At 71.0% G+C, this 47,396-nt stretch carries 53 protein-coding genes; 29 read left to right on the forward strand and 24 right to left on the reverse strand.

Annotation, left to right across the window (positions count from 1 at the left end):
• Window positions 1-163: type II 3-dehydroquinate dehydratase (locus tag BWR60_RS39030; protein WP_144445716.1), on the forward strand; the 163-nt coding region annotated here is incomplete at its 5' end.
• On the opposite strand, the gene BWR60_RS22900 is transcribed toward BWR60_RS39030, so the two are convergent.
• The 5 genes from BWR60_RS22900 to BWR60_RS22920 all read right to left on the reverse strand — a co-directional run bounded on the left by BWR60_RS22900 (window position 94) and on the right by BWR60_RS22920 (window position 2,965).
• Window positions 94-300, reverse strand: a complete 207-nt coding sequence (locus BWR60_RS22900) for a hypothetical protein (protein WP_088153346.1) — start codon at window positions 298-300, stop codon at window positions 94-96. The genes BWR60_RS39030 and BWR60_RS22900 overlap by 70 nt on opposite strands.
• Before the next feature lie 7 nt (window positions 301-307).
• On the reverse strand, window positions 308-772 hold the full coding sequence (gene aroQ / locus BWR60_RS22905) for a type II 3-dehydroquinate dehydratase (protein WP_274519200.1): 465 nt from the start codon (window positions 770-772) through the stop codon (window positions 308-310).
• 85 nt (window positions 773-857) lie between these two features.
• Window positions 858-1,349, reverse strand: coding sequence for a TPM domain-containing protein (locus tag BWR60_RS22910; RefSeq protein ID WP_088153347.1), 492 nt, complete (start codon window positions 1,347-1,349; stop codon window positions 858-860).
• A 1-nt stretch (window position 1,350) separates the two neighbouring features.
• A complete protein-coding gene (locus BWR60_RS22915; protein ID WP_230983147.1) occupies window positions 1,351-2,328 on the reverse strand; it encodes a TPM domain-containing protein in 978 nt (325 codons plus the stop codon).
• 10 nt (window positions 2,329-2,338) lie between these two features.
• Entirely contained in the window at window positions 2,339-2,965 is a 627-nt protein-coding gene (locus BWR60_RS22920; RefSeq protein ID WP_088153348.1) for a LemA family protein, read from the reverse strand.
• 146 nt (window positions 2,966-3,111) lie between these two features.
• Here BWR60_RS22920 and BWR60_RS22925 point away from each other — a divergent pair, with 146 nt between their 5' ends.
• Complete coding sequence (locus BWR60_RS22925; protein WP_088153349.1) at window positions 3,112-3,357, forward strand: hypothetical protein; 246 nt, start codon at window positions 3,112-3,114, stop codon at window positions 3,355-3,357.
• Between the two features lie 7 nt (window positions 3,358-3,364).
• Here the strand turns inward: BWR60_RS22925 and BWR60_RS22930 are convergent, their stop codons facing one another.
• Window positions 3,365-4,234: a LysR substrate-binding domain-containing protein gene (locus tag BWR60_RS22930; RefSeq protein WP_088153350.1), complete on the reverse strand. Its 870-nt coding sequence runs from the start codon at window positions 4,232-4,234 to the stop codon at window positions 3,365-3,367.
• A 220-nt stretch (window positions 4,235-4,454) separates the two neighbouring features.
• On the opposite strand from BWR60_RS22930, the gene BWR60_RS22935 reads away from it, so the two are divergent.
• The 5 genes from BWR60_RS22935 (at window position 4,455) to BWR60_RS38720 (ending at window position 7,141) form a co-directional block, all read left to right on the forward strand.
• Window positions 4,455-5,360 carry a DMT family transporter gene (locus tag BWR60_RS22935; RefSeq protein WP_088153351.1) on the forward strand — a complete coding sequence of 302 codons (906 nt, stop codon included), beginning with the start codon at window positions 4,455-4,457 and terminating at the stop codon, window positions 5,358-5,360.
• Window positions 5,361-5,408: 48 nt separating this feature from the next.
• Entirely contained in the window at window positions 5,409-5,747 is a 339-nt protein-coding gene (locus BWR60_RS22940; protein WP_088153352.1) for a hypothetical protein, read from the forward strand.
• A 107-nt stretch (window positions 5,748-5,854) separates the two neighbouring features.
• Complete coding sequence (locus tag BWR60_RS22945; protein ID WP_230983153.1) at window positions 5,855-6,148, forward strand: DUF3303 domain-containing protein; 294 nt, start codon at window positions 5,855-5,857, stop codon at window positions 6,146-6,148.
• A 10-nt stretch (window positions 6,149-6,158) separates the two neighbouring features.
• Complete coding sequence (locus BWR60_RS22950) at window positions 6,159-6,956, forward strand: MBL fold metallo-hydrolase (RefSeq protein ID WP_088153354.1); 798 nt, start codon at window positions 6,159-6,161, stop codon at window positions 6,954-6,956.
• 56 nt (window positions 6,957-7,012) lie between these two features.
• Window positions 7,013-7,141: a hypothetical protein gene (locus tag BWR60_RS38720; protein ID WP_275542397.1), complete on the forward strand. Its 129-nt coding sequence runs from the start codon at window positions 7,013-7,015 to the stop codon at window positions 7,139-7,141.
• 165 nt (window positions 7,142-7,306) lie between these two features.
• On the opposite strand, the gene BWR60_RS22955 is transcribed toward BWR60_RS38720, so the two are convergent.
• Window positions 7,307-8,800 carry a multicopper oxidase family protein gene (locus BWR60_RS22955; protein WP_230983148.1) on the reverse strand — a complete coding sequence of 498 codons (1,494 nt, stop codon included), beginning with the start codon at window positions 8,798-8,800 and terminating at the stop codon, window positions 7,307-7,309.
• Between the two features lie 141 nt (window positions 8,801-8,941).
• Here BWR60_RS22955 and BWR60_RS37215 point away from each other — a divergent pair, with 141 nt between their 5' ends.
• A complete protein-coding gene (locus BWR60_RS37215; protein WP_088153355.1) occupies window positions 8,942-9,214 on the forward strand; it encodes an I78 family peptidase inhibitor in 273 nt (90 codons plus the stop codon).
• On the opposite strand, the gene BWR60_RS22965 is transcribed toward BWR60_RS37215, so the two are convergent.
• The gene (locus BWR60_RS22965; RefSeq protein ID WP_088153356.1) at window positions 9,211-9,831 is read right to left on the reverse strand and encodes a CGNR zinc finger domain-containing protein; all 621 of its coding nucleotides are present in this window, start codon (window positions 9,829-9,831) and stop codon (window positions 9,211-9,213) included. The two genes, BWR60_RS37215 and BWR60_RS22965, sit on opposite strands and share 4 nt — an antisense overlap.
• Window positions 9,832-9,907: 76 nt before the next feature.
• On the opposite strand from BWR60_RS22965, the gene BWR60_RS22970 reads away from it, so the two are divergent.
• Entirely contained in the window at window positions 9,908-10,546 is a 639-nt protein-coding gene (locus BWR60_RS22970) for a GNAT family N-acetyltransferase (protein ID WP_088153357.1), read from the forward strand.
• A gap of 28 nt (window positions 10,547-10,574) precedes the next feature.
• Window positions 10,575-10,979 carry a VOC family protein gene (locus BWR60_RS22975; protein ID WP_088153358.1) on the forward strand — a complete coding sequence of 135 codons (405 nt, stop codon included), beginning with the start codon at window positions 10,575-10,577 and terminating at the stop codon, window positions 10,977-10,979.
• A 26-nt stretch (window positions 10,980-11,005) separates the two neighbouring features.
• On the opposite strand, the gene BWR60_RS37220 is transcribed toward BWR60_RS22975, so the two are convergent.
• Window positions 11,006-12,601, reverse strand: coding sequence for a pentapeptide repeat-containing protein (locus BWR60_RS37220; RefSeq protein ID WP_088153359.1), 1,596 nt, complete (start codon window positions 12,599-12,601; stop codon window positions 11,006-11,008).
• Between the two features lie 305 nt (window positions 12,602-12,906).
• On the reverse strand, window positions 12,907-13,713 hold the full coding sequence (locus BWR60_RS22985) for a hypothetical protein (protein WP_088153360.1): 807 nt from the start codon (window positions 13,711-13,713) through the stop codon (window positions 12,907-12,909).
• Window positions 13,714-13,889: 176 nt separating this feature from the next.
• Between BWR60_RS22985 and BWR60_RS22990 the strand changes: the two genes are divergently transcribed.
• Together BWR60_RS22990 and BWR60_RS22995 are read left to right on the forward strand one after the other, a co-directional pair.
• The gene (locus BWR60_RS22990; RefSeq protein WP_144445717.1) at window positions 13,890-14,294 is read left to right on the forward strand and encodes a hypothetical protein; all 405 of its coding nucleotides are present in this window, start codon (window positions 13,890-13,892) and stop codon (window positions 14,292-14,294) included.
• Window positions 14,295-14,355: 61 nt separating this feature from the next.
• Window positions 14,356-15,309 carry a DMT family transporter gene (locus BWR60_RS22995; RefSeq protein WP_230983149.1) on the forward strand — a complete coding sequence of 318 codons (954 nt, stop codon included), beginning with the start codon at window positions 14,356-14,358 and terminating at the stop codon, window positions 15,307-15,309.
• Here BWR60_RS22995 and BWR60_RS23000 read toward each other — a convergent pair.
• The 3 genes from BWR60_RS23000 to BWR60_RS23010 all read right to left on the reverse strand — a co-directional run bounded on the left by BWR60_RS23000 (window position 15,291) and on the right by BWR60_RS23010 (window position 18,062).
• The gene (locus BWR60_RS23000; RefSeq protein WP_088153363.1) at window positions 15,291-16,556 is read right to left on the reverse strand and encodes a 3-phosphoshikimate 1-carboxyvinyltransferase; all 1,266 of its coding nucleotides are present in this window, start codon (window positions 16,554-16,556) and stop codon (window positions 15,291-15,293) included. The two genes, BWR60_RS22995 and BWR60_RS23000, sit on opposite strands and share 19 nt — an antisense overlap.
• Window positions 16,557-16,629: 73 nt before the next feature.
• The gene (locus BWR60_RS23005) at window positions 16,630-16,974 is read right to left on the reverse strand and encodes a cupin domain-containing protein (protein ID WP_088153364.1); all 345 of its coding nucleotides are present in this window, start codon (window positions 16,972-16,974) and stop codon (window positions 16,630-16,632) included.
• A 179-nt stretch (window positions 16,975-17,153) separates the two neighbouring features.
• On the reverse strand, window positions 17,154-18,062 hold the full coding sequence (locus BWR60_RS23010; RefSeq protein WP_088153365.1) for a LysR substrate-binding domain-containing protein: 909 nt from the start codon (window positions 18,060-18,062) through the stop codon (window positions 17,154-17,156).
• A 126-nt stretch (window positions 18,063-18,188) separates the two neighbouring features.
• Between BWR60_RS23010 and argH the strand changes: the two genes are divergently transcribed.
• The 5 genes from argH (at window position 18,189) to BWR60_RS23035 (ending at window position 22,601) form a co-directional block, all read left to right on the forward strand.
• Entirely contained in the window at window positions 18,189-19,613 is a 1,425-nt protein-coding gene (gene argH / locus BWR60_RS23015) for an argininosuccinate lyase (protein WP_088153366.1), read from the forward strand.
• A 12-nt stretch (window positions 19,614-19,625) separates the two neighbouring features.
• Window positions 19,626-20,525: an amino acid ABC transporter permease gene (locus tag BWR60_RS23020; protein WP_088153367.1), complete on the forward strand. Its 900-nt coding sequence runs from the start codon at window positions 19,626-19,628 to the stop codon at window positions 20,523-20,525.
• A gap of 3 nt (window positions 20,526-20,528) precedes the next feature.
• Entirely contained in the window at window positions 20,529-21,293 is a 765-nt protein-coding gene (locus tag BWR60_RS23025; protein WP_088153368.1) for an amino acid ABC transporter ATP-binding protein, read from the forward strand.
• 34 nt (window positions 21,294-21,327) lie between these two features.
• Window positions 21,328-22,158, forward strand: a complete 831-nt coding sequence (locus BWR60_RS23030; protein ID WP_088153369.1) for an ABC transporter substrate-binding protein — start codon at window positions 21,328-21,330, stop codon at window positions 22,156-22,158.
• A gap of 89 nt (window positions 22,159-22,247) precedes the next feature.
• Window positions 22,248-22,601, forward strand: a complete 354-nt coding sequence (locus tag BWR60_RS23035) for a hypothetical protein (protein WP_218823633.1) — start codon at window positions 22,248-22,250, stop codon at window positions 22,599-22,601.
• A gap of 245 nt (window positions 22,602-22,846) precedes the next feature.
• On the opposite strand, the gene BWR60_RS23040 is transcribed toward BWR60_RS23035, so the two are convergent.
• Window positions 22,847-24,007, reverse strand: a complete 1,161-nt coding sequence (locus BWR60_RS23040; RefSeq protein WP_088153370.1) for a patatin-like phospholipase family protein — start codon at window positions 24,005-24,007, stop codon at window positions 22,847-22,849.
• Window positions 24,008-24,190: 183 nt separating this feature from the next.
• Between BWR60_RS23040 and BWR60_RS23045 the strand changes: the two genes are divergently transcribed.
• The 3 genes from BWR60_RS23045 to BWR60_RS23055 all read left to right on the forward strand — a co-directional run bounded on the left by BWR60_RS23045 (window position 24,191) and on the right by BWR60_RS23055 (window position 25,856).
• A complete protein-coding gene (locus BWR60_RS23045; protein WP_088153371.1) occupies window positions 24,191-24,940 on the forward strand; it encodes an acetoacetate decarboxylase in 750 nt (249 codons plus the stop codon).
• Window positions 24,941-25,017: 77 nt separating this feature from the next.
• Window positions 25,018-25,434 (forward strand): low affinity iron permease family protein, encoded by a 417-nt coding sequence (locus BWR60_RS23050; RefSeq protein WP_088153372.1) that lies wholly within the window; start codon window positions 25,018-25,020, stop codon window positions 25,432-25,434.
• A gap of 71 nt (window positions 25,435-25,505) precedes the next feature.
• Window positions 25,506-25,856 (forward strand): hypothetical protein, encoded by a 351-nt coding sequence (locus BWR60_RS23055; RefSeq protein ID WP_088153373.1) that lies wholly within the window; start codon window positions 25,506-25,508, stop codon window positions 25,854-25,856.
• 139 nt (window positions 25,857-25,995) lie between these two features.
• Here the strand turns inward: BWR60_RS23055 and BWR60_RS23060 are convergent, their stop codons facing one another.
• The 3 genes from BWR60_RS23060 to BWR60_RS23070 form a co-directional block, all read right to left on the reverse strand.
• Window positions 25,996-26,985, reverse strand: coding sequence for a glutathione S-transferase family protein (locus tag BWR60_RS23060; RefSeq protein ID WP_088153374.1), 990 nt, complete (start codon window positions 26,983-26,985; stop codon window positions 25,996-25,998).
• A gap of 259 nt (window positions 26,986-27,244) precedes the next feature.
• Window positions 27,245-27,844 carry an NAD(P)H:quinone oxidoreductase gene (wrbA, locus tag BWR60_RS23065; protein ID WP_088153375.1) on the reverse strand — a complete coding sequence of 200 codons (600 nt, stop codon included), beginning with the start codon at window positions 27,842-27,844 and terminating at the stop codon, window positions 27,245-27,247.
• A gap of 137 nt (window positions 27,845-27,981) precedes the next feature.
• Window positions 27,982-29,163, reverse strand: a complete 1,182-nt coding sequence (locus BWR60_RS23070; RefSeq protein WP_088153376.1) for an MFS transporter — start codon at window positions 29,161-29,163, stop codon at window positions 27,982-27,984.
• Between the two features lie 124 nt (window positions 29,164-29,287).
• On the opposite strand from BWR60_RS23070, the gene BWR60_RS23075 reads away from it, so the two are divergent.
• The gene (locus tag BWR60_RS23075; RefSeq protein WP_088153377.1) at window positions 29,288-29,617 is read left to right on the forward strand and encodes an ArsR/SmtB family transcription factor; all 330 of its coding nucleotides are present in this window, start codon (window positions 29,288-29,290) and stop codon (window positions 29,615-29,617) included.
• 196 nt (window positions 29,618-29,813) lie between these two features.
• Window positions 29,814-30,662, forward strand: a complete 849-nt coding sequence (locus tag BWR60_RS23080; protein ID WP_088153378.1) for a hypothetical protein — start codon at window positions 29,814-29,816, stop codon at window positions 30,660-30,662.
• Here the strand turns inward: BWR60_RS23080 and BWR60_RS23085 are convergent.
• Genes BWR60_RS23085 through BWR60_RS23095 form a run of 3 tightly spaced genes read right to left on the reverse strand, consistent with a single transcriptional unit; the run spans window position 30,659 to window position 32,612 of the window.
• Window positions 30,659-31,849 carry an MFS transporter gene (locus BWR60_RS23085; protein ID WP_088153379.1) on the reverse strand — a complete coding sequence of 397 codons (1,191 nt, stop codon included), beginning with the start codon at window positions 31,847-31,849 and terminating at the stop codon, window positions 30,659-30,661. The genes BWR60_RS23080 and BWR60_RS23085 overlap by 4 nt on opposite strands.
• Window positions 31,846-32,418 (reverse strand): GNAT family N-acetyltransferase, encoded by a 573-nt coding sequence (locus BWR60_RS23090; RefSeq protein WP_088153380.1) that lies wholly within the window; start codon window positions 32,416-32,418, stop codon window positions 31,846-31,848. Before BWR60_RS23090 ends, BWR60_RS23085 begins: the two co-directional genes overlap by 4 nt.
• Complete coding sequence (locus BWR60_RS23095; RefSeq protein WP_179221909.1) at window positions 32,391-32,612, reverse strand: DUF1127 domain-containing protein; 222 nt, start codon at window positions 32,610-32,612, stop codon at window positions 32,391-32,393. Before BWR60_RS23095 ends, BWR60_RS23090 begins: the two co-directional genes overlap by 28 nt.
• A gap of 96 nt (window positions 32,613-32,708) precedes the next feature.
• Between BWR60_RS23095 and BWR60_RS23100 the strand changes: the two genes are divergently transcribed.
• The gene (locus tag BWR60_RS23100; protein ID WP_088153382.1) at window positions 32,709-33,623 is read left to right on the forward strand and encodes a LysR family transcriptional regulator; all 915 of its coding nucleotides are present in this window, start codon (window positions 32,709-32,711) and stop codon (window positions 33,621-33,623) included.
• 50 nt (window positions 33,624-33,673) lie between these two features.
• Window positions 33,674-34,570 carry a LysR family transcriptional regulator gene (locus BWR60_RS23105; protein WP_230983150.1) on the forward strand — a complete coding sequence of 299 codons (897 nt, stop codon included), beginning with the start codon at window positions 33,674-33,676 and terminating at the stop codon, window positions 34,568-34,570.
• 165 nt (window positions 34,571-34,735) lie between these two features.
• On the opposite strand, the gene BWR60_RS23110 is transcribed toward BWR60_RS23105, so the two are convergent.
• The 3 genes from BWR60_RS23110 to BWR60_RS23120 all read right to left on the reverse strand — a co-directional run bounded on the left by BWR60_RS23110 (window position 34,736) and on the right by BWR60_RS23120 (window position 38,506).
• Window positions 34,736-36,211, reverse strand: coding sequence for an MFS transporter (locus BWR60_RS23110; RefSeq protein WP_179221910.1), 1,476 nt, complete (start codon window positions 36,209-36,211; stop codon window positions 34,736-34,738).
• A 283-nt stretch (window positions 36,212-36,494) separates the two neighbouring features.
• Window positions 36,495-37,781: an ATP-binding protein gene (locus tag BWR60_RS23115; RefSeq protein WP_088153385.1), complete on the reverse strand. Its 1,287-nt coding sequence runs from the start codon at window positions 37,779-37,781 to the stop codon at window positions 36,495-36,497.
• The gene (locus BWR60_RS23120) at window positions 37,778-38,506 is read right to left on the reverse strand and encodes a response regulator (RefSeq protein WP_088153386.1); all 729 of its coding nucleotides are present in this window, start codon (window positions 38,504-38,506) and stop codon (window positions 37,778-37,780) included. Before BWR60_RS23120 ends, BWR60_RS23115 begins: the two co-directional genes overlap by 4 nt.
• Before the next feature lie 215 nt (window positions 38,507-38,721).
• On the opposite strand from BWR60_RS23120, the gene BWR60_RS23125 reads away from it, so the two are divergent.
• The 5 genes from BWR60_RS23125 (at window position 38,722) to BWR60_RS23155 (ending at window position 46,731) form a co-directional block, all read left to right on the forward strand.
• Entirely contained in the window at window positions 38,722-39,348 is a 627-nt protein-coding gene (locus tag BWR60_RS23125) for a hypothetical protein (RefSeq protein WP_088153387.1), read from the forward strand.
• A gap of 86 nt (window positions 39,349-39,434) precedes the next feature.
• Window positions 39,435-40,946: an efflux transporter outer membrane subunit gene (locus BWR60_RS23130; RefSeq protein ID WP_230983151.1), complete on the forward strand. Its 1,512-nt coding sequence runs from the start codon at window positions 39,435-39,437 to the stop codon at window positions 40,944-40,946.
• Window positions 40,947-40,961: 15 nt separating this feature from the next.
• Window positions 40,962-42,116, forward strand: coding sequence for an efflux RND transporter periplasmic adaptor subunit (locus tag BWR60_RS23135; protein ID WP_230983152.1), 1,155 nt, complete (start codon window positions 40,962-40,964; stop codon window positions 42,114-42,116).
• A 13-nt stretch (window positions 42,117-42,129) separates the two neighbouring features.
• On the forward strand, window positions 42,130-45,213 hold the full coding sequence (locus tag BWR60_RS23140; RefSeq protein ID WP_088153389.1) for an efflux RND transporter permease subunit: 3,084 nt from the start codon (window positions 42,130-42,132) through the stop codon (window positions 45,211-45,213).
• 1,161 nt (window positions 45,214-46,374) lie between these two features.
• Complete coding sequence (locus BWR60_RS23155) at window positions 46,375-46,731, forward strand: hypothetical protein (RefSeq protein WP_144445718.1); 357 nt, start codon at window positions 46,375-46,377, stop codon at window positions 46,729-46,731.
• 9 nt (window positions 46,732-46,740) lie between these two features.
• Here the strand turns inward: BWR60_RS23155 and BWR60_RS23160 are convergent.
• Window positions 46,741-47,396: chromate transporter (locus BWR60_RS23160; RefSeq protein WP_179221911.1), on the reverse strand; the 656-nt coding region annotated here is incomplete at its 5' end.

Genomic DNA, 47,396 nt, shown 5'->3' on the forward strand with positions numbered 1-47,396 from the left:
CGCCATCCTCGACGCGCTGAACGCCGCCGAGCTGCCGGTGATCGAGGTCCATCTCTCCAACATCTTCCGCCGCGACGCATTCCGGCACCATTCCTATGTCTCGCTGGCGGCGGCCGGGGCCGCGGCGGCGGCGACCGGGGCGGCCAGCGGGGCCGGGGCATAGGCGGTGACCGGCGCCGGCTGGCGGTTCAGCCGGATGCGGCGGTCGCCTTCCGAATACTCGATCTCGGTCAGGCCGGTCTCGTCGAGGAGCTTGGCCAGGCCGCGGACGAATTCGGGATCGAGGTTGAAGGTGGTCATCTGGTCTTCACCGGTCGGTTTCAAGGAGCCGCGCCATCGCCTGCAGGGCCAGAAGATAGCCATGCACGCCCAGCCCGCACACCACCCCCGTCGCCGCCAGCGAGACATAGGAATGGTGCCGGAATGCGTCGCGGCGGAAGATGTTGGAGAGATGGACCTCGATCACCGGCAGCTCGGCGGCGTTCAGCGCGTCGAGGATGGCGACCGAGGTGTGGCTGTAGGCGCCGGCATTGACGACGATGCCGTCATGGGCGGTGCGGGCCTCCTGGATCCAGGTGACCAGCTCCCCCTCGTGGTTCGATTGCCGGAAATCGATCTCGAGCTCCAACTGCTCGGCCTCGTCGGCGCAGGCCTGCTCGATATCGGCCAGTGTGTCCCGGCCATAGATCTCGGGCTGGCGCACGCCCAGCATGTTGAGGTTGGGGCCGTTGAGGATAAGGACCGTCGGCCGGTCCGACTGGATCGCCGTCACGCGTCGCTGCTCCCGGAATCAATAGGCCGGGCGTATCATAGGCGGTGCGGCTTTCACAAGCACCGTCGCAGAAACCTGTCATGGTTCACAGGATGACAGGCGCGTCCGGCAGCTCGTCGGGATTGGCCTCGCCCGGCGCTGCCGGCCAGGCCCGCAGCAGCTCGGCGTCGATCGCGGCCAGCGCCTCCAGCACGCCCTCCTCGTAGCGCCCGGCCCGGAAGCTGTCCTGCAGCGCGGCGCAGATCCGCGGCCACACCGCGTCGTCGACCCGGGCGGTGACGCCGCGGTCGGCGACGATCTCGATCCTGTGGTCGGCCAGCAGCAGGTACAGCAGCACGCCGGTCGCCTGCGCCGTGTCCCACACCCGCAGCCGGCCGAACACCTCCAGCGCCCGGGTGCGGCTGTCGCGGACATGGTGCGGGGCCGAGGCCTCGACCGCGATCACGATCTCGCCCAGGTGACGGCGCTCGGCGCCCCGGATGGCGTCGTGCAGCCGGGCCATCACCGCCGGGCCGAAATGCCGGCGCCGCAGCCGGTGGCCGTGCCATTCGGCGATGGGGCGCCAGCGTCGGATCATCCTACCAGCTTCCGGACGCACCGCCGCCTCCGCTCGATCCGCCGCCACCGCTGAAGCCACCGGAGCTGCCGCTCGACCCGCCGCCAAAGCCGCCGCTGTCCGATCCACCGCCGAAGCCGCCGCCAAAACCGCCGCCGAATCCCCCGGATCCGCGGCGGGTGCTGAAGGTGCCGCCTCCGGGGCCGCCAAGGGTGCCGCCGATGCCGCCGAACACCACCGCGCCGATGGCGCAGAAGGCGCCGAAGAAGATCAGGCCGGACAGGCCCCAGCCCAGGCCGCCGGCGATCAGCGCGCTGCCGCCGGCGGGCACCGGCGCGGGCAGCCCGACGGCTCTCAGGAAGCCGCGGACCACGACGCCGGCGATGATCGCGATGAAGATGACGTGGAAGAAGCCGAACTGCAGGAGGCTGGGCGGCGTCCCGAACCCGCCGGTCGCCGGCGGCGGGGGTGGCGGCGGCAGCGCCTCGCCGTCGATCAGCCGGATCAGGCTGTCGACCGCGGCGCCCAGGCCGCCGGCGAAGTCGCCCTCGCGGAAGGCCGGGGTGATCTGCTCGCGGACGATGCGGCCGGCGGTGATGTCCGGGATCGCCCCCTCCAGCCCGTAGCCGGGCTCGATCCGCACCGTGCGGTCGTTCTTGGCCACCAGCAGCAGCACGCCGTCGTCGACGCCCTTGCGGCCCAGCTTCCACTGGTCGAAGACGCGCCTGGTGTATTGCTCGATGGTGTCGGCGCCGGTGGTCGGTACCAGCAGGATGGCGATCTGCGCGCCCTTGCGCTGCTCGACCGCCGCCAGCTTGCCCTCCAGCGCCTGCCGGTCGGCGGCGGACAGGGTGCCGGTCAGGTCGGTCACGCGCGCGCTCAGCTGCGGCACGGCGACCGCCTCCTGCGCCGCCGCCGGGGCGACGGCCAGGATCAGCAGCCAGCCCAGCAGGGCCAGCCGGCGCAGCATCGCTGCCACGATCAGGGGCGTGAGCCTCAAGGCTGCAAGCCTACGGCTTCGGCGCCGGGGCCGGGGAATTGCCGAAATCGACCTTGGGCGCGGTCGAGATCGCGGCCTCGTTCTCGACGCTGAAATTGGGCTTGGCGCTGAAGCCGAGGACGCCGGCGACCAGGTTGCCCGGGAAGCGGCGGACGCTGACATTGTAGTCCTGCACCGCCTGGATCGACCGGTTGCGGGCCGTGGTGATCCGGTTCTCCGTGCCCTCCAGCTGGGTCATCAGGTCCCGGAACAGCGTGTCGGATTTCAGCTGGGGATAGTTCTCGGTCACCACCAGCAGCCGCGACAGGGCCGAGGACAGCTCGCCCTGCGCCGCCTGGAACTTCTGCAGCGCCGCCGGGTCGTTCAGCGTCTCCGGCGTCACCTGCATGGTGCCGACCTTGGCCCGCGCCTCGGTCACCTGGGTCAGCACATCCTTCTCCTGGGTGGCGTAGCCTTTGACGGACTGGACCAGATTCGGCACCAGGTCGGCCCGGCGCTGGTACTGGTTCAGCACCTCGGACCAGGCGGCCTTGACCGTCTCGTCGCCGGCCAGGAAGCGGTTATAGGCGCTGCCGCCCCACATCGCGGCCATCACGACCACGACGACGATCACGATCAGTCCGGTGAAACGACGCATCCAATCCCCCTCGATCAGCGGAGCGAGCCCGCGGATTGCAGCACTAAACCCCCGGCGGGGGCAATCGTGCCATCGAACCGCCACGGGAATGCCTTCCCATCTGCCGGAATCCCGAATCGCTTCGCACCGCAACAGGAATTCGAGACATGGGCAAGCTCATCAGCGTGCTGATCGGCGTCGTCGTCGCCGTCGTCGTGGTGTTCGGTTTCACCTGGTACCGCTATGTCACCAACACCGCCAGCCCGTATGACGAGGTCGGGATCGAGCTGAACAGCCGGATGCCGGTGCCGCTGCGCGACTGGGGCTGCGCCCAGCTGAAGGCGCATTTCGCCGGCGCCCTGCCGCCCTATGGCTGCCAATCCGCCGACGGAAAGGCCTGGGCGGTGCAGTAAGAGCGGTCTAAGCCGCCAACGCTTCCGGCCGGCCGACGGCGTCGTGGATCTGCTCGGCCAGCCGGGCGGCGGCGGGCGTGCGCGGCCGCGCGCCCCAGGCCAGGCCGATCTCCAGCGAGGGCAGGGGCGGCAGCCCGTCGCGCTCGCCCAGCACCCGCATGCCCTCCGGCAGGCTGCAGCCCACAACCACGGCAACGGCCAGCCCGGCGCGGACCACGGCCAGCAGGCCGACCAGGCTGGGGCTGGAATAGGCGATTCGGTACGGGCGCTGCGCCGCGGCCAGCGCCTCCAGCGTGACGCCGCGGGCGACGCAGCCGGGTTCGTAGAGGGCGACCGGCAGCGGGGCCTCCGCCTGCGGGTCGTGGTCGGGCGACCCGAACCAGACCAGCGGCTCGCGCCGCAGCAGCTCGCCGTCGCGGCCCGGCCCGCGGGTGACGACCGCCAGGTCGACCTCGCCGGCCGCCAGCCGCCGGTCCAGGAAGGTGGTCTGCTCGCAGATCAGCTCGACCTCGACCTGGGGATGGGTGGCGGCGAAGCGCGACAGGATCGGCGGCAGCAGCGAATAGGCGTAGTCGTCCGGGATGCCGAGCTGGACCCGGCCGCGCAGATCCGGCTCGACCAGCGCCGCCCAGGCCTCCTCCTCCAGCCGCAGCATGCGTCGGGCATGGCCCAGCAGGCTCTCGCCGGCCGGGGTCAGCCGCACCTGCCGGCTGCTGCGGTCGAACAGCCGCTTGCCGACCGCCTCCTCCAGCCGCCGCACCTGCATGCTGACGGCCGACTGGGTGCGCCCGACCCGCGACGCGGCCAGGCTGAAGCTGCCGCCCTCGGCGATCGCCACCAGGGTGCGCAGCACGTCGAGATCGAGGCGTCCGTTCATGGCGGTGGTCCTTTGATCCGTCATCGCGAGCCCCGCAGGGGCGTGGCGATCCAGCGGCACCGCCCTCTGGATCGCCACGGCGCTTCGCGCCTCGCGATGACGGTGAGGAAAGGCCACTCAGTCAAACTATAAATCAAAATGATGATTCGTTTCAAATCTATTCGTTTGATTGAAGTATCTGGCGCGCCCAGCTTTCCTCCATCGAAGCATGGAGGCGGCGATGGGCGGAGAGACGGCGACGGAGCGGCGGACGGGGATCCTGCAGCTCGCTTCGGGCATGGCGGTGGTCGGCACCGTCGGCGTGTTCATGGAGGAATCGGGGCAGGGGCCGATCAACGCGGTGTTCTTCCGCTGCGTCTTCGGCGCGCTGGCGCTGCTGGCCTTCTGCGCCGCCCGCGGCTGGCTGCGCGACCTGCGCCTGGCGCCGCGGCAATGGGGGCTGATCCTGTTCGGCGGCGTCTGCATCGTGCTGAACTGGGTCGCGTTCTTCGCCGCGATCCGCCACACCACCATCGCCTTCGCCACCATCGTCTACCACGTCCAGCCCTTCTGGGTGGTGCTGGCCGGGGCGGTGCTGTTCGGCGAGCGGCTCAGCGGCCGCAAGCTGGGCTGGATCGCCATCGCCTTCGCCGGGCTGGCGCTGGCCACCGGCATCGGCGGCGGGGCGGCGGAGCCCGGGCGGCTGCTGGGCGCCGGGCTCGCCGTGCTGGCGTCGCTGCTCTACACCGGCACGGTGCTGGCGACCAAGGCGCTGCGCGGGGTGCGGCCGCATCTGACCGCGATGATCCATGCCACCACCGGCATCGTGCTGCTGGCGCCCTTCGTCAGCGCCTCCGCCCTGCCGGCGGCGCCCGGCCCCTGGGGCTGGCTGGCCGGGCTCGGCATCATCCACACCGGCCTGGTCTACGTCCTGATGTACGCCGCCTATCCGAAGCTGCCGACGCCGGTGATCGCGGTGCTGGCCTTCGTCTACCCGGCCTCGGCGATCCTGGCCGACTGGCTGGTCTACGGCCACCGGCTGGGGCTGGAGCAGGCGGCCGGCATGGGGCTGATCGCGCTCTCCAGCCTGGCGGTGACGCTGGGTTGGCGGCTGTGGCCGGCGCGGCGGGCCGCAGCCGCGGGGTAAGGCGCGACGGGCTTGACGTCTGTCGGATCCATGTTCATGATACGTTCCATGAGCAAGGCCAAATCCTCGGCTGTCGACCCCACGATCGCATCGGATCCGGAGCTGGTCCGGCTCGGCGAGCGGATCCGATCGCTCCAGGACCTCGCCGAACGCCATATGGCGGAGGCCGAGGGGCTGTCGAAGGAGCCCGACAAGCTGATGGAGACCTTCGAGCGCTTCATGCAGCTGAACGAGGCGATCCTTGACGCCATCAGCAAGGCCCATGAGCTGCAGAAGCAGTACCGGCGCCGCCGTCACAAGCTGGAGACGGAGCGGGCCCGGCGGCTCGCCGCCGCCCGCGCCGCGTTCCTGGCCGGAGGCGCGCCGCCCGGGACGACGCGGCACTAGACGCCGCGGGGGCTATCGCCGGCCGGCGGTGATGGATTATTGGGAAGGCACGGACTGAATCCGCAATCGCCCCGCGGAGGGCGAAGGGAGGCCGGGCTGTGCTGTTCATGATCATCGAGCGTTTCGCCAACCGCGATCCGGTCGCGGCCTATCGCCATCTGCGCGATGCCGGGCGGGGCCTGCCCGAGGGGCTGGCCTATGTCGACAGCTGGGTCGAGTCGAATTGCGACCGCTGCTTCCAGCTGATGGAATGCGACGACCTCGCCCTGCTGCAGCAATGGGTGCTGCACTGGCGCGGCACCGGGGTGACCTTCGAGATCGTGCCGGTGCTGCGCAGCGCCGAGACCCGCGCCGTGGTGGCGCCGCTGCTCGACCCGCCGGTCACCGGCCCGATCTCCTGAGAGGCTGACGATGGTCGACCTGCCCGTGGCCGCCGAATGGTTCCGCAAGCGGGACATGGGCGACGGCCTGACCCTGATCGTCGAGCCGCACACCGACGTGCTGATGCGCGCCAATATCTGGCATCTGCGCGGCCGCGACCGCGACCTGCTGGTCGATGGCGGACTCGGAGTGGCGCCGCTGCGGCCGGCCTTCCCCGAGCTGTTCGCGGGGCGCGAGACGATCGCGCTGGCCACCCACACCCATGCCGACCATATCGGCGCGATCCACGAGTTCGAGCAGCGCTGGGTGCATCCGCTGGAGGCCGAGTCGCTGGCCCGGCCGCGGCCCGGCACGCTGCTCTCCGACCAGATCCCGGCCGAGGCGCGGCAGCGCTTCATCGCCGCCGGCTATCCGCCGCTCGGGCCGGCCCTGGTCACCGCCGTGCCCCATGCCGGCTACGACCTCGGCGGCTATGCCCTGTGGGGCGCCGAGCCGACCCGGCGGATCGAGGCCGGGGAGATCGTGGATCTCGGCGACCGGCGCTTCCGGGTGCTGCACGTGCCCGGCCATTCGCCCGGCAGCATCGCCCTGTTCGAGGAGGCGACCGGCACGCTGTTCGCCGGCGACGTGATCTATGACGGCCCCCTGCTGTATCGCGGCCCGGGCATGGAGATCGGCGCCTATGTCCGCTCCTTCGCCCTGCTGCGGTCGCTGCCGGTGTCGGTGGTCCATGCCGGCCATGACGACAGCTTCGGCAAGGCGCGGCTGGACGCCATCATCGACGCCTATCTGGCACGCTGGCGGGAAGAGGGGCTGGTCGAGGGCTGAGGCCGGAACGGCCGGGCGCCGCGCCCCGTTTGCCGGATGGAGCAAACGGGGGACGCATGGCGACTCGGTGGGCGCGTCAGCGCCGGATCATCCTGCGCAGCCTGGCCCGGCGGCTGATCTTCCTCGCCGGGCTGGCGCTGCTCGCCCTGGTCATCGTGCTGGTCCGGTTCGGGCCCTGGTCGTGAGGGCAGCGGAGGGCTGGCTTGGCAGAATGCCGGTTGCTCCTTTTTGTTGTCATCCTCGGGCTTGACCCGAGGATCCAGGGGCTTTCAAGAGCCGCTCCGGGTGGCCCCTGGATTGCCGGGTCAAGCCCGGCAATGACACTGAAATGAGGCTGGAGAGGGATCCTTTCAGCTGACCCCCTCATACTCCACCGTCGTCATCATGCCGCCCTCCATGTGGTACAGATGGTGGCAGTGGAAGGCCCAGCGGCCGGGATTGTCGGCGTCGAAGGCGACCGTCACGGTCTTCCCCGGCGGCACCAGCACCGTGTCGCGCCGGGCGCCGGACAGGGCTTGGCCGTCGATCGCCGTCACTTGGAAATGATGGCCGTGCAGATGCATCGGATGAGCCATCATCGACGGGTTGGTCATCACCATCGCCACCCGCTCGCCCTGCCGCACCGCCAGCGGCGTGTCCTGGCCGTGCACCTTGCCGTTCAGGGTCCAGACATAGCGCGCCATGTCGCCGGCCAGCACCACCGGGATGGTGCGGTCGACCGGCCGCTCCGCCAAAGGCTCCGTCGCCTTGAGCGTCGCCTCGAAGGCGAGGTCCAGCGGCGGCGCCTTGCGCTCGCCGAGATCGGCGATGCGCGCGACCTCGGCGCCCGGGGCGGCCAGAACCAGCCCGGTGCGCTGCCGGTCGCCCTCGCGCAGCGCCAGAACCGGCAGCGCCTGCCCGGCCGGGACGGTCAGGCGGATGTCCAGACGCTGGGCGATGGCGATCGGGAAGCGCGTCCCGGTCACCGGCGCCACCGGCATGCCGTCGACCGCCGCCAGCGTGCCCTCGACGGCGCCGAGATCGATGTGGAAATTGGTCGCCGCCGCGCCGTTGATGATGCGCAGCCGCACCCGGCCGCCGCGCTCCACCCGCACCAGCTCGGGGTCGGCCAGGGTGCGGTCATTGGCCAGGTAGGCGTCGTATTCGACGTCGTTCAAATCCATCGCCATGCCCGGCATTCCCGACATGTCGTGCTGCATCCCGGGCATCGGCTTGGCGCCCTCCATCGACATTCCGCTCATGTCGTGACCGCTGTGGTCCATGCCCGCCATGCCCTGGCTGCCATGATCCATCCCGGCCATGCCGTGGCCCCGGCCGCCGCGCAGCCCGGCCATGATCTCGGCCGGGTCGCGGAAGCTGAAATCGTGCAGCATCAGCACCACCTCCTGCTCGTCCAGCCCGGCCTCGGCCGGGTCGGCGACGATCAGCGGCGCCGCCAGCAGGCGCTGCTCCTGCAGCCCGAGATGGGAGTGCATCCAGTTCGTGCCCGGCCGGGCCAGCGGGAAGCCGTAGTCGTACCCGGCGCCGGGCGGCAGCGGGTCCTGGGCGACGCCCGGCACCCCGTCCTGGCGCCAGGGCGGGGTCAGCCCGTGCCAATGCACCAGCGAGGGCTCCCGCAGCCCGTTGGTCAGCCGCACCCGGAATTCCTCGCCCGAGGCCGCGCGCAGGCCCTGGCCGCCATCCGGCCGCAGGATGCCGAACACGGTCGCGGCCTTGCCGCCGACCTCCAGGCTGCGTGTGGCGACGGTCAGCTCCGTCGGCGCGGCGCGGGCTAGGCGCGGCAGGGCGCCGGCCAACGCGGCAGTGGCGGCGGCACCGGACAGGAAGCGGCGGCGGGTGATCACGATCGGGACCTCTTCAAGACAACGTCCACCGGACCCTGGGGCTTCCCCTTGCTGGAAGGTAAACCGCGTCACGACGTCGCCTCTTTTGTCGGCGATCAGGGGGCAACGGCCCATACCGGCCGACATGCTTTGGAGCCGCCCATGACCACCGAATCCTCCCGCCGCCATCTCCTCGGCCTCGCCGTGGCCGGCGCTGCCGGCGGCCTCGCCGCCGCCTGCGCCCGCAGCCAGGCCGCGGCGCCGGGCACGATCGAGCCGCAGCCCGCCCTCTCCGAGGCCGAGCTGGACAAGCTGAAGGGGCTGACACTGCGCACCGTCCGCCCGGGCGAGCCGATGACGATGGACTACCGCATCGACCGGCTGACCGTCGAGGTCGATGCCCAGGGCAAGATCATCCGCGCGTCGATCGGCTAGGACGAGCGCACCCGCTCATAGTGCCGGCGCGCCTTGTTGCGGTTGCCGCAATCGGCCATCGAGCACCAGCGCCGGCTGCGGTTGCGCGAGGTGTCGAGGAACACCCACGCACAGGCGGGATCCGAGCAGCTGCCGACCCGCTCGGCGCGGCCGGAGACCAAGAGCTCGGCCGCGTCCCACACCACCGGCCACAGCGGCTGCTCCAGCGGGTCGGTCTCGGTCATGGTCCAGGCGAAGCCGGCCCGGGTGGCCGCCAGCCCGGTGCGGGTCGGGGCCCGGGCCAGCACGGCGTTCAGCACCGCGAGATCCTCGGCCGCCGCCGCGGCCGGCGCCGTCAGGATCCGGCCCAGCGCGACGCGCAGGCTCAGCGCCGTCGCCAGCACCGCGGCGGCATCGTCCGGGCGCAGCAAAGCCTCCTGCGTCAGCTGCCGGACCCCGGCGCGGTCCAGGATGCTGACATGGCCGGCCCACAGGGCGATCTCGCCATAGCTCGTCAGCCGCTCGCCGCGCTGCGGGACGTCGCCACGCCACGCCTCGGTGTTGACGAAATCGAGGCTGAGCGAGCCGCCGAGCCGCTTCGGCGGGCGCACTGCATAGGAGGGGGCCTGGGTCTGCATGACCCGAGCATCCTAGCGGTTGACGGGATCGGGGCAAGCCCGGCATGGTCGATTCAACCGGTTCAAGGGTTAGGACATGCCGACAGCCGATCGCGACGCCACGCTCGAATGCCGGCCGGCCGCGCCGGAGCGGCTGGGCGATGTCGAGACCGTGTTCGCCGGCTGCGCCGATGCCGGCCGCTGCTGGTGCGCTTTCTGGCGCCGGGACCGCCAGGACTACCGCGCCGGCACCCGCGACGGCGGCAACCGCGCCCTGTTCCGCGGCCTGGTCGAGTCGGGGCGGACGCTGGGGCTGGTCGGCTATCGCGGCGGCGAGCCCGTCGCCTGGTGCGGCGTCGCCCCGCGGGCGGAGCAGCCACGCCTGGCCCGGTCGCGCAACCTGGCGCCGGTCGACGACGTGCCAGTCTGGTCGATCACCTGCTTCGTGACCACGAAGGCGCATCGCCGCACCGGCCTCTTGCGCCCGCTGGTGACCGCGGCGGCGCGGCTGGCCCGGTCGCGCGGCGCCCCGGCGCTGGAAGCCTATCCGATCGACGCTGCGCGGCCGCTCGGCTCGGGCGAGATCTACACCGGCGTGCTGCGGCCCTTCCTCGACCTCGGCTTCCGCGAGGTGGCGCGGCGCAGCCCGACCCGGCCGATCGTCCGCCTCGACCTGACCCGCTTCGACCCGGAGGTCGAGCATTTCGAGGTGATCGAGACCGCGGAGCCGCGCTAGTCGGCACCGCCGCGAAGGGGAGAGCGCCATGCAGTTCCATCAGGGCCGCCTGATCGACCATGTCCATCTGGTGGTGCGCGACCTGGAGGCGAGCCGCCGCTTCTACACCGCGGCGCTGGCGGCGGTCGGCCGCGCCATCACCTTCGAGGGGCCGGGCTTCTTCGCCTCGGACGAGCTGTTCGTCAGCCCGGGCGACGCGATCAGCCATGTCCATCTGGCCTTCCAGGCGGCCGATCGCGAGACCGTGCATCGCTTCCACGCCGCGGCGCTGGCGGCCGGCGGGCGCCACAACGGCGCGCCGGGCGAGCGGCACTACCACCCCGGCTATTACGGCGCCTTCGTGCTCGACCCCGACGGCAACAACATCGAGGCCGTGCATCACGGCGCGGCGGCACGGTCGGCGGACTCGGTCGTGATCACGGCCGGGGGCTGACGCCCGCGCCTTGCGCCCGAGGGAACTCAGTTGGCCACTGTCGCCGGGGCGCTCACCACCATGGTCCCGTCCGGATCGGACGGGCATTGCTGGGCCAGCCCCCCGCCGGCCTCGACCGGCGGCAGGCAGGCATCGCCGTAGCGGCCGGCCTCGATGGGCAGGAACTGCGCCCCGCAATTCGGCCGCGCCACGGAGTCCGGCAGGCCGCTGGTGTCGCAGATCAGCGCGCCGCCCAGCCTGATCCCGGTCAGGTTCGCCCCGTCGAACCGCACGCCGGTCAGGTTGGCGCCGCGGAAATCCGCATTGCTGAGGTCGCTGTTGGAGAAATCCGCCCCGGTGAGGTCGGACCGGATGAAGACCGCGTCGCGCAGGAGGATGTTGTCGAAATGGGCCGCCCGAAAGAAGCCGTCGGAGAAATCGGCGCCGGAGAAGTCGGATTTCCGGGGCTTGGTCCGGTTGGCGCTGGCGATGCCGATCGGATTCGAGAAGTTGGCCTTCGGCGCGCAGGCGGCGCCGAGCCTGACTCCGACGCCCCGGGCGCCCAGCAGCGTGGTCCGGGCCAGGACGGCGCGCCGGAAATCCGCCCCGTCGAGCCGCGACTCGTCGAGACGGGCATCGCTCATCATCGCGCAGCGGAAATTCGCCCCCTGCGCATTGGCGCTGACGATCTGGGCCCCGCCAAGCTGGGTCCGCAGATGGGGCAGCCGGGGCAGGTCGGGGGAGGCGAGGTTCTCGCCCGGGCCGAAATTCGCGGCGGTCAGGGAGGCATTGGCGAAGCTTGCCCGAGTCAGGTTCGACCCGCCGAGATCGGCCTTGTCGAGGCTCGCCCGGTAGAAATTCACCAGATACAGCTCGGATGCCGAAAGGTCCGAGCCCCGCAGGTCGGACCGGATCAGCTGGGCATAGGCCATCGAGGCGCCCCGGAAATATCCGCCCGCGAGGTTGAGCGGCACCTCCTTGGAATAAGGCTCGCACCGGCGACGGGCGACGACGGTGAGGGCCGCCTGGGTGTCCGCGCCGATCACGGCCTGCTGCGAGGCCTCCTTTCGCTGCCGCCCGGCCGCGTCCCCGTCGCCGGGCCGCCCGAGGTGGGAGGAGATGACGGCCTGGGCCGCGATCCCCTGCATCGCCTCGCGGTAGAGCCGGTTGTCGATGGAGAAGGCGGCGGCGTCCGCGGCCGCGCCGCCGGGGCCGGAGAGGGGGCGCTGGTTGCCGTCGGGGCACAGCATGTCCGGCCGGTCGCCGCCCATCATCTGCGCCAGGGTGTGAAGCCCGGCCAGCCGGGCGGCGACGGCGTCGCCCGCCAGGGCCTGGAGGCCGCCGCTATACTGCTGCTGCCGGCTCCTTTCGACGGTCTCGCGCGCGGCCCGGGAGACCTGGAGCAGGGTGTAGAGGGCGGCGACGACCAGGATCGGGATGATCAGCAGCTGCCCGATGTTGCGGCGATAGCGATCCGTGTCCGCGACCCGCTCCCGGCGCGATTCGTATGTGTGCCGGGAGGTCAGCAGCACCGGCCCCCACATCCAGGCGATCAGGGCCAGCAGCGCTGCGGCGGCAATCACCGCGAAGGCCACGATCGGGCGGCTGTTCAGGGTGCTTTCGGCATTCGCCAGCCAATCCATCGTGAAATATCTCCCGGGACAAGCCCATATCAGTGATTCGAAATAACGGCTGCGAGCCGATGCCGATGCGTCACAGGAAAATACTGCGTCGGACTTTGCGCATGGACTGGAGACGGAGCTCCTATCCGTGGCTCATCGGGGATCCTCACATTTTGATCATTTATTTCCTCTTGGTAGACGAATGAAAACCGGAACCAAGAAAGTAAATTCCCGCCATGATCCTGCCGATTACCTTAGCATGAAGGGCGCGCGGGCGGAATCTCCTCGGGTTCCGGCCCGGCGCGGATCCTCGGCTCCGCGACCGGCTAGGGCCGGGCCGGCGCCGCCTTGCGGCTGCGGCTGCGCAGGGCCAGGGCGGCGGCGTTCCAGCAGACGCAGGCGGCCAGGCCGAGGCCGAGCGCCGCGGGTGAGCCGAGCGGCGGGGCGGCCAGGTGCAGCAGCGCGAGCGCCGGGATGTACCCGACCATGCCGATCAGGGCGTTGGCGAACACCGCCGCCGTCGCCGGCCCGCCGATACGCGGGTGCAGCAGCAGGGCCAGGCTGCCGGTGACCACCGGGGCCAGGGCGGCGAAGCCGGCCGCCGCCGGTCCCAGCGCGCGACCGATCAGCAACACCGCGGCGATCAGGGCCATCACCGCCGCCGTCCGCACCGGGATGTCCCAGCGCCGCCCGGCCGCCCGCACCGGCGGCGCCGATGCCAGGCGCCGCAGCGCCAGCGGCAGGCAGGCGGCGAACACCGCGAGGTTCAGCGCCACGGCGCCCGGCAGCGTCCACCCGACCCGGGAGATCGCGAAAGCGGCCGCCGCCCAGCCCAGCAGGCCGAGCGGCAGGCTGGTGGCGAGGCCGTGCGACCGGGCCAGCAGCGAGTAGAGGGTCAGGAACACCGCGGTCGCCGCGTTGATCGCCAGGCTGGCCACGGCGCTGCCGGCGATGAACCCGGCATCGTGTTCCATCGCCAGGAAGACATAGGCCGGGCCGACCGAGATCGGCAGCGTCGCGATCATCGCCCCGAGCAGCGGCCCGCTGCGCTCGACCAGCAGCGAGGCGGTGACCACGATCCCGGCGGTCAGCGCCAGCTTGGCGGCGAACAGGAGCCAGAACGGGTCGATCACGGCGAGTCTCCGAGCGGGGCCGTTCTCCTTGCTAGATCATTCGGTGCTGCCGACGGTTCGACGGTTTCTCGGGCCTGTCCTGCGCGACACGCCTGGATCAAGATGGCCTTTGCCGGCTCCGCACCCGATCGGATCAGACCGGCGGAGGGGGGGAGCCGATGTTCAGATGGGGTGTGGTGCTGGTCCTGGCCGGGGCCGTCGCGGCGCCGGTCGTGGCCGAAGCCGAGGAAGCTTCGGTGATGTGCCTGTACTCCATGGTGAACGTGGCGCGCGCGATGCTGATCCATTGCGGCGAACCGCTCGACGAGGAGCGCGAGCAGAAATACGTCCTCTTGAACAACGCACTGGAGGACTTCATCCGGGCCAATGGCGGTACGATAGCGGATCGCATCATTTCGCACGAAGGGCCGCAAGGCTCTCTCGAGCATATCCGGAAGAGGGGCCAGGACAGCTGCCGGTCCAGGGACTACCCCGGCTGGAAGCGGTTCATCACCAATCTGCTGGACGATCCGGCGGCCACGGACTCTTTCAAGGAGCGGCTGAAGACCCCGCGGGATCCGCGGGAGGGCGGCTGCCTCTGACGCCGTTTTCACCGCAAGAACCGGGTGGCGGTCCCGGCGCCGTCCGGGCGAGAACGGCGGCATGAGCACCACCAAACCTGCAGCCCCGCCCGCGATGGCAATCGCCGACTGGCTGCTGCTGATCGCGCTGTCGGTCGTCTGGGGCGGCTCCTTCTTCTTTTCCAAGGTGGCGGTGGCCGAGCTGCCGCCGCTGACCATCGTGCTCGCCCGGGTCGGGTTGGCGGCCGCGGCGCTGCTGCCGGTGCTGCGGCTGGCCGGCCAGGCCCTGCCGCGGGACCGCGGCACCTGGGCCGCCTTCTTCGGCATGGGGATCCTGAACAACCTGATCCCGTTCTGCCTGATCGTCTGGGGCCAGACCCGGATCGGCAGCGGCCTCGCCGCCATCCTCAACGCCACCACGCCGCTGTTCACCGTGCTGGTCGCCCATGTCCTGACCGCCGACGAGAAGCTGACGCCGAAGCGGCTGGCCGGGGTGCTGCTCGGCCTTGCCGGCGTCGTCGTGCTGATCGGCCCGCAGGTGCTGGGCGGGCTCGGCGGCGAGGTGACGGCGCAGGTCGCCATCCTCGGCGCCGCCCTGTCCTACGCCTTCGCCGGCATCTTCGGCCGCCGCTTCCGCGGCCTGCCGCCGATGGTCACCGCCACCGGCCAGGTCAGCGCCACCAGCCTGATGATGCTGCCGGTCGTCTGCCTGGTCGACCGGCCCTGGACCCTGCCGATGCCGAGCGGGACGACCTGGCTGTCGCTGATCGGCCTGGCGCTGCTCAGCACCTCGCTGGCCTATGTCCTCTACTTCAAGCTGCTGGCCCGGGTCGGCGCCACCAACACGGTGCTGGTGACGCTCTTGATCCCGCCCAGCGCCATGCTGCTCGGCCACCTGGTGCTGGGCGAGGTGCTGGGCGGCCGCGCCTGGATGGGCATGGCGCTGATCGCGCTCGGCCTGGTCGCGATCGACGGCCGGCTGTTCGCGAAGCTCCGGCGGGCCGTGGGCTCGCCCGGTCAGGCAACCTCGTCATAGGTCACGCCCAGCGACGCCAGCGCATCCCAATAGGCGGGATAGGTCTTGGCCACGCAGCCGGGGTCGAGGATGGTGATGCCGCCGATCTTCAGCCCGGCCAAAGCGAAGCTCATGGCGATGCGGTGGTCGGCATAGGTCTCGATCCGGGTCGGCAGCACCTGGCCGGCCAAAGTGGGGTCTGAGGCGACGATCAAATCGTCGCCCTCCTCGCGGCCCAGGCCGGGGCGGATGCGCGACAGCTCGGTCGCCAGCGCGGCGACGCGGTCGCATTCCTTGACCCGGAGATTGGCGATGCCGGTGAAGCGCACCGGATTCTGGTTGAACGCCGCCAGCACCGCCAGGGTCGGCACCGCATCCTGCATCTGCGACCCGTCGATCACGGCCGGCAGGTGCGGGAACTGCGCGATCAGCGCCTGCGCCTTGGCGTCCGGCTGGGTGAAGGCCGCGGCCGGCACGCCCAGGTCGATGGCGCCGCCGGTCAGCACCTCGGCGCCCCACAGATAGGTCGCGGCGGAGGCGTCGGGCTCGATCACATGGTCGGCGGCGCGGTAGCCGGTCGGCTGCACCCGCCAGGTCGCTTCGTCGACCTGCTCGACCTCGGCGCCGAAGGCGCGCATCGCCGCCACCGTCAGGTCGACATAGCCGCGGGCGCCGATCTCCTTGCCCGTCAGCGCCACCTCGACCGGCCCGGTGCCGCAGGCGGCGGCCATCAGCAGGGCGGAGATGTACTGGCTGGACAGGCCGCCATCGATCCCGACCCGGCCCGGCGCGAAGGGGCCGTGGCCGCGCACCGTGACCGGCGGGTATCCGCCCGTGTCGGTGATGTCGATGCCGAGCGAGCGCAACGCCTGCACCAGCGGGCCGATCGGCCGCTTGCGCATATGGGCGTCGCCGTCGACCACCACGGTGCCGTCGACCATGGTGACGGCGGCGGTCAGGAAGCGCGTGGCGGTGCCGGCATTGCCCAGGAACAGCGGCACAGCCGGGGCCTGCAGCCGGCCGGTGCCGGTAACAACGAAGCTGGTGTCGTCCGGCTCCTCCACCGTCACGCCCATGGCGCGCAGGGCGGCGGCCATCAGCTTGGTGTCGTCGCTCTTCAGCGCGCCGGTCAGGCGGCTGGTGCCGCGGGCCAGCGCCGCCAGCAGCAGGACGCGATTGGTGATCGACTTCGACCCCGGCGGGGTGACCCTTCCGGTCAGCGGCCGGCCCGGCGCCTTGATCGTCAAACCGTTTGCGCGCGCATCCATGGCCGCCGTCCAACTCTCTCGGGTGATATGCCTGTCCTAGCGGTCCGCGCGGGTTTCAACCAGTGCGATCGGCTCATTCGAGCCATTCGGTGATGAAGCTGCCGTTCTCATGGATGTCGATGGTCTGCAGGGGCCCTGGGCCGGGATTGATGAATTTGTGCGGTGTGTTCGGCGGCACCACCACGATCTGCCCGGCCTCGGCCAGGATTTCCCGGTCGCCCAGGGTGAACAGGACGCGGCCGGCGCGGATGATGAAGGTCTCGGGGTAGGGGTGGCGATGCAGCTTCGGTCCGCCGCCCGGCTCGGCCCGGTCGAAGAAGATCACCGAGACATTAGCGCCGCGCTTGCCGAGCTGGATCTCGCCATGCCAGCGCTCGGCATCCTCGGCCCATTCGCGGCGGTCGATGACGGGGTTCATGGCGATCTCCCTTGGTTCGGCTGCGCTCTGATTCCATTTCAACACCGTCATGGCGAGGAGCGAAGCACCCCATTGAGTCCAGGGGGCCATCCAGGGGCCAGTGCGAGCCGCCCTGGATGGCCACGCCCCTGCGGGGCTCGCCATGACGGTTCTAGAACGGGCACAACTTATTCTTGATCCTACATCCCCGGCCCGAGCGTGCGGGCCTCGCCCAGCAGCCAGTCGCGGAAGGCGACCAGGCCGGGCCGCGGCACCCGGTCCGCCGCCGCCGTGAACCAGTAGCCGTGCCGGCTGTGGAAGCCCAGCCCCGCCGGATTGATCAATCGACCGGTCAGCAATTCCTCGCCGATCAGGCAGCGCGGCACCAGGGCCAAGCCCTGGCCGGCGATGGCGGCGCGGATCACCAGCGCGTAGAAGCCGAAATGCACCATATGCGCCGGGGTGAAATCCGCCAGCCCCTGGGCCTCGGCGAACTCGCCCCAGCGCAGCGGCGTGTGGCGGTGGTCCAGCACGGTGTAGCGGCGGACGTCCTCGGCCGCAGCGATGCCGCCCATCCGCGCCAGCAGCGCCGGCGCGCCGACCAGCGCGACATTGCGGCCGAACAGGTACTCCGCCTGCTGGCCCGGCCAGTCGCCCTCGCCGAAGCGGAACACGCCGTCGGCCTCCTCGACCGTGTCGCCGGTGGCCTGGGTGGTGAACTGGACGTCGAGCTCCGGCTGCGCCTTGGCCAGCAGCGACAGCCGCGGCACCAGCCAGCGGTCGCCGAGGATCGGCAGCACATGCAACCGGATGGCGTTGGGCGACCCGCGCAGCGCCGCGATCCGCCCGGCTGCCGTCTCCAGCGCCCCCAGTGCGATCCGCGCCTGCTCGACATAGATCCGCCCGGCGGGGGTCGGCACCAGGCCGCGGCCGGTGCGGGCGAACAGGGCCATGCCCGCGATCTCCTCCAGGCTGCGCAGCTGCTTGCTGACCGCGCTCTGGGTCAGGTGCACGCTCTTCGCGGCCTCGGAGGCCGAGCCGTGCTCGACCAGCGCGGCCAGGACGCGCAAGGCGGTGGTGGAGGGCAGGGGAGCCGGCTTCGGCGACATCTCTCGGGCTATGACCATTCGGACTGGCGCGCACGATATTCCATTCCGGACTATCGCGGGGAAATCATTTCCATTGTGGCGCCGGGGTGGTCTCGGCAGCATCCCTTGCCGAACAGGGAGCCGAGCATGACCGAACCGACCCGCCTCTGGGGCGCCCGCTTCCGCGCCGCGCCCGCGCCGGAGCTGATGGCCCTGTCGCGCTCCGACGCCAGCCATTTCCGCCTCGCCCCCTACGACCTCGCCGCCTCCGCCGCCCATGCGCGCGAGTTGGTGCGCGCCGGCATCCTGACCGCGGCCGAAGGCGAGACCATCGCCGCGGCGCTGATCGAGCTGGCGCGCGACACCGCCACCGGCACGGTGCGGCCGAACCAGGGCGACGAGGACGTGCACACCTTCCTCGAGCGCGCGCTGACCGAGCGGCTCGGCACTCTCGGCGGCAAGCTGCGCGCCGGCCGGTCGCGCAATGACCAGGCCGCCAACGACCTGAAGCTGTATCTGCGTGACGTCGCCCGCCGCTTGGCCGGCCATGTCATGCTGCTGCAGCAGGCGCTGGTGGCGCAGGCCGAGGCGCATGTGGCGACGCTGGCGCCGGGCTTCACCCATCTGCAGCCGGCCCAGCCGGTCACCTTCGCCCACCAGCTGCTGGCCCACGCCCAGACCTTCGCCCGCGACGTCGAGCGGCTGCAGGACTGGGACCGCCGCAGCGCCCGGTCGCCGCTCGGCGCCGCCGCGCTCGCCGGCTCCGCCATCGCGCTGCGGCCTGACCTGTCGGCGGCCGAGCTGGGCTATGACGGCCCCTGCGAGAACTCGATCGACGCGGTCGGCAGCCGCGACCATGTGGCCGAGTTCCTGTTCGTCGCCGCGATGCTGTCGGTGCACCTGTCGCGGCTGGCGGAGGAGGTGTTCCTGTGGTCGTCGCGCCAATTCCGCTGGGTCGAGCTGGACGATGCCTACGCCACCGGCTCCTCGATCATGCCGCAGAAGAAGAACGCCGACATCGCCGAGCTGACGCGCGGCCGGGCGTCGCGGCTGATCGGCGGGCTGACGGCGATGCTGACGGCGCTGAAGGGCCTGCCCTTCGCCTATAACCGCGACCTGGCCGAGGACAAGCGTGCCGCCTTCGAGGCGGTCGACACGCTGGACGCCGTGCTGCCGGCGATGGCCGGGATGCTGCGCACGATGCGGGTCAATGTCGACACGCTGAAGCGCCAGTCGGTCGAGGGCTTCACCCTGGCGACCGAGGTGGCGGACTGGCTGTCGCGCCGCGGCGTGCCCTTCTCCGAGGCGCATGAGATCACCGGCGCCCTGGTCCGCCACTGCGAGGACCGCGGCATCGGACTGCAGGACCTGGCGGATGCCGACCTGGCGGCGGTCGACCCGCGGCTGACGCCGGAGATCCGGTCCTGCCTGACGCCGGAAGCCGCGGTGGCGGCCCGCAGCGGCCATGGCGGCACCGCCCCGGAACGGGTGCGCGAGCAGCTGGCCCGCCTGCGCGAGCTTCTGGTCGAGCAGGACAGCTGGGCCCAGGCCTATGATGGCCCGCGCGGCTGAACGGAGGGGCGCATGACCGACACGACGGCGACCACGGGCACCTCGCCCTATTCGATCGCCCATCTGCGCCACGTGCCGCGCAGGCACTATGGCCGCTGGGTCGCGGCGGCGCTGATCCTGCTGGCCCTGGTGGCGATCGTGAAAGCCTTCGCCGAGGGCCAGATCGCCTGGCCCGTCGTCGGGCAGTTCTTCACCGCGCCGGCGATCCTCTCCGGCCTCGGCAACACCATCCTCATGACGGTCTGCGCCATGGCGCTGGGCATCGCGCTCGGCGTCGTGTTCGCCATCATGGTGATGTCGCCCAACCCGGTGCTGAAGACCGTCGCGGTCGGCTACATCTGGTTCTTCCGCGGCACGCCGCTGCTGCTCCAGTTGCTGCTGTGGTTCAACCTGGCGCTGGTGTTCCCGGTGATCGGCATTCCCGGCCTGTTCGAGGGACGGACGGTCGACCTGATCACGCCCTTCGTGGCGACGCTGCTGGGCCTCGGCATCAACCAGGGCGCCTATACCGCCGAGGTGGTGCGCGGCGGCATCCTGTCGGTCGATCTCGGCCAGACCGAGGCGGCCAAGGCGATCGGCATGACCCGGCTGGTGGCGCTGCGCCGGATCGTGCTGCCGCAGGCGATGCGGGTGATCATCCCGCCGGTCGGCAACGAGGTGATCAGCATGGTCAAGCTGACCTCGGTCGCCAGCGTCATCCAGTACGCCGAGATGCTGCGCAACGCCCAGACCATCTACTACGCCAACGCCCGGGTGATCGAACTGCTGATCGTCGCCGCGATCTGGTATCTGGTGGTGGTGACCGTGCTCAGCATCGGCCAGCACTTCCTGGAGAAGCATTTTTCCCGCGGCCGCGGTGACCGGCGCGGCAAACGCGCCGCCGCGGCGCTCGACCAGCCGAAGGAGGCCTGAGCCATGCCGCCGATGGTGGTCGCCGCCGAGGTTCACAAGCATTTCGGGTCGCTGCACGCGCTGCAGGGCGTGTCGCTGGAGGTCGAGCGCGGCGAGGTGCTGTGCATCATCGGCCCCTCCGGCTCGGGCAAGAGCACGCTGCTGCGCTGCATCAACCAGCTGGAGAGCGTCGATGGCGGCGCCGTCTGGGTCGATGGCGAGCTGGCCGGATACCGGCGCGAGGGCGACGCGCTCTATGCCCTGACCGACCGCGAGGTGGCGCGCCAGCGCCTGGCCAGCGGCATGGTGTTCCAGCGCTTCAACCTGTTCGCGCACCTGACCGTGCTGGCCAACATCATCGAAGGCCCGGTCACGGTGCAGAAGCGGCCGAAGGCCGAGGCGGTGGCCGAGGCCATGGCCCTGCTGCAGCGCGTCGGCCTGGCCGACAAGCGCGACGCCTATCCGGCCGAGCTGTCCGGCGGCCAGCAGCAGCGCATCGCCATCGCCCGCGCTTTGGCGATGAAGCCGAAGCTGATGCTGTTCGACGAGCCGACCTCGGCTCTCGACCCCGAGCTGGTGGGCGAGGTGCTGGCGGTGATGCGCGACCTCGCCGCCAGCGGCATGACCATGATCGTGGTGACGCATGAGCTGGGCTTCGCCCGCGAGGTCGCCGGCCGGGTCGTGTTCATGGACCGCGGCCGGATCGTCGAGATGGGGCCGCCGCAGCAGGTGCTGGGCAGCCCGCGCGAGGCGCGCACCCGCGACTTCATCGCCGCCGTCCTGTCGTGACCGGCGGACTCGGTAAAACAACAGGAGAGGCTCCATGACCCGTATCGCCCTGCTCGCCGCCGTGGCGTCCGTCGCCGCGCTCGCCGTGACCTCCGCCTCGGCCCAGGCCGTGCCCGACCGGATCAAGCAGGCCGGCAAGATCGTCATCGGCACCAACAACAACTACCCGCCGATCATCTTCAAGGACCCGGCGACCAACGAGCTGCAGGGCGTCGACATCGACCTCGGCAAGGCGATCGCCAAGCAGCTCGGCGTCGAGGCCGAGTTCCAGGAGATCGCCTTCGCCCAGATGCTGCCGTCGCTGCAGACCGGCCGCATCGACATCGTCATGGCGGGGATGAGCGACACGCCGGCGCGGCGCGACATCGCCGATTTCGTCGACTACATGAAGTCGGGCGCGCAATTCTACACGATCACGGCCCTGGCCGATCAGATCAAGTCGACCGACGACCTGTGCGGCAAGACCGTGGGCGCCAGCCGCTCGACCAACTGGCCGCAGCAGATCGGCGAGTGGAGCGACGCCAACTGCGTGGCCAAGGGCAAGCCGGCGATCAATGTGGTCGGCACCGAGGGCTCGGCCGATGCCCGCACCCAGCTGAAGACCCAGCGCCTGCAGGCCGCGGCCCAGGGCAACGAGACGCTGCCCTATTTCCAGCAGCTGGAGCCAAACACCTATGTGCCGATCGGCGCGGCGTTCACGGAGTCCCTGGTCGGCATCCCGGTGCTGAAATCCGACCCGCAGCTGCGCGACGCGGTCAAGGCCGCGGTGGAGAAGCTGCAGGCCGACGGCACCTACGACCAGATCCTGGCCAAGTACGGCCTGCAGGCGAACAAACTGCCGGCGGCGCTGAACCAGGGGCAGTGAGGGGCTGGGGGCGTCTTGTACTGACGGCGGGCGGCCCGCATCATGGCGCGAGGCGGAGCGGCCGCTCCGCCCGCTTCAGGGCGACCGCCATGGCCAAGACCCTCTATTGCTGGCGTTGCCGGGCCGAGGTCCCGATGCTGGACGAGCACGAATGGGCTGAGGTCTATCCGGCTCTGAGCGATCCTATCCGGCGGATCAAGGACTACAGGGCGCTTCACAGCGCGAGCCTGGCGGAAGCCAAGCGGCATATTTCCGGAACGGGCGCGCTGGACCGTTATTTCGCGCTGACCGGCTACCGCGAAACCGACCCCGACGCGCTTTGGCATCACCGGCTCTCGCTGTTCGGCCCACCCTGCGGCGCCTGCGGCAAGCCGCTGCGGACGCCCCGGGCGAAGCTCTGCGCGGAATGCGGCGCGCCGACGACGCTCGACCAAGGACACTGAGGTCGCCAGCCAATCCACACCGTCATGGCGAGCCCCGCAGGGGCGTGGCCATCCAGCGGCACCGTCCTCTGGATGGCCACGTCGCTTCGCGCCTCGCCATGACGTGTTTGGTAGTCTTCTCTTCTTACTGTCATTGCCGGGCTTGACCCGGCAATCCAGGGGCCACCAAGAGCGGCTCTTGAAAGCCCCTGGATCCTTGGGTCAAGCCCGAGGATGACAGCTGAGAGTGGCGCGGACGCCCGTCCTCAGTCTTCGAGACGGTGCACGTCATGGATCAGGATGCCGGCGCCTTCCGGCGGCATCTCCATCCATTGCCGGCGCTTGAGGGTCCGCTTGGTGTCCTCGTAGCCGCTCTGCCAGTGCTCGCGCATCGAGGTGCCGGAGAATTCGTGGTCCTTGGCGTGGCCCTCATAGGCCTTCTGCTGGTAGATCAGGTGCAGGATGGTGATCTCCGGCAGATGCGCCAGCTCCTCCCGCAGCCGCCGCTCCTCGTCGCTCAGCGTCTCCGCCGGCGCCTTCGCCAGGGCCTGGGCCAGCCGCGTCTTCCACAGATGCAGCCGCTTGTAGAGGTCGGTCGTGTAGCGGGTGCGCGACGAGTACATGATGTCCTTGTGCCGGGCCATCACGTCGTTCATGTCGCGCGGCAGCTGGCCCCGGGCGCTGAACAGGTCGACCTGGAACACCAGCGTGTTCAGCCCGCCATCCTGGTCCAGCAAATGCTGCAGCGGTGTGTTCGAGACGATGCCGCCGTCCCAGTAATGGTCGGTGCCGATCTTGACCATCGGCAGGGCCGGGGGCAGGGCGCCGCTGGCCATCACATGGTCCGGCCCGATCTCCTCCTCGGCGCTGTCGAAATAGGTGAAGTTGCCGGTCAGGACATTGACCGCCCCCACCGCGAAGCGCACCGGGCCGGCATTGATCCGGTCGAAATCCACCAGCTCGGCCAGGGTCTCGCGCAGCGGCGCGGTGTCGTAATGGCTGGTGGCGCTCTTCGCCCCGGCCAGGCTGAGCCAGGGGTTGACCGGATGCGGCGAGAAGAAGCCGGGCTGGCCCTGCACCATGGTCATCCAGGTGCTGGTGGCGTTGCGCATCTGGCGGAACAGGTCGCCATCCGGCGTGTAGTGCCAGATCTTGCGCTCGGTGATCCGCTCCCAGAAGGCGCGCAGCCGCTCCAGCCGCCGCTCCGGCGGGTTGCCGGCGATGATCGCGGCGTTGATGGCGCCGATCGACACGCCCGACACCCAGTCCGGCTCGATCCCCGCCTCGTGCAGCGCCTGGTACACCCCGGCCTGGTAGGCGCCGAGGGCGCCGCCGCCCTGCAGCACCAGCGCGACGCGGTCGCAGCGCTCGGGCCGCCAACCCTGCACGGGGGCTTCATGCTGGGCAACGGGGCTCTTGGCATCCATGGCGGCCGGTCTCCTGCTCGCGGGGACGGCACGATAGGCCGGGATGGATGACGGGCTGATGACGTGAGGGCGCCTCCCGCCGCGATGTCACATCACTGTCGGAATACTGTCGCGGGACCATCCGCGCTGCCCCTCTATGAACCGCTGCGGCCGGGTCGCGGCCGTTCGGTGAGAGGTGAGACCATGCGGATCCAGGATGTCCTCCGTCTGCCGTCGATGCCCGCGGCAGGCCCCAGCTACCCGGCCGGGCCGTACCGCTTCGTCGACCGCGAATACATGATCATCACCTACGAGACCGACCCGCAGGTGGTGCGCGACCAGCTGCCGGAGCCGCTGGAGCCGCTGGAGCGGCCGCTGGTGCATTACGAATGGATCAAGATGCCGGACAGCTCGGGCTTCGGCAGCTACACCGAATCCGGCATGGTCATCCCCTGCAAGTTCCGCGGCGAGGAGATGAGCTTCGTCGCCCAGATGTATCTCGATGACGACCCGCCGATCGCCGCCGGCCGGGAGATCTGGGGCTTTCCGAAGAAATACGCCCATCCGAAGCTGCAGATCGTCAAGGACACGCTGACCGGCACCCTGTCCTATGCCGACCAGCTCGTGGCCATGGGCACCATGGGCTACAAGCACGAGAGCATGGCCGGCAACGGCGAGCGGACGATGGCGACGCTGTCGCGCACCCAGGTCAACCTGAAGCTGATCCCGGGCGTCGACGGCCGGCCGGAGGTGTGCCAGCTGGTGGCCTACAACCTGGTCGACATCACGCCGAAGGGATCCTGGATCGGGCCGGCGCGGCTGCATCTGGTGCCGCATGTCAACGCGCCGGTGGCCGACCTGCCGGTGCGCCGGGTGATCGGCGCCCATCACCTCATCGCCGACCTGACGCTGCCCTATGGCCGGGTGCTGTACGACTACAACCGGCCCGACTGACCGGCCGCCGTCTCGGTCCGGCACGATCCGGCCCGCGATCCCGTTCTCATGGCATCCGTTCCGCGCTGGAGGATGCCATGAAGAACGCCCCCTGGTTCACCCGCTTCGCCAGCCGGGTCGCGCGGCTGGCCGGCCATCCCGCCACCTTCGGCGTGGCGGCGGGGCTGATGGTGGTCTGGGCGGCGATCGGGCCGTTCGCCGGGTTTTCCGACGTCTGGCAGCTGACCGTAAACACCGGCACCACCATCGTCACCTTCCTGATGGTGTTCCTGATCCAGAACACCCAGAACCGCGACAGCGCGGCGCTGCAGATCAAGATCGACGAGCTGATCCGGGCCACCGAGGTAGCGCGCAACGTGCTGCTGGACCTCGAGGAGCATTCCGAGGACGAGATCGGCGAGATCCGCAAGGAGTACCGGCGGCTGGCGGCCGAGGCCCGGGGCGAGCGGGAGCGCGACCGCAAGCACCAGCGCGAAAACCGCATGGAGACTTGATGCCGGGAGAGAGCAGGGTCGCGCTCCGACGGGCCCGCGATGACGCGACGGGCCGGTCTAGGATGACGACCATGCACGACATCGACACCTCCCGGGCGGCCGCCGAGCCGGTTCCGGCCGGGACGCTCTGGCAGCGCACCGACCCGGACTCGCGTCGCCGCATCGCCAGCTTCGGCATGCGCTTCGGCACCGTGCTGGCGCTGCTGGCCCTGATCGCGCTGCCGGGCAGGCGGTCGCTGGCCGACATGCTGGCGCTGCTGCAGATGGTGATGTTCCTGTCCGCGATCTGGACCGCGCTGTTCGCCTGGGCCGCGCGCGAGGCGCCGCAGCCCGGCCGCCTGAACCTGCGGGACGAGGCCCTGGCCTTCACCGCCCTGTTCCTGGCGGTGAGGATCCTGCGGACGGCGGTGCTGGGGGTGTGAGCTGGGCTGGGCCGTCTACCCCACACCGTCATTGCGAGGAGGCGAAGCCGACGAAGCAATCCAGGGGCCGGTTCGAACTGGCCCCTGGATTGCTTCGCTACGCTCGCAATGACGGTGTGGGGAAGGGGAGAGCGATCGCTTACCCCGCCTCCGCCAGTCGCTCCCGGCCATGCGGCGCCGACAGGTCGAGCAGCGGGCCCTTCGGCACGATGCCGGTCGGGTTGATGGTGCGGTGGCTCTCGTAGTAGTGGCGCTTGATATGCGTCATCTCGATCGTCGCGGCCACATGCGGGCGCTGCGCGATCTCGCGGGTGAAGCCCCACAGCGCCGGGTATTCGTGCAGCGGCCGCAGGTTGCACTTGAAGTGGCCGTGATAGACCGGGTCGAAGCGCAAGAGGGTGGTGAACAGCCGGATGTCGGCCTCGGTCAGCCGGTCGCCGACCAGCCAGCGATGCGCCGACAGATGCGCCTCCAGCCGGTCCAGCATCTCGAACAGCCGGGTCACCGCCTCCTCATAGGCCGCCTGCTCGGTGGCGAAGCCGGCCTTGTAGACGCCGTTGTTCACCCGGTCATAGACCTCGGCGTTGATGGCGTCGATCTCGGGCAGAAGGGCGGCCGGCGACAGGTCGACCGACCGGTCGCCCCACTCGTCGAACGCCGAGTTCAGCATCCGGATGATCTCGGCCGATTCGTTGTTCACGATCGTGCCGGTCTTCTTGTCCCACAGCACCGGCACCGTGACCCGGCCGGTGTAGTCCGGCTTGGCCAGGGTGTAGACCTCGTGCAGCGCCGCACGGCCGTTGACCCGGTCGCCGGTCGCGCCGGGCGAGCGAACGCCGGTGCGGATGTCGGCGAAGGTCCAGCCCTGGTCGCCCATGAACGGGTCGACCGCGTCGACCGAGATCACGTCCTCCAGCCCCTTCAACGCCCGCACGATCAGGGTGCGGTGCGCCCAGGGGCAGGCATAGCAGACATAGAGGTGGTAGCGGCCGGGCTCGGCCTTGAAGCCGGAGCTGCCATCGGCCGTCACATGGTCACGGAAGTGGCTTTCCTGCCGCACGAAGCGCCCGCCGGTCGATTTGGTGTCGTACCACTGGTCGGCCCAGCGGCCCTCGATCAGCAGGCCCATCGCATCCTCCTGGCAGAACTCTGCGGCGGCATTATGCCATTGATATCGCTGGCAGCGGAAAGAGTGCTGTCGCGTTACCTCTCCCACCTGCGAGGCCTTTTCACAACGCTTGATCCCTCGCCGTCATTGCGAGGCGGCGAAGCCGACGAAGCAATCCAGGGGCCGGTGCGCACTGGCCCTGGATTGCTTCGCTGCGCTCGCAATGACGGTGTGGGGAATTCCGAAAAGGTCTCGCTTGCGGGAGAGGTAATGCGCGCCCTTAGCCGGCCAGCTTGCCGGCGATCTTCGTCACATGCGCGCCCTGGAAGCGGGCGCCGGCGAGCTCGTTGGCGCTCGGCTGGCGCTGGCCCTGGCCGCCGGCGATGGTGGTGGCGCCGTAGGGCGACCCGCCGGTGATCTCGTCCAGCGTCATCTGGCCCTGGAAGGAGTAGGGCAGGCCCACCACCACCATGCCCTGGTGCAGCAGGAAGGTGTGGAAGCTGAGGATCGTCGCCTCCTGGCCGCCATGCTGGGTCGCGGTCGAGGCGAAGACGCTGCCGACCTTGCCGATCAGCGCGCCCTTCATCCACAGGCCGCCGGCCTGGTCGAGGAAGTTGCGCATCTGCGCCGCCATCATGCCGAAGCGGGTCGGCACGCCGAAGATCACGGCGTCGTAGTCGGCCAGCTCGTCGATGGTGGCGATCGGCGCCGCCTGGTCGAGCTTGAAGTGGTTGTCGCGGGCGACCGCTTCCGGCACCAGCTCGGGCACGCGCTTGATGGTCGGCTCGCCGCCGGCCTCGCGGACGCCCTCGGCCACCGCGGTGGCCATGGTCTCGATATGGCCGTAGGAGCTGTAGTAGAGGACCAGGACCTTCGTCATCGCATCGTTTCCCTTTGCGGACACGCCATCGGCATTGCCCGGCAAAGGTAACCCCGGCGGAGCGCCGGGATAACCCGGCGATCCGGCACAGGATTGTTTCCTGAAACGAGACGATCGAACCCGATCGTGCCCCGCGGTCAGGCCGCCTGGGTCGCCGCCGCATCCGCCGCCTGGCGTCGCGCGGTGGCCGCCAGGAGGACGAGGGCGATCGCCGCCGATAGGGCGCCGATCCAGCCGAGGGCGGGGACGCCGCCATGGTCGAGGGCCGCGGCCCCGAGCGCCGAGCCGAAGGCGATGCCGGCATAGAGCGCCGAGGAGTTCAGCGACGCCGCGATCATCCCGACCTCCGGCGCCAGCCGGATCAGCCGCGTCGTCTGCGCCGGGTGGAAGGCCCAGCCGGCGACGGCCCAGACCAGCATCAGCGGCGCGATGGCGAACAACGCCTGGCCGCTCGGCAGGCTGGTGGCGGCGCCCAGCCCGGCCAGCGCCAGGGCCAGGAAGGCGAGGGCGGCGAGCTGCAGCCGCACCGGGCCGATCCGGTCGGTCAGCTGGCCGCCGACGAAATTGCCGATGGCGGAGCCGATGCCGAACAGGAACAGCACCGCGCTGACCCCGTCCGGGCCGATCCCGGCCGTCTGCTCCAGATAGGGGGCGATGAAGGTGTAGAGAACGAAGGCGGCCGCGATCCAGAAGAAGGTCACGGTCAGGGCCTGCAGCACGGCGGGCCGGCGGGCCACGGCCAGGCGCTCGGCCATCGTCGAGGCGCCGAGCGGCAGCCTGGCCGGCAGGCCGAAGCGCAGCCCCGCCACCCCGGCCAGGCCGAGCACGGCGACGATGACGAAGGTCGCGCGCCAGTCGGCATGGGCGCCGATCCAGGCGCCGAGCGGCACGCCGAGCGCGGTGGCGATGGTCATGCCGCTGGTCACCGCGGCGATCGCGCGGCCGCGATGGTCGGGCGGCACCAGGGAGGCGGCGACGGCGTAGGCGGTGGGCATGAACAGACCGGCGCTCAGCGCCAGCAGCACCCGGGCGGCGACCAGCTGCCACAGGCTCTGGGCCCCCGCCGCCAGCAGGTTGGAGACGGCGAAGGCCAGCAGCGCGGCCACCAGCAGCCGGCGGCGGTCGAGGCCGCCGCACAGCGCCGACAGGATCGGCGAGCCGACGGCATAGGCGAGGGCGAAGATGGTGATCAGCTGCCCCGCCGTAGCGACGGAGCTGTGGAAATCCGCGGCGATCGCGGGCAGCAGCCCGGCGATCATCAGGCCTTCGGTGCCGATGGCGAAAGCGCCGATCGCGAGCCAGACCAGGGAGGCGGGCATCGGGTGATGTTCCAATGTTCAATGATTATTGAACCATACTCCTTCGCGCCGTTCCGGCGTCAAGCAGATTGTTCAATAATCATTGAACATTGAAACGGGCCGGCGGATCGACTAGCTTCGCGCCATGCGCCCGCCGTTCCAGCCCGACCGCGACCAGCTCGACCTCGTCACCATCCTCGCCGCGCTCAGCGACCCGACGCGGCTCGGCATCGTCGCCACCCTGGCGGATGTGGGCGAGGTCTCCTGCCGCATCTTCGGCGACGGGGGAAACAAGACCGCGCTGTCCTACCACTACGCCAAGCTGCGCGAGGCCGGCGTCACCTGGACCCGGATCGACGGGACGCAGCGCTTCATCTCGCTGCGGCGCGAGGATCTCGACGCCAAGTTCCCGGGCCTGCTGGATTCGATCGTGACAAATGCGCGCAGGGTGAAGGCCGCCGAGGCCCTGTCATAGCGTTGCCGCGGTCGCCGAACCCATGCGTTCCCGGCAACTTTCGGTTACCAATCAGTAATTTCACGTCCCGCACCTGTGCAGTTATGGTGCGGGCGTCGTCAAGGCTCGGGAACGCAGCGGCCCCCCGCGTGTTTCGAGCCCCAAGAGCCAGCGCAATCCCCAGATGGTGACGCCCTTGCGTCGTCCGAGTGAGCCCATGCGGACATTCTCCGTCGTCACGACCTGTCACGCCGCCGGCTATGCCGAATACGGCCGCCGCATGATCGAGACCTTCGATCGGCACTGGCCGGACGAGATCCCCCTGATCCTCTACCGCGAAGGCTTCCAGCCGAAGGTGCCGAGCGACCGCGTCGTCGTGCGCGACCTGATCGAGAGCTGCCCGGACCTGGTCGCGTTCAAGCGGCGCCATGCCGACAACCCGCTGGCGCATGGCCAGACCCAGCGCTACCGCTTCAAGCTGCAGCGCAACCCCTACAAGAACCGGATCAAGCTGGGCGAGCGCAACTGGGGCTCCGGCTTCCGCTGGGACGCGGTGCGCTTCGCCCACAAGGCCTTCGCCATCTTCCATGCCGCGAAGACCGCCGACACCGACGTGCTGATCTGGGTCGACGCCGACAGCCTGTTCTTTGCCGCGCCGCACTGGGACGAGCTGGAGAGCTTCGTCCCGCCGGACTGCTTCGTCGGCTGCCTGCAGCGGCCGACCTACACCGAATGCGGCTTCCTGGCCTACAACCTGCGCCACCCGGCGACGCAGGAGATGCTGGCGGCGTTCGAGCGGCTGTACACCGAGGACGGGCTGTTCCGGGAGTACGAGTTCCACGACGCCTATCTGTTCGACGTGGTCCGCCGCCAGATCGAGCAGGCCGGCCACCGGTCGCACGACATCGCCGAGGGCATCGGCGCCCGGGCCAAGCATGTGCTGATCAATTCGGGCCTCGGCCGCTTCATGGACCACGTCAAGGGCGGCCGCAAGGATGCCGGCCACAGCCCGCGCGGCGACCTCGTGGTCGACCGCCGCGAGGCCTACTGGGCCAATTCCGCTTAAGGTGCCGGCGCCGCCCGGCTGGTCCGGAACGCCGCGTACAGCATCGCCGCCGCCGCCAGGGTGAGGGCCGCCAGCGCGGCGGACAGCCACAGCGCCGCGGCCTCCCCCGCCTGCTCGATCACCGCGGCATAGGCGACCGGCGCCGCGGCCGAGCACAGGAATCCCGGCACCAGCAGCCGCCCGGCCACCGCGCCGTAGCGGCGCGGGTCGAACAGCACCAGGGGCAGCGTGCCGCGGGTGATGGTCAGCAGGCCGTTGCCGGCGCCGTAGAGGAAGGCGAAGGCGATCGCCGCCGTGGCGGCCCGGCCGCTCCACAGCCCCGCCAGGAAGCACAGCGGCAGCAGGGCCGATGCCGCGAGGGTCAGCGCCAGGGGCGACAGCCCGCCGCCGAACGTCACCTCCGCCAGCCGGGCGCCGGACTGGCCGATGCCGCGCAGCGTCGCGATCCACACCGCGACCGGGGCCGCCAGCCCCAGCCCGGCCAGGATGCCGATCATATGCGCCGACATGCCGGCGTTCAGGATGTTGGTCAGGGTCACGATCAGGGCGTAGAGCGCGCCGGCGATCCAGTGCTCCCGCCGGCTGCCGGCCAGGGGCGGGGGCGCCGCCGAGGCGTCCCGCACGCGTCCGCCGTCGCGGCCGGCGGGCAGGGCCAGGTGCAGCGGGAGGGTCAGCAGGGCGAAGCCGGCATAGGCGAGGACCGCGCCGCGCCAGCCGAGGGCGCCGGCCAGGCTCTCGCCGATCGGCCAGAAGGCGGTGGAGGCCAGGCCGCCCAGCAGCGTGATCTGCGACATCGGCCGGCGCGCCTCCGCCCCGCCGATCCGGGCCAGCGCGGCGAAGGCGGCGTCGTACAGGGTGCAGCGCATCGCCAGGCCCAGCACCAGCCACGCGGCATAGTAGGAGATGGGATCGCGGGCCAGGGCGAGCCCGGTGCAGCCGAGGGCCGACAGCACCGACCCCGCCGTCATCACCGCGCGGCCGCCATGCCGGTCGATCAGCCGCCCGACCCAGGCCGAGGACAGCCCCATCACCAGGAGGGCGGCGGAGAAGCCGCCATGCACCAGCGTGGGACTCCAGCCGGTCTCGGCGATGATCCGTGGGCCGAAGCCGCCGATCAGGTAATAGGTCGTGCCCCAGCTGACCAGCTGCGCCAGGCCGAGGCACAGGACCGTGCGGCGCCGGATCAAGCGTCGCGGCCCGGGGCCGGCCAGGGCGCAGGCAGGGTGGTGTCGCCGGGGCCGAGCGGCCGCTGCATCAGCACGCTGTCGACCCAGCGGCCGAACTTGAAGCCGACCGACGGCAGCAGGCCGGCGCGGCGGAAGCCCATGCGCTCATGCAGCGCGATCGAGCCGGCATTGCCGCTGTCGCCGATCACCGCCACCATCTGCCGCCAGGGCCCGGCCTCGCAGCGCTCGATCAGCGCGCCGAGCAGCGCCCGGCCGACGCCGCGGCCCGCCATGCCGTCGGCGACATAGACCGAATCCTCGATGGTGTGGCGGTAGGCCGGGCGCGGCCGGTAGGCGCCGGCATAGGCGTAGCCGGCGACGCGGCCCGCGATCTCCGCCGCCAGATAGGGCAGGCCCTGGGCCAGCACCGCCGCCCGCCGCGCCGCCAGCTCCGCCACCTGCGGCGGCACCTCCTCGAAGCTGGCGAAGCCGTGCAGCACATGGTGGGCATAGATCGCCTGGATGGCCGGCAGGTCGGCCTCCGCCGTGTCACGGATGGTGATCAGGGAAGCGGGATGGCGGTCAGGCATGGTCGGTTCGGTCTTTCGGTCAGTGCGTCCGCGCGGCCGGGATCGGGATGTCCGCGCAGCGCCTCGCCGCGGCTGATGCCGAGATCGGCCAGGCGCCGGTCGTCGAGCCCGCGCAGGATCTCGACCTGGCGCCGGCGCGACTGCGGCGCGGCGGCGAACCAATGCAGCATCTCGGACAGCAGGGGGCAAGTCATCGGACAAGGTCCTGGTGGGAACGGGCCGAGGTTGCGCTTTCGTAACGGATAAGGGAAATTTGTATATCCAATGCGGATCATAAGGAATTCTTTGGGATGCGGAGTCTCAGCCTCGACCAGTTGCGGACCTTCGCCGAGGTGGTGCGGGCCAGCAGCTTCTCCGGCGCCGCGGCGCGGCTGAACCTGACCCAGCCCGCGGTCAGCCTGCAGATCCGCCAGCTCGAGGCGCGGCTCGGCGTCCGGCTGGTCGAGCGGGTGGGCAAGCGGGCCACGCCGACCGCGGCGGGCCGCGACCTGCTGGTCCATGCCGGGCGGATCGAGGCCGAGGTCGCGGCGGCGGTCGAGGCGATGGCGGAGCATGCCGGCGGCGCGCTCGGCCGGGTGCGGCTTGGCACCGGCGCCACCGCCTGCATCTACCTGCTGCCGCCGGTGCTGCGGGCGCTGCGCCGCCGCCTGCCGTCGCTGGAGATCGTGGTCTCCACCGGCAACGCCGTCGACGTCCTGCGCCTGGTGGAGGAGAACGCGCTCGACCTCGGCCTCGTCGCCCTGCCGGCCTCGGGCCGGGCCTTCGCGGTGACGCCGCTGATGGAGGAGGCGTTCGTCGCCGTGGCCCCGGCCGAGACGGACGACCTGCCGCCGGCGGTGACGCCGGCGGCGCTGGCCGGCCGGCCGGTGGTGCTGTACGAGCCGGGCGGCCAGACCCGGCGCATCGTCGACGACTGGTTCGCCCGCGCCGGGATCAGCCTGAAGCCGGTGATGGAGCTGGGCAGCGTCGAGGCGATCAAGGAGCTGGTCGGCGCCGGCCTGGGTTGCGCCATCCTGCCGGCCATGTCGGTGCAGCAGGCGCCGGGCCTGGCCGTGCATCCGCTGTCGCCGCAGCTCACCCGCCAGCTCGGCCTGGTGCTGCGCCGCGACAAGCCGCTGACCCGCGGCCTGCGCGAGACCATCGCGGCGCTGCGCCAGGCGACGCTGGGCCAGGCGACTCTGGGGCAGGGGGCGCTGGATCGTTGACCCCGCGCCTCGCCTCGTAGACCTTGCGCCGGATGGATATGCCCGGCGCCATGATCGTCTTCGCCCAGGTCGTCGACAGCCGCAGCTTCTCGGCCGCGGCGGCGCGGCTGGGCCTGTCGAAATCCGCGGTCAGCAAGCAGATCGCCAAGCTGGAGGACCGGCTGGGCGCCCGCCTGCTGAACCGCACCACCCGCACCCTCAGCCCGACCGATGCCGGGCAGGATTTCTACGAGCGCTGCCTGCGCGTCGCCCGCGAGGTGGAGGAGGCGGAGCGGGCGATCACCCATCTCTCGGCCGAGCCGCGCGGCCTCTTGCGTCTGAACGCGCCGGCCAGCTTCGGCCGCGAGTACCTGGCGCCGCTGGTGCCGGAGATGCTGGCGCGCTGGCCCGAGCTGCGGATCGAGGTGCTGTTCGAGGACCGCTTCGTCGATGTCGTGGCCGAGGGCTTCGACCTGGTGATCCGCATCACCCGGCTGCAGGATTCCAGCCTGGTGGCCCGGCGCATCGCCTCCTGCCGGCGGCTGCTCTGCGCCGCGCCGTCCTATCTCGAGCGCCGCGGCGTGCCGCGCAGCCCGGCCGACCTGCTGCAGCATGACTGCATGCTGTACAGCTACGCCACCGACCAGAACGAGTGGGAGTTCGTCGGCCCCGACGGCCGGCTGGAGACGGTGCGGGTCGACGGAAGGCTGCGCGCCAACAACGCCGAGGTGACGCTGGCGGCGCTGCGGGCCGGCGCCGGGCTGGCGCTGTCGCCGGATTTCATCGTCGGCCCCGACATCGCCGCCGGGCGGCTGGTGCCGCTGCTGACCGGATACGAGAACCCGTTCGGCGCGATCTACGCCGTCTGGCCGCACAACCGCAACCTGGCGCCCAAGGTGCGGGCGGTGGTGGACTTCCTGGTCGAGCGCTTCGCCGCCGAGCCGATCTGGGAGCGGGCCGGCTTCTAGGAGTGTCAGGAGTTCTTTTGCGTTGCCTCTCCCGCCTGGCGGGAGAGGTCGGACGTCCGCAGGACGGCCGGGTGAGGGCTGGCCCAGGCCTCGACAAAGGGCCCTCACCCGGAGCCGCTTCGCGTCTCCGACCTCTCCCGCAAGCGGGAGAGGCAACGCGTGAGTTTAACCCGCCCCGCCCTCGACATTGCCATGGGTCTGGCTGCGCAGCGGCCGGTGCTCGACCCGCAGATAGATCAGCAGGCTGAGGGCGAACACCGCCGCCACCGCCGCGAACAGCACGGCGAAGGCCAGGGCGATGTCGCCACGCTCGGCCTCGCCCAGCGGCCGGCGCACCAGGTCCTCCAGCCCCGAGACCGAGGCGACCGACGGGCTCCAGGCCACGATCAGCCCCAGCACCAGGGCCGACCCGGCGGCGACCAGGATGGCGCCGCCGAGGGCGCGGGAGAAGGCGACGGCGCCAGTCACGGCGCCGAGGTCGCGCGCCGCCACGGCGTTCTGCGCCGCCACCATGCTGGCCGGGAAGATCGGGCCGACGCCGAGGCCGATGGCCGTCAGCAGGGCGGTGGCGGCCAGCGGCGTGGCGTGCGTGGCCGTCGCCGCCAGCACCAGCGCCGCCACGATCGCCACCGGCAGGCCGATCACCGGCGGCCGGCGATAGCTGCCGGTGCGGGTGATGGAACGGCCGGACAGCGAGGCGGTGATGGTGGTCGAGATCATCAGCGGGATCATCAGCAGCCCGGCCTCACCGGTGCTGACCTGCAGCGCCACCTGCAGATAGGTCGGCGCCAGCACCGCCAGCACCAGGTAGCCACCGAAGGCGAGGAAGACCGACAGCAGCACCGGCCCGACCACGGCATCGCCGAGGAAGCGGGGCGGCAGGATCGGCTCGTCCACCCGGCTCTGGCGGCGGAAGAACAGCCAGCCGCCGAGCCCGGCCGTCGCCACGGTGGCGACCACCGGCGCCGAGGCCCAGGGATAGGCCGTGCCGCCCCAGGACAGGCCGAGCAGCAGGGCGACGGTGCCGAGGGTGAGGAGGGCGATCGAGACGACATCGATCCGCGCCTTGACCCGCGGCACCGGCAGCTTGCGCAGCGCCCGGTCGACGATGCCGAGCGCCAGCAGGCCCAGCGGCAGGTTGATCCAGAAGATCCAGGGCCAGCCGACATACTGGGTGAGGACGCCGCCCAGGGTCGGGCCGATCAGGGCGGAGCCGGCCCAGACCGTGGCGAAATAGGCGGCGTAGCGGCCGCGCTCCCGCGGTGCCACGACATCGGCGATCACCGTCTGGGCCAGGGTCAGCAAGCCGCCGCCCAGCCCCTGCAGGGCGCGGGAGGCGATCAGCATGGTCATCGAGGTGGACAGGGCGCACAGCGCCGAGGCGGCGAGGAACACCACCAGGCAGCCCAGCAGCATCAGCCGGCGGCCGTACAGGTCGCTGAGCTTGCCGAGGATCGGCGTGGCGCAGGTCGAGGTCAGCAGATAGGCGGTGACGACCCAGGAGATCAGCTCGAAATCGCCCAGCTCGCGCCCGATCGAGGGCAGGGCGGTGGCGACGATGGTCTGGTCCAGCGCCGACAGGAACAGCGCCAGCAGGGCGCCGAGCACGATGGTGTGGGTCTCGGACGGGGTCAGGTTCATTTCTTTGCCGCTTCCTCCCGCCCCGCGCGAGTCGGGGCGGCCCATCCTAGCGGCTCGGCGGGGCGGGGAGGGCGGCGATTGGCCTGCAGCTGCGTTGCGGATGGGCCGGCGCCGCCCCTTCACCTCTCCTCAGGGAGAGGGGCGGGGGCCATCCCCTCGCCGTCATTGCGAGGAGGCGAAGCCGACGAAGCAATCCAGGGGCCGGTGCGCACCGGCCCCTGGATTGCTTCGCTGCGCTCGCAATGACGGTGTAGGGAATTCCGAAGGCGCCGCTCCGAACGCCTCACCCCACCGCCACATCCTTCGCCGGCAGGGTCACGGTCTGGATCAGGCCGCCGTCGGGACGGTTGGCGATCTCGATCCGGCCGCCGCTGCGGTCGACGATCTCCTTGGCGATGGCCAGGCCCAGCCCGGCGCCCGGCACCGTCTGGCGCCGCGCCGGGTCGACCCGGAAGAACGGCTCGAACACCTGCGCCAGCAGGTCGGGCGGGATGCCGGGGCCGTTGTCGGTGATGACGATGCGGGCCTCGCCGCCATCCCCGACCTGGACCACGTCCAGCGCCACCTCGGCCCCGCGGCCATGGGTGGCGGCGTTGATCACCAGGTTGCGCAGCGCCCGCTTCAGCGCCAACGGCCCGGCCTTGACCGACACCGGGTCGGCCCACAGCAGCGTCACCGGCAGCGACTGCTCGGCCAGCTCGGTGCAGACGGTCTCGACCAGCTTGTCCAGGCGCAGTGGCTCGGCATCGCCGCCCTCGACCTCCTCGCGCACCAGCCGGATGGCGCTGTCGGCGATGCGGTCCAGCTCGTCCAGGTCGCGCAGCCAGGCGTCGCGATCCTCCTCCGGCAGGAACTCGGCGCGCAGCCGCATCCGGGTCATCGGCGTGCGCAGGTCGTGGCCGGCGGCGGCGACCAGGCGCATCCGGCTTTCCATCGCCGCCCGCAGGCGGCTGGACAGGCGGTTCAGGGCCCGGGCGGTGGTCTTCATCTCGGCCGTGCCGGTCTCCGGCAGCTCCGGCAGCGCGCCGTCCGGCCCGATCCGGCCGATCGTGCCCTCCAGCAGGGCCAGCGGCCGGACCACCCGGTCGGCGGCCAGCGCGGCGATGCCGATCGCCCCCAGCACTAGCAGCAGCATCCAGCCGGCGAAGGCCAGCGGCACGCCCTGCGGCACCGGCAGGTCCGGCATCGGCAGCCACAGCCAGCGTTCGGGATCGATCTTCACCGACAGGGTCGACGGCGCGTCGCGGCCCGGCCGCGTCACCATCAGCGGCAGGCTGGGGCCGGTGGCGTTCATGGCGTCGCCCAGCAGCGCGGTACCGCGCATGTCCGGCGTGCCGGGCGCCGGGGTCGGGCTCAGCTGGAAGTCCGCGGCCCGCCCGGGGTCGCCGACCGGCCCGATGCCGTTCTCGACCAGGTCGGCGATCAGCCGGATCTGGCGGGCGAAGGGCTCGACCGTGCGGGCCGGCGACGGCTCGCGCAGCAGCAGCAGGGCGACGAAGCTGGCGATGCCGACCACGGCGATGATGGCGACCGCCAGCAGCAGGATGATGCGCGCGCGCAGCGTGTTCACGCCGGGTCCCTCGACTGGTCGACCGCGACCGCCAGCTGGTAGCCGCCGTTGCGCACCGTCTTGAAGATCTGGAACCGCCCGCCGTCGCCCAGCTTGCGGCGCAGCCGGCTGACCAGCACGTCGATCGACCGGTCCAGCGGCTCCGCCTCGCGCCCCTGGGTCAGGTCCAGCAGCTGGTCGCGCGACAGCACCCGGCCGGGCCGTTCCAGGAAGGCGAGCAGCAGCTCGAACTCGGCGCCGGTCAGGATCACCTCCTCGCCGGCATCGTCGACGATGCGGCGGGTGGCGGGGTCGGCGACGAATCCGGCGAAGCGGTAATGGCCCAGCGCCGGCGCCTCGTCCGGCATGGCGGCGCCCGTCCGCCGCAGCACGGCGCGGATCCGCGCCACCAGCTCGCGCGGGTTGAACGGCTTGCCGAGATAATCGTCGGCGCCGATCTCGAGGCCGATGATGCGGTCGACATCCTCCTTCAGCGCGGTCAGCAGGATCACCGGCAGATGCGGCTTGCGGCGGCTCAGCTCGCGGCAAATCTCGAGGCCGGAGCCGTCCGGCAGCATGACGTCGAGCACCAGCAGGTCGATCCGGCCGGCCGCCAGCCGTTCCTCGCATTCGCGCCGGTCGGCCGCCAGGGTGACCCGGAAGTTCTGGCCGTCGAGATAGCGGCCCAGCAGACGACGGATCTCGGGATCGTCGTCCACGACAAGGATATGGGGAGAAGTCTGCATCAGTCGGGCAATCGTCAAAGCAGTTGTCATGATCTTTACGGCGCCGAGGACGGGCGGCGATGGGTTTTGTGCAACGGAGTATTGCCGGCGGCCGGCTGGCAACGTTGGGCAACCAATTTCCTCTGGCGGTTCACATTCGGCAACGGGCGGACGAAGGGCGGAAACACGGCGGTCCTAGCTTCGCCTCGTTCACAGCAACAGGAGCGAGGCTATCGATGAAGTCCACTGTCGCCATCATCGGTGTTGCGACGGCCGGTGTCATCGGTCTCACCCTCGGCACGGTGATGGGCCCGGGCGGCACCGCCCTGGCCGACCCGGTCAACGCCCCCGTCAATGTCAACTCGACGATCCATGCCGCCGCGCCGGACGCCCCGCCGCCAGGCCCGGACGGCTTCGGCCCGGACCGGCCCGACAACGGCCCCGGCTGGCGGCGCGGCCCTGATCTGCGGCCCGATTTCCGCATGAAGCTGGCCCGCGACCTGGCCGGCCTCGAGACCCTCGCCGGCATCCGGGCCGACCAGCTCGACGCCTGGCGGGATTATACCAGCGCGCTGCTGGCCCTGATGGCGCCGCCCCGGCCGCCCGCCGATGGCGACCGGCAGCCGGACGCTTTCGGCCGCTCCGAGCGCCTGGCCGACACCGTGATCGACCGCGCCCAGACCGCCGAGCGGCTCAAATCCGCGATCGCCACGCTGCGCCGGACTCTGACGCCGGAGCAGGTCGCCCTGCTGCAGCAGGCCGAGCGGCAGATGGGGCCGCCGCCCCGTCCTCTTCCTGGTCCCGGTCCGCAGGACCAGCGCTTCGCCCCTCCGGCCGAGCGCCCGGCACCCCACGCCGGCTGACGGACCGGTCGGGCCGGCCCGGTGTTCCCCCCACGCACCCGGGCCGGCCCGATGGTTTCCGCCCGTTTCCGAGACTGACGATCATCGTGAAGACTCATCTTCTGCGGGGCGTCGCGTCGCTCACCGCCCTGATCCTGGCGGGCTGCGCGGTCGGCCCCGATTTCCAGCGTCCGGCCGCGCCGGGCGTCAGCCAGTACACGCCCGGAACCGCGTTGGCGCAGACCGCCTCGGCCAATGTGCCGGGCGGCGGCGCGCAGACCATCCGGAACGGCCGGGACATCCCGGGCGACTGGTGGCGCGTGTTCCGCTCCGACACGCTGAACCGGCTGGTGGCCGAGGCGCTGAAGGCCAACCCCGACATCCAGTCGGCCCAGGCGACTTTGCGCCAGGCGCAGGAGAATGTCGCGGCCGGGCAGGGCGCGCTGTTCCCGACCGTCAGCGGCTCGACCTCCGGCACGCGGGAGCAGAGCAACAGCACCGGCGCGACGGCGACCGGCGGCACCCGCACCGTGACCTCGGTCTACAACGTCACCACCGCGTCGGTCGACGTGTCCTACGACCTCGACGTCTGGGGCGGCACGCGGCGCAACATCGAATCACTGCAGGCCACGGCCGATTACGAGCGCTTCCAGCTCGAGGCCAGCTATCTCACCATCGCCAACAACGTGGTGACGGCGGCGATCCAGGAGGCCTCGCTCAGGGCGCAGATCAAGGCGACCGAGGAGATCATCCGGACCGAGCGCTCCTTCCTCGGCATCCTGCAGCAGCAATTCGCGCTCGGCGGCATCTCGCAGGCCGATGTCGCGGCGCAGCAGGCCACCGTGGCGCAGGACGAGGCGCTGCTGCCGCCGCTGCAGAAGCAGCTGGCGCAGCAGCGCAACCAGCTCGCCGTCTATCTCGGCCGCTTCCCCAGCGAGATCTCGGGCGACGATTTCGAGCTGGCGTCGCTGACCCTGCCGGGCGACCTGCCGCTCAGCCTGCCGTCGCAGCTGGTCGAGCAGCGGCCGGACATCCGGTCGTCGGAATCGCAGCTGCACAGCGCCAGCGCCAAGATCGGCGTCGCCATCGCCAACATGCTGCCGCAGATCACGCTCAGCGCCAGCTACGGCAGCAGCGCCAGCAGCTTCGGCGACCTGTTCTCGCCCGGCACCGTGGCCTGGAACATCGCCGGCAAGGTGGTGCAGACGATCTTCGACGGCGGCACGCTGCTCAGCGACAAGCGGGCGGCCGAGGCCGGCTTCGACGTCGCCGCCGCGCAGTACCGCAGCACCGTGCTGTCGGCCTTCCAGGACGTGGCCGACGCGCTGCACGCGATCCAGTACGACGCCGACACGCTGAAGGCGCAGCTGGCGGCGGAGCGGGCGGCCCAGCGCAGCCTGACCATCGCCCGCAACCAGTACCAGGCCGGCGCCACCACCTACACCACCGTGCTGACCGCGCAGACCGCTCTCCTGAACGCCCGGATCAGCCGGATCCAGGCCCAAGCGGCGCGGCTCAGCGACACCGCGGCGCTGTACCAGGCGCTGGGCGGCGGCTGGTGGAACCGCAGCGACGTCCCGGCCGGCCGCAAGCAGCCGACCCCCAGCCTGCCCGATTGATCGACGGACACAGATATGGCCAAGAGCAGAACGGCTTCGCTGATCCTGCGCATGACGATCATGCTGATCGTGATCGGCGTGATCCTGGGCGGCATCTTCGGGTTCCAGGCCTTCAAGAGCCAGATGATCGCGCAGGCGATCGCGGCCCGCAGCAACCCGCCGCAGACCGTGTCGACCACCACCGCGACCACCAGCGACTGGCAGGAGCGGCTGGAGGCGGTGGGCAGCTTCCGCGCGGTGAACGGCGCGGCGCTGTCCTCCGAGGTCTCGGGCATCGTCGAATCCTTCAGCTTCCAGGACGGCCAGGACGTCGCCGCCGGCGCGCCGCTGGTCCAGCTGCGGGCGGAGGAGGACGTCGCCACGCTGAGGCAGTACCAGGCAGCCGCGGACAACGCCCAGATCACCTATGACCGCGACCTGAAGCAGCTGAAGGCCCAGGGCGTCAGCCAGGCCACGGTCGACAGCGACCTGGCGACGCTGAAGAGCAACCAGGCCCAGGTGGCGGCTCAGCAGGCGCTGATCGACAAGAAGACGGTCAAGGCGCCCTTCGCCGGCCGGCTGGGCACGCGGCAGGTCGATCTCGGCCAGTATCTCGCGGCCGGCACCACCATGGTGACGCTGCAGTCGCTGGACCCGATCCTGTTCGACTTCACCCTGCCGCAGCAGGCCCTGGCCAAGCTCAAGGTCGGCCAGCCGGTGACGGCGACGCTGGACGGCTATCCGGGCCGCGGCTTCGACGGCACCATCACCGCGATCAGCCCGCTGGTCGACAGCACCACCCGTAGCCTGACGGTGCGGGCCAGCTTCGCCAACCCGGACCACCTGCTGCTGCCCGGCATGTACGCCAAGGCGGCGGTCGCGGTCGGCCAGCCGCAGCGCTACGTCACCCTGCCGACGACGGCCATCGTCTCCAACCCCTATGGCGACATCGCCTATGTCGTGGGCGGGCCAGAGACTGCAAGCCAAGGGGCGGCGCAGACGGTGAAGCAGATCTTCGTCACCACCGCCGGCAGCCGCGGCGACCAGGTCGCCGTGTCCAAGGGCGTGAAGGAGGGCGACACCGTCGTCACCTCCGGCCAGCTGAAGCTGCAGAACGGGTCGCCGGTGACGATCAACAACGCGGTGACCCCACCGAACGACCCGAACCCCGCCGTGGCGGACCCGAGCTGAAGGCGCCGGCACCATGCATTTCACCGACATGTTCATCCGGCGCCCGGTCTGGGCGCTGGTGGTCAGCGCGCTGATCGTCGTCCTCGGCTACCAGTCCTACGCCTCGCTGGCGGTGCGGCAGTATCCGAAGACCGAGAACGCGGTCGTCACCGTCACCACGACCTATTACGGCGCCGACCCGGACGTGGTGGCCGGCTTCATCACCACGCCGCTGGAGAACGCCATCGCCCAGGCGAACGGCATCGACTACATGACGTCGTCCTCGACCAGCGGCACCTCGATCATCACCGTCAACCTGCGGCTGAACTACAACTCCGACGCCGCGGTCACCGAGATCAACACCAAGGTCAATTCGGTGATCAACCAGCTGCCCGCGGCGGCGCAGCAGCCGACCATCACGCTCTCGGTCGGGCAGACCATCGACGCCATGTATATCGGCTTCTATTCCGACGTGCTGGTGGCGAACCAGATCACCGACTACCTGACCCGCGTGGTGCAGCCCAAGCTGCAATCGGTGCAGGGGGTGCAGACGGCGGAGCTCTTGGGCCCCAAGGTGTTCGCGCTGCGCGTCTGGCTCGACCCCGACAAGCTGGCCGGCTACGGCCTGACCGCGACGGACGTCTACACCGCGCTCAGCAACAACAACTACATCTCCGGCGTCGGCACCACCAAGGGCCGGATGACCGAGATCACCCTGACCGCCTCGACCGACCTGCACGACGTCGAGGAATTCAAGAACCTGGTGGTCAAGCAGGCCGACGGCGCGGTGATCCGGCTGAGGGACCTCGGCAATGTCGTGCTCGGCGCCCAGGACTATGAGAGCCGGTCGACGGTCGACGGCAACACCGGCGTCTTCGTCGGCATCCAGGTGGCGCCGACCGCCAACCTGCTGGACGTCGTCGCCGGGGTGAAGGCGGCGCTGCCCGGCATCCAGGCGCAACTGCCGGCCGGGCTGCACGCCACCGTGATCTACGATTCCAGCGCCTTCGTCACCAGCTCGATCACCGAGGTCGCGACCAGCCTGGTCGAGGCGCTGGTGATCGTGGTGCTGGTGGTGTTCCTGTTCCTCGGATCGCCGCGCTCGGTCTTCATCCCGGTGGTGGCGATCCCGCTGTCGCTGGTCGGCACCTTCGCGATGATGCTGGCCTTCGGCTTCTCCATCAACCTCTTGACCCTGCTGGCGCTGGTGCTGGCGATCGGCCTGGTGGTGGACGACGCCATCATCGTGGTCGAGAACGTCAACCGCCATATCGAGGAGGGGGCGAAGCCGCTGCAGGCGGCGATCGACGCGGCGCGCGAGCTGGTCGGGCCGATCATCGCCATGACCGTGGTGCTGGTGGCCGTGTATGTCCCGATCGGCTTCCAGGGCGGGCTGACCGGCGCGCTGTTCACGGAGTTCGCCTTCACCCTGGTCGGCGCCGTCACCGTGTCGATGGTCGTCGCGCTGACCCTGACGCCGATGATGTCGGCCCACATCCTGAAGCCGCATTTGGCCGACCGCAGCGGCTGGGAGGAGCGGCTGACCGACTTCATCGACCGCGGATTCGAGCGCATCCGCCGGCCCTATCAGCGGATGCTGCATGGCAGCCTGAACACGGTGCCGGTGGCGCTGGTCTTCGCCGCCATCGTGCTGGGCAGCATCTATTTCCTCTATGCCGGCGCGTCGACCGAGCTGGCGCCGAACGAGGACCAGGGCGCGGTGCTGGCCATGACCACCAACCCGCCGCAGGCGTCGCTGGACCAGAAGGCGTCGAGCTCCGACCAGGTGGCCAAGGCGATGCGGGCCTATCCCGAGACCGGCCACACGCTGGGCATCGACAGCAGCTCCACCTCGATCGCGGTGCAGGTGCTGAAGCCCTGGGACGAGCGCGAGCGGACCGCCGGCACCATCCAGGCGCTGCTGCAGCAGGACCTCGCCAAGATCGCCGCGGCGCAGAGCGTGGCGTTCCAGCCGGCGCCGCTGCCGGGCAGCAACGGCCTGCCGATCCAGTTCGCGATCGGCACCACGTCCGGCTTCCAGGAGCTGAACGACGTCGCCACCGCCTTCCAGCAGGCGGCGCAGAAGACCGGCCTGTTCGTGTTCCTGACCCGCGACCTGCAGATCGACAAGCCGCAGGCGCAGATCGTGATCGACCGCGACAAGGCGGCCCAGCTGGGCCTGACCATGAACAATGTCGGCAGCGCGCTGGCGGCGATCCTGGGCGGCGGCTATGTCAACTATTTCAGCATCGAGGGCCGGTCCTACCAGGTGATCCCGCAGGTGCAGCAGATCTCGCGCCTGACCACCGACCAGATCCTGAACTACCCGATCACCGCGGTGGACGGCACGCAGATCCCGCTCTCCGCGATCGCCACGATCAAGACCGAGGCGGCGCCGCGCGCGATCTCGCATTTCCAGCAGCTCAACTCGGCCACCATCTCGGGCGTGCCGGCGCCGGGCGTGTCGACCGGCCAGGCGCTGGCGGCGCTGAACGACCTGGCGGCGAAGACGCTGCCGCCGGGCTACACGGTCGACTATGGCGGCCAGTCGCGCCAGGCGGTGCAGGAATCGAGCGGCCTGGTGCAGATGTTCGCGCTGGCGCTGATCATCATCTTCCTGGCGCTGTCGGCCCAGTTCAACAGCTTCCGCGACCCGCTGATCATCCTGGTCTCGGTGCCGATGTCGATCGCCGGCGCGCTGGCCTTCATCAGCGTCGGCGTCGGCGGGGCGACGATGAACATCTACACCCAGGTCGGGCTGGTGACGCTGATGGGGCTGATCAGCAAGCACGGTATCCTGATCGTCGAGGTCGCCAACGGCCTGCAGCAGGCGGGCAAGACCAAGCGCGAGGCGATCGAGGGCGCCGCCTCGATCCGCCTCCGCCCGATCCTGATGACCACGGGCGCGATGGTGCTGGGCGTGGTGCCGCTGATCCTGGCGACCGGCGCCGGCGCGGTGTCGCGCTTCAACATGGGGTTGGTGATCGCCAGCGGCCTGACCATCGGCACCCTGTTCACCCTGTTCGTGGTGCCCGCCGTCTACATGGTCCTCGCCGCCGACCACCACGCCGAGGGGGCAGGGGAGGAGGAGCCGGCCCCGGCTCCGACGGAGGCGTGACCGTCGCTCCCGTGGCCTTCTGAACATACCCCTCGCAATGACGGTTCGGGGTGATCCACCCCCGCCACCCCTCAGCGTCATCGCGAGCCCGGAGGGCGTGGCGATCCAGGTTGGCGCCGGCCGCGCCGGTTAAGGTCACGCAATGTTCATTGCGCGGACGCATCGATCTCGTTCATGATACGTTCCATGGGAAGCGGTGCGGAATCCGATCTCGACGTCCAGGCCTATTGCCGCAGCCTCGCGCTGCAGCAGATCCAGATGCTCACCCGCCTGGCCGAGATCGCCATGCAGCTCGCCGAGGCCGAAGGGGCGCGGGCGATCGCCGCCCAGGTCCGGGCTGCCGCACCCAAGGCCGATGAGGTTTCGATAGAGGCGGCCCGGGCCGAGGCGCAGGAGGCGGGGATGGCCTTCAGCCGCTTCTCCCGCTCGGTGCACCGCTCTCTGGCCCTGCGCGGCCGCGCCGCCGACAGCCTGTGCGCCCGCGACAAGGCCCAGGCCGCCGACCGCGCGGCCGCCCGCCAGGACCGCCGCGACCGCCACCGCAACGAGGTCGAGGGCGTGCTGCGCCACATGATCTGGGACGAGATCGGGGATTTCTCCCGNCCGCCGACCGCGCGGCCGCCCGCCAGGACCGCCGCGACCGCCACCGCAACGAGGTCGAGGGCGTGCTGCGCCACATGATCTGGGACGAGATCGGGGATTTCTCCCGCGTCGAGGCCCTGCATGCCGAGCTCGAGGAGCGGGTCGAGGATCTCTACGAYGACGAGACCCTCCGGGTCGAGGACCGGCCGTTGGGCTCGGTGATGGCCGGTCTGGCCTGCGGCCTGGGGCTGGCCGAGGAATGGGGCCGCTGGTCGCCCGCCTGGCCGGGCACGCCGGACCCGGCCCGTCCGGCCGGCGACGCGGCCAAGGTCGAGGCCGAGCGGGCCCGGCGCCGGGACGCCGCCGTCGCCGCGGTCGAGCGCAGCTTCGCCGACCTCCGCGACCCGGCCCGGATCCCCGGGATCCGCGCCGGGCTGGCGGCCCGGGTGCGGGAGGCGGACGTCATCGCCTGGCTCGACACCGAGACCACGCAGACCGTCGCCCGCCGCCTCTGCCGCTCCCTCGGCATCGACCCCTANCGAGACCCTCCGGGTCGAGGACCGGCCGTTGGGCTCGGTGATGGCCGGTCTGGCCTGCGGCCTGGGGCTGGCCGAGGAATGGGGCCGCTGGTCGCCCGCCTGGCCGGGCACGCCGGACCCGGCCCGCCCGGCCGGCGACGCGGCCRAGRTCGAGGCCGAGCGGGCCCGGCGCCGGGACGCCGCCGTCGCCGCGGTCGAGCGCAGCTTCGCCGACCTCCGCGACCCGGCCCGGATCCCCGGGATCCGCGCCGGGCTGGCGGCCCGGGTGCGGGAGGCGGACGTCATCGCCTGGCTCGACACCGAGACCACGCAGACCGTCGCCCGCCGCCTCTGCCGCTCCCTCGGCATCGACCCCTATTCCTGCTTCGAGACCCCGGACAGCCCCGACACCGGGTGACCGGCCCGCCTATCCCCCGATCAGCGGCAGGGCGACGCCGGCCGCGGCCAGGCCGAGCACGACGGTCCAGGGCGGCGCCTTCCACACCGTCAGGGCCAGGAATCCGGCCAGCGCCAGGGCGAAATCCGGCGGCGCCAGCACGGCGCTGGTCCAGACCGGGCTGTACAGCGCCGCGCCGAGGATGCCGACGACCGCCGCATTGGCGCCGCGCATGGCGCTCTGCGCGCCCGGGCGGCGGCGCAGTGCGTCCCAGTAGGGCAGGGCGCCGTACAGCAGCAGCAGCCCCGGCAGGAAGATGGCGGCCAGCGCGATCGCGGCGCCGGCGATGCCGTTCGGCGCCGGGCCCATGACGGCGCCGAGCCAGGCGGCGAAGGTGAACAGCGGCCCCGGCACCGCCTGGGCCAGGCCGTAGCCCTCGAGGAAGGCCTCGTTCGACACCCAGCCGGGCGGCACCACCTCGGCCTGCAGCAGCGGCAGCACCACATGGCCGCCGCCGAACACCAGCGCGCCGGAGCGATAGAAGGCGTCGAACAGCGCCAGCCCCTGGGCGCCGGTCGCGGCCGCCAGCGCCGGCACCGCCAGGAACAGCGCCGCGAACAGGGCCAGGGCGGCGCCGCCGCCGCGGCGCGACACCGGCACGCTCAGCCGTCCGGCCGGGGCGCCGC

Source organism: Inquilinus limosus, from assembly GCF_002195995.1.
GTDB classification, from domain to species: Bacteria; Pseudomonadota; Alphaproteobacteria; order DSM-16000; family Inquilinaceae; genus Inquilinus; species Inquilinus limosus_C.

What these genes read in the sequence shown, in the direction of transcription:
- BWR60_RS22900 (WP_088153346.1), bottom strand. Translation starts at nt 300, where the DNA reads ATGACCACCTTCAACCTCGATCCCGAATTCGTCCGCGGCCTGGCCAAG.
- BWR60_RS22910 (WP_088153347.1), bottom strand. Translation starts at nt 1,349, where the DNA reads ATGATCCGACGCTGGCGCCCCATCGCCGAATGGCACGGCCACCGGCTG.
- BWR60_RS22920 (WP_088153348.1), bottom strand. Translation starts at nt 2,965, where the DNA reads ATGCGTCGTTTCACCGGACTGATCGTGATCGTCGTCGTGGTCGTGATG.
- BWR60_RS22925 (WP_088153349.1), top strand. Translation starts at nt 3,112, where the DNA reads ATGGGCAAGCTCATCAGCGTGCTGATCGGCGTCGTCGTCGCCGTCGTC.
- BWR60_RS22930 (WP_088153350.1), bottom strand. Translation starts at nt 4,234, where the DNA reads ATGAACGGACGCCTCGATCTCGACGTGCTGCGCACCCTGGTGGCGATC.
- BWR60_RS22935 (WP_088153351.1), top strand. Translation starts at nt 4,455, where the DNA reads ATGGGCGGAGAGACGGCGACGGAGCGGCGGACGGGGATCCTGCAGCTC.
- BWR60_RS22940 (WP_088153352.1), top strand. Translation starts at nt 5,409, where the DNA reads ATGAGCAAGGCCAAATCCTCGGCTGTCGACCCCACGATCGCATCGGAT.
- BWR60_RS22945 (WP_230983153.1), top strand. Translation starts at nt 5,855, where the DNA reads ATGATCATCGAGCGTTTCGCCAACCGCGATCCGGTCGCGGCCTATCGC.
- BWR60_RS22950 (WP_088153354.1), top strand. Translation starts at nt 6,159, where the DNA reads ATGGTCGACCTGCCCGTGGCCGCCGAATGGTTCCGCAAGCGGGACATG.
- BWR60_RS38720 (WP_275542397.1), top strand. Translation starts at nt 7,013, where the DNA reads ATGGCGACTCGGTGGGCGCGTCAGCGCCGGATCATCCTGCGCAGCCTG.
- BWR60_RS37215 (WP_088153355.1), top strand. Translation starts at nt 8,942, where the DNA reads ATGACCACCGAATCCTCCCGCCGCCATCTCCTCGGCCTCGCCGTGGCC.
- BWR60_RS22965 (WP_088153356.1), bottom strand. Translation starts at nt 9,831, where the DNA reads ATGCAGACCCAGGCCCCCTCCTATGCAGTGCGCCCGCCGAAGCGGCTC.
- BWR60_RS22970 (WP_088153357.1), top strand. Translation starts at nt 9,908, where the DNA reads ATGCCGACAGCCGATCGCGACGCCACGCTCGAATGCCGGCCGGCCGCG.
- BWR60_RS22975 (WP_088153358.1), top strand. Translation starts at nt 10,575, where the DNA reads ATGCAGTTCCATCAGGGCCGCCTGATCGACCATGTCCATCTGGTGGTG.
- BWR60_RS37220 (WP_088153359.1), bottom strand. Translation starts at nt 12,601, where the DNA reads ATGGATTGGCTGGCGAATGCCGAAAGCACCCTGAACAGCCGCCCGATC.
- BWR60_RS22995 (WP_230983149.1), top strand. Translation starts at nt 14,356, where the DNA reads ATGAGCACCACCAAACCTGCAGCCCCGCCCGCGATGGCAATCGCCGAC.
- BWR60_RS23000 (WP_088153363.1), bottom strand. Translation starts at nt 16,556, where the DNA reads ATGGATGCGCGCGCAAACGGTTTGACGATCAAGGCGCCGGGCCGGCCG.
- BWR60_RS23005 (WP_088153364.1), bottom strand. Translation starts at nt 16,974, where the DNA reads ATGAACCCCGTCATCGACCGCCGCGAATGGGCCGAGGATGCCGAGCGC.
- BWR60_RS23010 (WP_088153365.1), bottom strand. Translation starts at nt 18,062, where the DNA reads ATGTCGCCGAAGCCGGCTCCCCTGCCCTCCACCACCGCCTTGCGCGTC.
- argH (WP_088153366.1), top strand. Translation starts at nt 18,189, where the DNA reads ATGACCGAACCGACCCGCCTCTGGGGCGCCCGCTTCCGCGCCGCGCCC.
- BWR60_RS23020 (WP_088153367.1), top strand. Translation starts at nt 19,626, where the DNA reads ATGACCGACACGACGGCGACCACGGGCACCTCGCCCTATTCGATCGCC.
- BWR60_RS23025 (WP_088153368.1), top strand. Translation starts at nt 20,529, where the DNA reads ATGCCGCCGATGGTGGTCGCCGCCGAGGTTCACAAGCATTTCGGGTCG.
- BWR60_RS23030 (WP_088153369.1), top strand. Translation starts at nt 21,328, where the DNA reads ATGACCCGTATCGCCCTGCTCGCCGCCGTGGCGTCCGTCGCCGCGCTC.
- BWR60_RS23035 (WP_218823633.1), top strand. Translation starts at nt 22,248, where the DNA reads ATGGCCAAGACCCTCTATTGCTGGCGTTGCCGGGCCGAGGTCCCGATG.
- BWR60_RS23040 (WP_088153370.1), bottom strand. Translation starts at nt 24,007, where the DNA reads ATGGATGCCAAGAGCCCCGTTGCCCAGCATGAAGCCCCCGTGCAGGGT.
- BWR60_RS23045 (WP_088153371.1), top strand. Translation starts at nt 24,191, where the DNA reads ATGCGGATCCAGGATGTCCTCCGTCTGCCGTCGATGCCCGCGGCAGGC.
- BWR60_RS23050 (WP_088153372.1), top strand. Translation starts at nt 25,018, where the DNA reads ATGAAGAACGCCCCCTGGTTCACCCGCTTCGCCAGCCGGGTCGCGCGG.
- BWR60_RS23055 (WP_088153373.1), top strand. Translation starts at nt 25,506, where the DNA reads ATGCACGACATCGACACCTCCCGGGCGGCCGCCGAGCCGGTTCCGGCC.
- BWR60_RS23060 (WP_088153374.1), bottom strand. Translation starts at nt 26,985, where the DNA reads ATGGGCCTGCTGATCGAGGGCCGCTGGGCCGACCAGTGGTACGACACC.
- wrbA (WP_088153375.1), bottom strand. Translation starts at nt 27,844, where the DNA reads ATGACGAAGGTCCTGGTCCTCTACTACAGCTCCTACGGCCATATCGAG.
- BWR60_RS23070 (WP_088153376.1), bottom strand. Translation starts at nt 29,163, where the DNA reads ATGCCCGCCTCCCTGGTCTGGCTCGCGATCGGCGCTTTCGCCATCGGC.
- BWR60_RS23075 (WP_088153377.1), top strand. Translation starts at nt 29,288, where the DNA reads ATGCGCCCGCCGTTCCAGCCCGACCGCGACCAGCTCGACCTCGTCACC.
- BWR60_RS23080 (WP_088153378.1), top strand. Translation starts at nt 29,814, where the DNA reads ATGCGGACATTCTCCGTCGTCACGACCTGTCACGCCGCCGGCTATGCC.
- BWR60_RS23090 (WP_088153380.1), bottom strand. Translation starts at nt 32,418, where the DNA reads ATGCCTGACCGCCATCCCGCTTCCCTGATCACCATCCGTGACACGGCG.
- BWR60_RS23095 (WP_179221909.1), bottom strand. Translation starts at nt 32,612, where the DNA reads ATGACTTGCCCCCTGCTGTCCGAGATGCTGCATTGGTTCGCCGCCGCG.
- BWR60_RS23100 (WP_088153382.1), top strand. Translation starts at nt 32,709, where the DNA reads ATGCGGAGTCTCAGCCTCGACCAGTTGCGGACCTTCGCCGAGGTGGTG.
- BWR60_RS23105 (WP_230983150.1), top strand. Translation starts at nt 33,674, where the DNA reads ATGATCGTCTTCGCCCAGGTCGTCGACAGCCGCAGCTTCTCGGCCGCG.
- BWR60_RS23110 (WP_179221910.1), bottom strand. Translation starts at nt 36,211, where the DNA reads ATGAACCTGACCCCGTCCGAGACCCACACCATCGTGCTCGGCGCCCTG.
- BWR60_RS23120 (WP_088153386.1), bottom strand. Translation starts at nt 38,506, where the DNA reads ATGCAGACTTCTCCCCATATCCTTGTCGTGGACGACGATCCCGAGATC.
- BWR60_RS23125 (WP_088153387.1), top strand. Translation starts at nt 38,722, where the DNA reads ATGAAGTCCACTGTCGCCATCATCGGTGTTGCGACGGCCGGTGTCATC.
- BWR60_RS23135 (WP_230983152.1), top strand. Translation starts at nt 40,962, where the DNA reads ATGGCCAAGAGCAGAACGGCTTCGCTGATCCTGCGCATGACGATCATG.
- BWR60_RS23140 (WP_088153389.1), top strand. Translation starts at nt 42,130, where the DNA reads ATGCATTTCACCGACATGTTCATCCGGCGCCCGGTCTGGGCGCTGGTG.